Below are 45,547 nucleotides of genomic sequence, written 5' to 3'. Positions count from 1 at the left end.
CTCCCCGGAAGGCCCGCCACCCGAAAGGCGGCCTCCCGGTCGACCCTTCGGTCGTCCCCTCGGTCACCCCCCGTTCCCCGTCCCGAGCCACCCGGCGAGCTTGCCGCCCTTGCCGACGGCGCGCAGGCGGCGTTCCGTGGCGTCGCGTACGGGGTCGGTCGCGACGACGAGCAGTTCGTCGCCGCGCCGCAGCATCGTCGAGGGCATTGGCACGAAGGAGGTGCCGTCGCGCACGACGAGGGTGACCGCGGCGCCGGCCGGCAGCCGCAGCTCGTTGACCTCGACGCCGTGCATCTTCGACCCCGGCGGGATGGAGACGGACAGCAGGTGGCCGCGCAGTCGCTCCAGCGGCGCGGACTCGATGCCGAGGTCGGTGGCCTCGTCGCCGCGGCCCAGCCCCAGCCTGCGGGCGAGCCAGGGCAGCGTCGGCCCCTGCACCAGGGTGTAGACGACGACGAGGACGAAGACGATGTTGAAGATACGGCGGCTGCCGTCGACGCCGTTCACCATGGGGATGGTCGCCACGATGACGGGCACGGCCCCGCGCAGCCCCGCCCAGGACATCAGGGCCTGCTCCGCCCAGGGCACCCGGAACGGCAGCAGGCAGGTGACGACGCTCAGTGGGCGGGCGACCACGGTGAGGGCGAGGCCGATGACGACGGCGGGCCAGATGTCGTCGCCCAGCTCGTGCGGGGTGACCAGCAGGCCGAGCAGGACGAACATGCCGATCTGGGCGATCCAGCCGAGGCCTTCGGCGAAGCCGCGGGTGGCGGGCCAGTGCGGCAGTTTGGCGTTGCCGAGCACCACCGACGCCAGGTAGACGCCGAGGAAGCCGCTGCCGTGGGCGAGCGCGCCGGCCGCGTACGCGGTGACGGCGATGGCCATGACGGCGATCGGGTACAGGCCGGACGCGGGCAGGGCGACGTGCCGCAGGCCCCAGGCGCCGAGCCAGCCGACGGCGAGGCCTATGGCGGCGCCGATGGCCAGCTCCAGCAGTATCTCGCCGAGCAGGACGTACCAGTGTTCGATGGGGCCGGCCTGGGAGAAGGCGACGACGAGGATGACGACGGGGGCGTCGTTGAAGCCGGACTCGGCCTCCAGCGTGCCCGTCACGCGCGAGGGGAGGGGGATCTTCCGCAGGACGGAGAAGACCGCCGCCGCGTCCGTCGAGGAGACCACCGCACCGATGATCAGCGCCTGCCGCCATTCCAGCCCCACCAGGTAGTGCGCGCTCGCGGCCGTGACGCCGACGCTGACCGCGACGCCGACGGTGGCCAGCGCGGAGGCGGACGGCAGGGCGGGCTTGATCTCCTTCCACTTCGTGCCGAGACCGCCTTCGCTGAGGATCACGACCAGGGCGGCGTACCCGATGACCTGGGTCATCTCGGCGTTGTCGAAGTGGATGTGGGCGATGCCGTCGGAGCCCATGAGGACGCCGATGCCCAGGTAGACGAGCAGGCTGGGGAGCCCGCTGCGCGAGGAGATCCGGACCGCTGCGACCGCGACGAGCAGGACCAGCGAGCAGACGAGCAGAAGCTGGTTGAGGTGGTGGACAGTCAGCGGCGGTTTCCTTCCCGGATCGCGGGGCGCACCCATGAATCGGACAACCCTGCGCGCGCCTCACGCAACTACTTCGTTACCTTACCTAACTCTTGACGATTTCTTGACGCTGGCCAGGGCAAGATCGAACGCCTGCCCGCGCTGGTTCCCGACTCCGCGTCAAGCACCCAGGGGCCCTGCGCCTATGGTTGCTCCAGCGCTCATTCAATGTCACAGACCGCCTGCCGCTCGCGTTAGGACAGCAAGGACAGCGATGCCCCCCAACACCACCGCCACAACGGGTGACAAGCCCGGCAAGTCCGGCAGGAAGAAGGGGCGCAAAGCCCGCCTGCTCGTGCTCGTACTGGTGCTGGCGCTCATCGGAGGCGTCGCCTACGGGGCGTACTGGTCCATCAGTACCGTTCGCGCCTCCTTCCCGCAGACCTCGGGGACGATCACCCTGAAGGGGCTGTCGGGTCCCGTGGAGGTCAAACGTGACGGGTACGGCATCCCGCAGATCTACGCCAATTCTGACGAGGACCTGTTCATGGCGCAGGGCTTCGTCCAGGCGCAGGACCGGTTCTACGAGATGGACGTGCGCCGGCACCTGACGTCCGGGCGCCTGTCGGAGATGTTCGGCAAGGGCCAGATCGACAACGACGCGTTCCTGCGTACGCTGGGCTGGGACCGGGTCGCCGAGCAGGAGTACAAGACCAAGCTGTCGGCGAGCACCAAGAAGTATCTGGACGCTTACGCCGCCGGGGTCAACGCCTACCTCGACGGCAGGTCCGGCAAGGACATCTCCCTCGAGTACGCCGCCCTGGGCTTCGTCAACGACTACAAGCCGGAGAAGTGGACCCCGGTCGACTCGGTCTCCTGGCTGAAGGCGATGGCCTGGGACCTGCGCGGCAACATGCAGGACGAGATCGACCGCGCGCTGATGACCAGCCGCCTCGGCCCGCAGCAGATCGCGCAGCTCTACCCGCAGTACCCGTACGACCGGAACCGGACGATCGTCCAGGAGGGCGCGTACGACGAGCAGACCGGTGAGTACGACCAGGACGCCGACGGCACGTCCAGCGGCTCGGGCAGCTCCCTGGGCGGCACGGGCACCGGAACCGGCACCTCGACCGGCGGAACCGGAACCGGCACGGGCACCGGCGGCGCGACCGGCGCCTCGTCGTCCTCCACGTCCTCGTCCTCCACGTCCTCCTCCACGGACGCGGACGCCACCGCCCTCCAGGGCCAGCTCACCGGCCTCTACAAGGTCCTCGACGACCTCCCCGAGGCCGTCGGCGTGAACGGCAACGGCATCGGCTCGAACTCCTGGGTGGTCGGCGGCAAGCACACCATCACCGGCAAGCCCCTGCTGGCCAACGACCCGCACCTGACGGCCTCCCTGCCGTCGGTCTGGTACCAGATGGGCCTGCACTGCCGCACGATCACCGCGAAGTGCCAGTTCGACGTCAGCGGCTACACCTTCGCGGGCCTGCCCGGCGTCGTCATCGGCCACAACAAGAACATCGCCTGGGGCATGACCAACTCCGGCGTGGACGTCACCGACCTCTACCTGGAGAAGATCACCGGCGACGGCTACCTGTACGACGGCAAGGTCGTCCCCTTCAAGACCCGCGAGGAGACCATCAAGGTCGCCGGCGGTGCCTCGAAGAAGATCGTCGTCCGTGAGACCAGGGACGGCATGCCCCTGCTGTCCGACCGCAGCGACGAGCTCGTGCAGGTCGGCAAGAAGGCCACCGTCGCCAACGGCGCCCCCGACCGCGGGGACGGCTACGGCATCGCGCTGCGCTGGACCGCGCTGGACCCCGGCACCTCCATGGACGCCGTCTTCGCCATGGACAAGGCGGCCGACTGGAACGACTTCCGGGCCGCGGCCGAGCTGTTCGACGTGCCGTCGCAGAACCTGATCTACGCCGACACGCAGAACCACATCGGCTACCAGCTGCCCGGCAAGATCCCCACCCGCGTCAAGGGCACCGACGGCTCGGTGCCGGTGCCCGGCTGGAACTCCAGGTACCGCTGGACCGGCTTCCTCGACTTCGACAAGCTGCCCCGCGAGTACGACCCGAAGCGCGGCTACATCGTCACCGCCAACCAGGCCGTGGTCGACCCGGACGCCTACCCGTACACCCTGACCACCGACTGGGGCTACGGCACCCGCAGCCAGCGGATCACCGACCTGATCGAGCAGAAGATCAAGGGCGGCGGCAAGATCTCCACCGAGGACATGCGGCAGATGCAGCTCGACAACAGCAGCGAGATCGCCAAGCTGCTGGTGCCGGTCCTGCTGAAGATCGACATCGACGACCCCGAGGTCCGCAAGGCGCAGAAGCTGCTGGAGGGCTGGGACTACACCCAGGACGCCGACTCGGCCGCCGCGGCCTACTTCAACTCGGTGTGGCGCAACATCCTCAAGCTGGCCTTCGGCAACAAGCTGCCCAAGGAGCTGCGTGTCGAGGGACAGTGCCTGTGGGTGGACCCGGTCTCCTCCACCGGCCCCGTCGACGACACCACGAAGGTCCGCGAGTGCGGCCAGCGCGAGGCCGACCAGGCGCAGCCCGACGGCGGCGACCGCTGGTTCGAGGTGGTGCGCAGGCTGATGGACGACAAGAAGAGCGACTGGTGGACCACGCCCCGCTCGGGCACGCGCCCGGCGGCGGGCAACCGTGACGAGCTGTTCGCGCGGGCCATGATCGACGCGCGCTGGGAGCTGACGGCCAAGCTCGGCAAGGACATCGACACCTGGAGCTGGGGCCGGCTGCACCGGCTGTTCCTGAAGAACCAGACCCTGGGCACCGAAGGCCCCGGCATCGTCAAGTACGTGCTGAACCGCGGCCCGTGGAAGCTCGGCGGCGGCGAGGCGGCCGTCAACGCGTCCGGCTGGAACGCGGCGGGCGGCTACGGCGTCGTCTGGGTGCCGTCGATGCGGATGGTGGTCAACCTCGGCAACCTCGACAAGTCGAAGTGGATCAACCTCAGCGGCGCGTCCGGGCACGCCTACAACGCCCACTACACCGACCAGACGGACAGGTGGGCCGCCGGTGAGCTGCTGCCGTGGTCGTTCTCGCCGCAGGCCGTCGACGACAGCACCGGCGACACCCTCACCCTGCAACCGTGAGCCGGACCTGACGGCCCACGGCCGCGGATGAGCGGAAAGGGGCTCCACGCGCACGCGTGGAGCCCCTTCTCCGTTGTCCGCAGTTGCCCTCAGCGGCCCTCCGCCGCCCTCATCGGTCGAAGCGCCGCACCCCCGACGGCGTCACCACCGCGTGCACCGGCCGGTCGTGCGGCTCCTCCGGCAGATGCGCGACGACCTCCCGGTCGTACAAAAGCACCACCAGCGCGGGCCGCGCACCCGCACGGTCCAGGCGGGCCAGCACCCGGTCGTACGAGCCGCCGCCGCGCCCCAGCCGCATGCCGCGCCCGTCGACGGCGACCCCGGGCAGCAGCACGACGTCCGCCCCGGTCACCGCATCGGGGCCCAGCCGCTCCCCGGCCGGCTCCATGAGCGCCATCCGCCCGCCGTGCCGCACGCGCACGAGCGAGCCGGGGCCGGTGAACTCGCCCCAGTCCAGGTCGTTGTCGGGCAGCAGGGCGGGCAGCAGGACGCGCACGCCCCGCGCGCGCAACGCGTCCAGCAGCGCGAGGGTGCCCGGTTCACTCCCCACGGAGACATACGCGGCCACCGTGCGCGCCTTCGCCAGCTCGGGCAGCTCCAGCGCCCGCCGGGCCAGCGCCTCGGCGGCTTCCCGCAGGCCGTCGTCGGACAGCGCCTGCCGTGCGGCGAGGAAGTCCCGCCGCAGCGCACGCTTGCCGGAACCGCCCGCCGCGTCCTTTTCGTTCACTCCAGACTCCCGTACCGCTTCCATGTGCTCATATGAGTGTCCATGGTCCCGCAGGGGCACAAACCCTTCCTGGGCACCGGATAAGGTGGCGGGCATGACCCAGTCGCCCCCCAGGATCAGCAAGGCTGTCATCCCGGCAGCAGGGCTCGGCACCCGCTTCCTGCCGGCCACGAAGGCCACGCCCAAGGAGATGCTGCCGGTCGTGGACAAGCCGGCGATCCAGTACGTGGTCGAAGAGGCCGTGTCCGCCGGCCTCGACGACGTCCTCATGATCACGGGCCGCAACAAGCGCCCGCTCGAGGACCACTTCGACCGCAACTACGAACTCGAGTCCGCCCTGGAGAAGAAGGGCGACGCGGAGCGGCTGGCCAAGGTGCAGGAATCCAGCGACCTCGCCACGATGCACTATGTGCGCCAGGGCGACCCCAAGGGTCTCGGCCACGCCGTGCTGTGCGCGGCCCCGCACGTGGGTGACGAGCCGTTCGCCGTTCTCCTCGGCGACGACCTCATCGACCCGCGCGACCCGCTGCTCCAGCGGATGATCGAGGTCCAGGGGCAGTACGGCGGCAGCGTCGTCGCCCTCATGGAGGTCGCCCCCGAGCAGATCCACCTCTACGGCTGCGCGGCCGTGGAGCAGACCGAGGACAGCGACGTCGTCAAGGTGAGCGGGCTCGTCGAGAAGCCCGACGCGGCCGACGCCCCGTCGAACTACGCCATCATCGGCCGCTACGTCCTCGACCCGCACGTCTTCGACATACTGCGGCAGACCGAGCCGGGCCGCGGCGGCGAGATCCAGCTCACCGACGCCCTCCAGCAGCTCGCCGAGGACGAGAAGGTCGGCGGGCCGGTCCATGGCGTCGTCTTCACGGGCCGCCGCTACGACACCGGCGACCGCGGCGACTATCTGCGTGCCATCGTCCGACTCGCGTGCGAACGTGAGGATCTGGGCCCGGACTTCCGGACCTGGCTCCGCAGTTACGTCACCGAGGAGATGTAGCCACCTTGAGCAGCACCGCGCCCCGCACCACCGGCCAGGACCGTCTGTGGTCGGTGGACGAGCACCTGGAGGACATCCTCGCCACCGTCCGCCCACTGGAGCCCATCGAGCTGCAACTGCTCGACGCTCAAGGGTGCGTACTGGTGGAGGACGTCACCGTCCCGGTCTCGCTCCCGCCGTTCGACAACAGCTCGATGGACGGATACGCGGTGCGGGTCGCGGATGTCGCGGGCGCCTGCGAGGAGTTCCCGGCGGTCCTGGAGGTCGTCGGGGACGTCGCTGCGGGCCAGGCCGACCCGCTCACGGTCGGCCCCGGCCAGGCCGCGCGCATCATGACCGGCGCCCCGCTGCCGCCCGGCGCCGAGACCGTCGTGCCCGTGGAGTGGACCGACGGCGGACTCGGCGAGGGCCCCGTGACCGGGATGCGCGCCCGCGCGCTCGCCCCGGAGGGCGCCGCCGGACAGGTCCGCGTGTACCGGCCCGCCGAGGCACGCGCGCATGTGCGCGACAAGGGCAGCGACGTGAAGGCCGGTGACCGCGCCCTGGAGGCGGGCACCGTGCTCGGCCCGCCGCAGATCGCCCTGCTCGCCGCGATCGGCCGCGGCACGGTACGCGTGCGCCCGCGCCCGCGCGTGGTCGTGCTGTCCACCGGCAGCGAACTCGTCCCGCCCGGTGAGGAACTGCGCGCCGGTCAGATCCACGACTCCAACAGCTTCGCGCTGACCGCCGCCGCCCGGGACGCCGGTGCCATCGCCTACCGGGTGGGCGCGGTCGCCGACGACGCCGAGACGCTGCGCGCCACGATCGAGGACCAGCTCGTCCGCGCCGACCTGATGGTCACCACGGGCGGGGTGAGCGTCGGGGCGTACGACGTCGTCAAGGAGGCCCTGTCGCACACCGGCGACGAGGACGAGCCCGGCAGCGGCGTGGAGTTCCGCAAGCTCGCCATGCAGCCGGGCAAGCCCCAGGGCTTCGGCTCCATCGGGCCCGACCACACGCCGCTGCTCGCCCTGCCGGGCAACCCGGTGTCGTCGTACGTCTCCTTCGAACTGTTCGTACGGCCCGCGATCCGCACGCTGATGGGGCTGGAGGACGTGCACCGGCCGCGGGCGAGGGCGAAGCTGACCGCCGGCCGGGCGCTCACCTCACCCAAGGGCCGCCGCCAGTTCCTGCGCGGCGCGTACTCCGACGGCACGATCTCCCCGGTCGGCGGCAGCGGATCGCACCTGGTGGCCGCGCTGGCCCAGGCGAACGCGCTGATCGTCGTCCCCGAGGACGTGGAGACCGTCGAACCGGGCACCGAGGTCGAGGTCGTCCTGCTCGGCTGAGCCACGGGACCGCCCGCCCCCCTCCCGGGCCACGACGACACGGGACCGGCCGTGCGAGGACCTCGGACCGGCCGCACGCCGACCGCGCCGCCGTACCGACGACACGCGTCCACCCGTACGACCACGCGCGCGTGGCGGCGCGCAAGAACCCCACCGAGCACAGGCACCCGGCACAACGATCACGCGCGCGCGTGGCGGCGCGCCACGCCGCGCCCCGCCCCCGCGCACACCGTCCCGCCGGGTCCCAGGCGGTCACGGGCGCGGGCCGGGAGGTAGCGTGTCGCGCACAACAGGCCCGCGCGCCGCACCGCACCGGGCCCGGACCGGGAGCGCCGTACGAGCATGACTGAGCCCACCCGGGGGACCGCCCCCGGAACCCCCGCGCAGGACCGCCTGACCCACATCGACGAGGCGGGCGCGGCCCGCATGGTCGATGTGTCGGAGAAGGACGTCACCGCGCGCACGGCCCGCGCCAGCGGGCGTGTCCTCGTCTCCCCGCGTGTGGTGGAGCTGCTGCGCGGCGAGGGGGTCCCCAAGGGGGACGCCCTGGCCACGGCACGCATCGCGGGCATCATGGGCGCCAAACGCACCCCCGATCTGATCCCGCTGTGCCACCCCCTCGCCCTGTCCGGTGTGAAACTGGACCTGTCGGTCGCGGACGACGCCGTGGAGATCACCGCCACAGTGAGGACGACGGACCGTACGGGCGTGGAGATGGAGGCCCTCACCGCGGTCTCGGTCGCCGCGCTCACCGTGATCGACATGGTGAAGGCGGTCGACAAAGGAGCGGTCATCACGGACGTGCGGGTGGAGGAGAAGACAGGCGGCAAGTCGGGCGACTGGAGCCGGGCATGAGCGCCGGGGCCGAGGCCGGCGGCGTGCCGTACCGGGCGCTGGTCGTGACGGCCTCCAACCGGGCCGCCGCCGGGGTCTACGAGGACAAGGGCGGCCCGCTGGTCGCCGACGGCCTGCGGGGGTTCGGGTTCGCGGTGGACGGTCCGCGGGTCGTGCCGGACGGCGACCCGGTGGAGCAGGCGCTGCGGGAGGGTGTCGCCGCCGGGTACGACGTGGTCGTCACCACCGGAGGCACCGGCATCTCGCCCACCGACCGCACCCCGGAGGCCACGCGCGCGGTGATCGACCGGGAGGTGCCGGGCATCGCGGAGGCGATCCGGGCGTACGGCATCCGCAAGGTGCCCACGGCGGCCCTGTCGCGGGGGCTCGCCGGGGTCGCGGGGGGCACGCTGATCGTCAATCTGCCGGGTTCGAGCGGCGGGGTGCGGGACGGTCTGGCCGTCCTGGAGTCCCTGTTGGTGCACGCCGTCGAGCAGATCCGCGGCGGCGATCACCCGAGACCCGGCGCCGGCAGTGGGGGTGCGAGCTGAACAGCGCGACCTGGCCCGTGGTGCTCGCCGAGGGTGATGTCGTCCTGCGGCCGATAAAGATGCGCGACCAGCGGGTCTGGCGTGAGGTGAACCGGCGCAACCGGGACTGGCTGCGGCCGTGGGAGGCGACGATCCCGCCGCCCACGCCCAGCGGCCCGATCGTGCACCGGCCGACCTACCGCCAGATGGTGCGCCATTTGAAGCGTGAGGCGAACGCGGGCCGGATGCTGCCGTTCGTCATCGAGTACCGGGGGCAACTGGTCGGGCAACTGACCGTCGCCGGAATCACCTGGGGTTCGATGTGTTCCGGGCACATCGGTTACTGGGTGGACGAGGCGGTGGCGGGCCGGGGCGTGATGCCGACGTCCGTGGCGCTCGCCGTGGACCACTGTTTCCGCACCGTCGGCCTGCACCGTCTTGAGGTGTGCATTCGTCCGGAGAACCGGCCCAGCCGCCGGGTGGTGGAGAAACTCGGATTCCGTGAGGAGGGGCTGCGGCCCCGCTATCTTCACATCGACGGCGCCTGGCGCGACCACCTCGTGTTCGCGCTGACCGCGGAGGAAGTGCCGGACGGACTGCTGAACCGCTGGCGGCGGGCGCGGTCGCAGAGCGCGGGGAATCCCGGCCGACCCGGAAATTGAATAAACGTTCGAATTTGATCGCCGGATGACCGGTTGAGAGGCAAGGAATTCACCTACGGGTGGGCTGTTGATCACATCGATCACAAAAAAGGTTCGAAATATCAGCCAGATCGTGCGACACACCGGCCCAATTGGCGGATGGCCTCCCGCAAACCCCTCTACCGTGTGAGATGTGAGCAGCAGCGGCCTCATCTACGCAGTCATTGTCGGGGCCTGGGCCGCCTACTTGGTGCCGATGTGGCTCCGTAGGCAGGACGAGCTGAACGAGGCCCGTCCGACGGAACGCTTCAGCACGGCCATCCGGTTGCTGTCCGGACGAGCGGGCATGGAGCGCCGGTACGCCAAGGACCTGCGGGCGCGCTCCGCCGAAGAGGGGGAGTACGACGCCGACGCACCGGACGCGGTCACCGACTCGGTGGACGTCCGGTCCTTCGCCACGCCCCCGGACAGCACAGCGGAACCGCAGACGCCCCGCGTCCGCGAGCACGCCGGGCCCGGGCAGGCACACGGCGAGCACGGGACGACGCACACCGAGCAGGGGCAGCGGGGCGAGCCGGCCTCCGTGGCCGCGGCGGCCGGAACGTCTGGACCTTCAGGACCGACCGGACCGACCGGACCGGAGCACGAGCGGGTGCCCGCGCCCCGGCGCGCGTCCTCGGCGCAGACCGCGGCGGCACGCGCCCGGCGCTCCAAGGTCCTCGCGCGACGCAGGCGCACCACCGTCGTCCTCTTCCTCGCCTTCACGCTCGGCGCGATCGTCGCCGCCGTCGGCGGGCTGGCCTTCCTGTGGGCGCCGGGTGTGCCCGCCGTCCTGCTCAGCGCGTACATCGCCTATCTGCGCCGCCAGGAACGCCGCCGGTTCGCCTTCCAGATGGACCGCCGCCGGGCCGAGGCCGCCGCGCAGCGGCTGCGGGAGCGCCGGCCGCGCGGCCGTGCCTCGGACGCCGGGGAAGGGGCCGACCCCGAGGAGCCCGCCGAAGGCGCCGTGCCGGAGACCGACCCCGAACTTGCGGCGCTGGCCGCCGACCGGCGGGCGCTCGTGGAGCAGACCGACCACGCCGAGTGGGTCGACCAGCAGCGCGAGCGGCAGCGCCGCCCCGGACACGGGGAGAGCTGGGAGCCGGTGCCCGTGCCGCTGCCGACGTATGTGACGGCACCGGTCGCGCCCCGGGCGACCGCGGACGTGGACCTGGAGGCGCCCGACGCGTGGAGCTCGGCCCGCTCCAGCACCGCCGCCCCCGACCCGGCCCGTTCCGGCACCGCAGTCCCGGACGCGGCCGGCTCCGGTGCCGGGGCGGAGCAGGCGGCGCAGTCGGCGCCGCACGTCCCGGCCCAGGGCGCCGGGGAGGAGCCCGCGCCCGGCACGGACGACGCGGCGGCGTCCCCGGCCCGCAGCGACGCCCGCCGCGCGGCCTCCGCCCGCCGGGCCCGGGAGCGTGGCCGCACCCCGCTCTTCGACCAGTACGAGGACGGGGACCGGCCGCGCGCCGCCAACGAGTGACCCTGCCTCACACGGATTTTTGAGCACGCCCGCAGGGATGCTAAAGTTTCACTCGTTGCAAGGGCCTGTGGCGCAGTCCGGTAGCGCACCTCGTTCGCATCGAGGGGGCCAGGGGTTCAAATCCCCTCAGGTCCACGCACGCAGAAGTCCCACCCAGCTCATGGAGCCGGGTGGGACTTCGTCGTTTCCGGAGGCTTCCGGAGACCTTCCGGGCGCCGCCGGAAGCTCCCTCGACGATTCGATGCGTCCGGAAGCCCGCGCGGCGAGGCAAGCACACCGGAAGGCGGCGTCGGGGAAGCCGTAAAGCCGCGCACGGCAAGTCGGCGCGCCGCGGTGGGGAAGTCCGATCAGGGCATCGGGGAAGTCGCATCACGGCGTCGGGGGGAACTCGGATCACGGCATCGGTGATGCCTGCGGGCGGCAGTGGGGAAGTCGGTTACGCGCGTCGCCGGCGGGGCCGGGTGAGGGGCCTTTGCGGATACCGGTGTCCCGGTATGTTCGCCGCCGTCCTGTGGGCGCTGGGCGCATTTTGGGCGAGTTCCGGGCAGGTAGGCCAGAGGAAGCCAGAAATCCGGTCAGCAAATATCCGACAGTGTTGTCTGTTTCGTGGTCCCAGTGTAACGATGGCACCCCTCATTACGGAGCGTGTGTAGGAGAGGACTGAGGTAGCGGATGCATCCTCGCGCTGAGCAGACCCGTTACGAACTCATCCGGGCCGCCGCGACGCTGATCAGGTGTACGGGACTCCGGTCCGCCGGACTGAACGCGATCTCCCGCGACGCGGGGGTGAGCAGGGGAGCCCTGAATTTCCACTTTCCGACCAAGGGCGCTCTGGCGGCCTCGGTCTACAACGAGGCCCGTGCCGCTGTGACCGCGTTGCTGGACGCGGCTTTCTCGGACCCGTCCACCGAGCCACCCGCCCGCTTCGGTGACGAGCTGTGGCGGGCGGCGCGGGAGGACCCGGTGGTCGGCGCCGGGCTGCGGCTGACCGCCGACGGCACCGAGGAGCCGGGGCCCCGGCTGCGCGAGGAGGCGCTGGAGGCGCTGCACGAGCGCACCGAGGAGCTGCTGCGGGGCAGGCCGGACGCCACCGCCGTCGCCGACCTGGTCGTGGTGATCGCGGCCGGTCTCGAGTCGCTGAGCAGGGTCAAGGTGCACTGGTGGGACCCGGACAGCTCGACGGACATCTGGGACCTCGTCCGGCCGCTGCTGGCTACGGGGGAGTCAGCCGCAGACGTACCAGCAGGCCAGGCACCGCGAGTCCCGGCAGAAGCAGCCGCCACATCGCGGACACCCGTTCCAGCAGGTCTCGACGTTCCGAGTACACGTGAGACACCAGCTGTACCCCGGTGAACGCCCCCACGATGAACTCAGTGGCCTCCAGGGTGTCCACCCCCGGCAGCAACTCACCCTTCTGCGCGGCCAGTTCGAGCTGGCCGTGGACCGCCTCCTCGGCTGTCCGGTAGGGGCGGCTGCCATGCCGGCGGAACGAGGTCTGCTCCACCGTCAGCCGCACCCCGGCGCGCAGCACCGGGTCCGTCTGCAGTCTGCGGGCGTAGACGAAGGTGAGGTCGATCAGCGACTGGAGCCGCAGCTCGCGGTCGGGCGCCTCCAGGGCCTGGGACTGGGCGTCCACAAGGGCGACGGCGATCGACTCCTTGGACGGGAAATGGTGGTAGAGGGCGCCCCGGGTCAGACCTGAGCGCGTGATGATGTCCGTCGTGCTGGCACCCTCGTAGCCGAGTTCGTCGAACAGCGTCGCCGCCGCTTCGAGGATCGCCTGCCGCGTTCTGATAGCTCGTTCCTGGCGTACCAATTCCTGGATCCTCTGAAAAAAGACAGGTCGGCCTGTAGCGTACGACGCGGCCGCTCGCACGTATGTACAGGCGACTGTCTCGGAGACCACAGACATGCAGAAGGATCTCAGGGCGCACGTGCGCACTGCTCAACAGGCAATCCAACTTCAACACGAACGTTACACAACAGGTTCCGACAGCGGGCAGGGCCTGACACGGACCGTTCCCCGGGAGTACACGCACCGGGCAGCGGTGGCGGAGGTGTTCCTGACGGACTGGAAGCCGGGAAGGTCTGACGGTTTTCTGGTGCACGCACAATGGCCGCGCGGCCATTCGTTCTTCGCCCCGCGTGCGGGGTTCCAGGACCCGATGCTCGTCGCGGAATCGTTCCGGCAGGCGGGGGCGCTGATCGCCCATGCCGAGTTAGGGGTGCCCCTGGGGCACAGCTTCATGATGCGCGGTCTGTCCTACACCGCCACCCCCGAGGGCCTGGCCGCCGACCTGGTGCCGACGGAGGTGGAACTGGAGGTGACCTGCCCGGAACAGTCCTGGCGGGGCGGGAAGTTCACGGGGATGCGCTACGAGGCGACCCTGCTGCGCGACGGACGGTCGATCGGGTTCGCGGAGGCGGCGTTCAGCTGTCTGTCGCCCGAGGTCTACCGGCGGTTGCGCGGCGACCGGCCGACCAGCGCGCCGCCGGCGGAGGGGCGGCGACTCGACCCCGCGTCGGTCGGCCGCGCACATCAGGGTGACGTGGTGCTGCTGGAGCCGGAGGGTGCCGTGCCGCGCTGGCGGCTGTACGTGGACACCCTGCACCCCATCCTCTTCGACCACCCGGTCGACCACGTGCCCGGCATGGTGCTGATGGAGGCCGCCCGCCAGGCCGCGCAGGCCGTGCACCCGATGCCGGTGCTGGCGGTGGCGATGGAGAGCACGTTCTCGCGCTACGCCGAACTCGACGCCCCCTGCTGGATCGAGGCCGAGACGACGCCCTCCGTGACGGACGGCCCCGCCCTGGTCCATGTCCGGGCCGTGCAGAACGACAGCACCGTGTTCACGGCCCAGGTCACCACCTGGCACCTGTAACCGACGACCCGGCCCGGTCGATCCGGACGCCCGACCGGTTCGGCTGCCCCCTTCGACTCGGCCGAGCCCGACCACAACCCCCAGCACTTCCGTATGGCCCGAAGCACGACCCGTACCGCCCGAAGCCGTCGGTCCCCGCACTCACCGGGGCCGACGGCTTCTCGTATGTGTAGTTCAGGTGACAACAAAAACAGGCAGGCTCGCATCGAAAGCTGGCCCGCCGATCGGTTCACCGCCTCCGCCGTGACCTTTCCATTTTCCCTGTTTTCGCAGGTCAGATGGGTGGCCGCAGGGGGAAGTGCAGGTTCCGGATAACGGCCGCATGTTCGAACGGAGAGCGTTGACAAACAGGCAGTACTGTCTGTTAGTGTTCCGTGCGTCAGCCGGATCTGCCGCGGGCGTATGCACCACCGACTTCGAGGAGTTGTCGATGGCTCGTCCCCAAGTCGTGGTGCCGTACGCCGGTTCCACGCGGTGATACAGCTCCAGCTCAGCACACGCACGTATCGCAAGCGCACGTAGAGCAAGCGCACGTCTTCACCCGACGCCGGGCCGTCGCACCACCATGCCCGAGCGCGGGTTTCCTGCCGCCGTCCCGCACCTCGACGGCGTGAACAACAATCCGTGGACGCCGATCGCACATCAACGGTGCCCGCGCGTCGAATTCCTCATCAGAAGGGATCATCAGTCATGCCCGTGATCACCGTCGGCAGCTCCCGCATCCATTACCGCGTCGCCGGCTCCGGCCCGGCCCTGATGCTCGTGCACGGCGTCGGCAAGGGCGGCGAGGCGGCCTTCGGGCATCTGGTCGACACGTTCGCCCAGCGGAACACGGTCATCCTGCCGGACCTGTCCGCCAGTGAGGCGGCCGAGGACGACGGCAGCCCCCTGACCATGGAGCAGCTGGCCGACGAGGTCGCCGCCGTCATCGAGCACGCCGGCCTCGGCCCGGTCGACCTGGTGGGCTTCTCCCTCGGCGGCGCCGTCGTGGCGGCCACCGCCGCCCTGCACCCCGACAAGGTCCGCCGGCTCCTCCCCGTGGGCGGTCTCGTGCAGGCCGACCGCTACATGGAGAACCTCATCGGTCTGACGCTCAGCCAGAAGCACGACGCGAAGGCCTTCGGCCGGGTGCTGACCACCACGGCGTTCAGCCCGAAGTTCATCAACACCCTCGACAGCCTCGACGAGGTCGACAAGATGGGCGCCGAACTGAGCCCGTCCGACGGCCGTATCCGCCAGCTCGAACTGCTCGTCCGCACCGACATCCGTGACCTCGTCGGCAAGGTGCAGGCCGAGACCCTGGTCCTCGCCTGCAACCCGGACGCCGCTGTGCCCACGCACCACTCGCGTGACCTGTACGAGTCCATCCCGAACGCGCAGTACCACGAGTTCGACAGCGGCCACATGGTCCTCGTCGAGCAGCCGGAGGAGTTCGTGCGCGTGGTGAACGACTTCATCCACAAGGCCTGACCCGCGCCACCGCACCGCCGAGGGCAACCAGGGGCGCGGCCCGACCGGGAAGCGCCCCTCGTCCTTGCTCGCCCCGACCGACACACCCAGGAGGAGAAGTGGCCAGGATCCTGCTCGCCGTCAGCAGTCATGACGTTCTCGGAGACACCGGGAACCGGACCGGATACAGCGTCTCGGAGGCGGCGCACCCGTACAACGTGTTCGTCGCCGCCGGGCACGAGGTGGACTTCGTGTCGGTACGCGGCGGTGAGCCGCCCGCCGTGGTGTTCGACGGGGAGGAGAACGACCCGGAGATCATGGGCTTCCTCGCCGACGAGACGGTGAAGGCGAAGCTCGCGGCGACCCGGCGCGCGGCCGAGGTGCGCCCGGAGGACTACGCGGCGATCTACTACGTCGGCGGCCACGGCGCGATGTGGGACTTCCCCGCCTCCCCGGACCTCGCCCGTATCGCCACCGGCATCTACGAACGCGGCGGTGTCGTCGCCGCCGTGTGCCACGGCCCCGCGGCCCTGGTGAACCTGCGCCTGTCGGACGGCACCCGGCTCGTCGAGGGCAAGCGGGTCACGTCCTTCAGCAACGAGGAGGAGCACTCCCTCAGCCTCGTCGACGTCATGCCGTTCCTGCTGGAGGACCGGCTCAAGGAGTGCGGCGCCCGGCACAGCAAGGCGCCCGCGTACCAGGCCAACACCGAGAGCGACCAGCGGGTCATGACCGGCCAGAACCCGGCGTCCGCCGCGCCGCTCGCCGAACTCGTGGTGGCCGAGCTGAAGAACTCCGCCGCCTGACCCCGCCGTACACCGCGGACGCTGCACCACACCCATGGACGCCGGCACCCGGTGCCGGGAAAGGGAGAGCCGAATGCAGAACGTGATCCAGGTCGCGGGAATCATCGACCAGGCCGAAGCGGACATGATCGTGGAGGAGGGCGCGGACTGGCTGGGCTTCGCCCTGCGGCTGCCCGCCAAGAACGAGGACCTCTCCGAGGCCGCCGCCGCCGCCATCATCAAGGCCGTCCAGCCCCGGAACAAGGGCGTCATCATCACGTATCTGACCGACGCCGACGAGATCAAGTCCTTCTGCGCGGAGATGGGCGTCGACGCCATCCAGCTGCACGGCGACATCACCCCCGCCGAACTGCGTCGGCTGCGGAGCATCGCCCCCGAGCTGTTCCTGCTGAAGAGCCTGGTGGTGAAGGCCGACAACATCGACGAGCTGAAGCGGACCGTCGACGGCGCCGCCGAGCACGTCGACATGTTCATCACCGACACCTTCAACCCGGCCACCGGCGCCAAGGGTGCCACCGGGCTGGTCCACGACTGGGACATCAGCGCCGAGCTGGTGCGGATCTCGCCCCGGCCGCTGATGCTGGCGGGCGGCCTCAACCCGCAGAACGTCGCCGAGGCCATCGAGAAGGTCCGGCCCGCGGCGGTGGACGCGCACACCGGACTTGAGGGCCCGTCCGGCCGTAAGGACCGGCTGAAAGTACGGACGTTCGTCGCGGAAGCGCGCAAGGCGTTCCACCGGACAGCCGGCGAGGGCCGGGGGTGACGGGGATGGCCACCGAGGCGACGACGCTTCAGGATGCTGTTCACCTCCTGCCGCAGACCAAACAGTTGCGTGCATTGCACAGCATCATACGGAACCGGCATGCCAAGCGGAAGGACCTCGTCCCCAACGCGGCTCGAATCATGCGGCAGTTGATCGAAGCGAGCCTGGAACTGATGCCGTTCGAGCCGTACGACGTGCAGACCCCGGTCGGCCGGACCTACCACGGGCTGAGGCTCACCGAGCAGATCTGCGGGGTGTCCGTCGTACGGGCCGGCGACAGCATGGAAGCCGAACTGCGCGCGATGATGCCGGAGATCCGGCTCGGCAAGATCCTCATTCAGCGCGACAAGGTCACCAAGCTGCCGCGGCACTACTACACCGCGCTGCCCTCGGACATCGCGCGACGCCATGTGCTGCTGCTCGACCCCATGCTCGCCACCGGCGGGACCGCGCTGGCCGCGATCGACGTCCTGTGCGACCACGGGGTGCCCGAGGAGCACATCGTCTTCGTCAACCTGCTCTCCTCCCCCGAGGGCATCCGGGTCGTCCGCGAACACCGGCCCGCCGTACGGATGGTGACCTCGTCCATCGAGGAACGGCTGGACGAGAACGCCTACATGCAGCCGGGCATCGGCGACTTCGGCGACCGGTACTTCGGCACCGACCTGCCGGCCTGATCCCCCCGGCCGGCCCCGACACCGCGGCCGGCTCCGGCCCGGCGCCGTCAGTCCCGGCACCGCGGCCCCCTTCCCTGCCCGCAGGGCAGAACCGCACCCGGTCCTTCCCCACGACGCGCACGACGCGCCACGCGGCACGCCCGACGCACCACGCCCCACGCCCGAGCACGGCGCCCGGCGCGCGTGCGCCGTGCGCTCTGTGCCGACCCGACACGTGTCCGTCCCGCCGCCCCGGCACCGACCGGCACGGAAGGACACCGACCGGGCCCGACCGGCCCGCCCCCTGTCCGCCTCACCCAAGGAGCACACCGCACCATGACCACCGCGGGCGCCGACGGCGCCGTCAAGGTCGCCGTCGTCTACTACTCCGGAACGGGCAACGTCCACAGACTCGCCACGGCCGCCGCCGAGGCCGCCGAGAAGGCCGGGGCGCAGACCCGTCTGCGCCGCGTGCCCGAGTACGTCGACGAGTCCCTGTGGCCCGAGTTCACCGAGTGGACGCAGGCCTGGCAGGAGAACGCCGAGGCCATCAAGGACGTACCGACCGCCACCCTCGACGACCTCGACTGGGCGGACGCCATCCTGCTCGGCGGTCCGGGCAGGCACGGCATGATCCCCGCCCCGCTCAAGCACTTCATCGACCTCGCGTGGCCGCTCAACGCGCGTCGCGGACTGGCCGGCAAGGTCATGTCGTCGTTCACCTCGACCGGCGCGCCGCACGGCGGCCAGGAGAGCACGATCCTCTCGCTGAACACCGTCTTCTACCACTGGGGCGGGATCATCGTGCCGCCCGGCGTCACCGACGACATCATGACCGCCCCGAGCAACGGCAACCCCTACGGGGTCAGCTCGGTCTCCGGCCGGCAGGCCGTCCCCGGACGCCTCGCCGAGAACGTCACCGACGACAACCTCGCCGCCATCGCCTACCAGACCCAGCGGGTCACCGAAGTCGCCATCGCACTGCGGCGCGGATACGCAGCCGGCTTATAGGACGCCCGAGGCCGCGCCGTTCCCGCACGAACGGCCCGGCGCCACTCATCCAATGGGGGACCGCATGATGCCAGACAACGGATCCAGCCCGGAGCCTTCCAAGAAGACGAACCTTCCCGATCTGCTCCGCGCGCAAGCCGCACGACGGCCCGACGAGCCGGCCGTCGTCTACGGCGAGGACCGGCTCTCCTACCGTGAACTTCTGCGCCGCAGCGACCGGGTGGCCGGCTGTCTGCACCGGCTCGGGGTCCGCGCCGACGCCCGCGTCGGCCTCTTCATGGAACCGTCGCTGGATCTGATGACCGGCGCCTGGGGCATCCTCTGCGCGGGCGGCGCCTATCTGCCGCTGTCGCCGGAGTACCCCGAGGAACGCCTGCGTTACATGATCGAGGACTCGGCCACCGACGTCATCCTCACCCAGCCGGACCTCCTGGAACGGCTCACCGCGCTCGCACCCGAGGGCACGTCGATCGTCACCCTGGACGACACCGAGGGCCACGGCCCCGCGCCCGTCCGGCCCGCCGCCGAGAACCTGGCGTACGTCATCTACACCTCGGGCAGCACCGGCCGGCCCAAGGGCGTGATGATCGAGCACCGCAGCGTCGTCAACCAGCTGCTCTGGCTCGCCGAGGAGCACGGGATCGGCCCCGGGACCCGGGTGCTTCAGAAGACACCCATGAGCTTCGACGCGGCCCAGTGGGAGATCCTCGCGCCCGCCTGCGGCGCCCTCGTGGTGATGGGCAGCCCCGGCATCCACCGCGACGCCGAGCGGATCATCCGCACCGTCCAGGACCACGGTGTCACCACCCTGCAGTGCGTGCCGACGCTGCTCCAGGCGCTGCTGGACACGTGCGAGCTGGGGGAGTGCGCCTCGCTGCGGCAGATCTTCACCGGCGGTGAGGCGCTGACGAGAACCCTCGCCCAGGAATGCCTGGACGCCGTGCCGCAGGCCACGCTGGTCAATCTGTACGGGCCGACCGAGTGCACCATCAACTCCTCGGCGTTCCCCGTGGACCGCGCCGCCGTCGGGGACGGCCCCAACTCCGTCTCCATCGGCGCCCCCGTGGCCGGCACGACGTACCGCATCCTCGACGAGAAACAGAAAGAGGTCGCCGTCGGCGAGGTCGGCGAGCTGTACATCGGCGGCGTCCAGCTGGCGCGCGGCTATCTGCACCGGCCGGAGCTGACCGAGGAGAGGTTCGTCCCCGACCCGTTCGGGCCGGGCCGGCTGTTCCGCACCGGCGACCTGGCCTACTGGAACGCCGACGGCACGGTGCAGTTCGTCGGCCGCGCGGACAACCAGGTCAAGCTGCGCGGCTTCCGGGTGGAACTGGACGAGATCAAGCTGGCGATCGAGACCCACACCTGGGTCAAGCACGCCGCGGTCATCGTCAAGAAGGACCCGCGCACCGGTTTCCAGAACCTGATCGCCTGCGTGGAGCTGAACCCCCGCGAGGCCGCTCTCATGGACCAGGGCAACCACGGCGCCCACCACCAGTCCAAGGAGAGCAAGCTCCAGGTGAAGGCGCAGCTGTCGAACCCCGGCGTGCGCAACGCGGCGGAGATCGCCGGCCGGCCGGTGACCGACCTGCCGGGCCGTGAGGCCACCGAGGCGCAGCGCCGGCAGGCCTTCGCCCGCAAGACGTACCGCTTCTACGAGGGCGGCGAGGTCTCCCGCGAGGACGTGCTGCGGCTGCTGGGCCGCCGGGTGACCGGTGGACGCCGGCGCACCCCGGCCGAGGTGGGCCGGGAGGAGTTCGGGGAGATCCTGCGCTGGTTCGGCCAGCATCTGAGCGAGGAGCGGCTGCTGCCGAAGTACGGCTACGCGTCGCCCGGTTCGCTGTACGCCACCCAGCTCTACCTGGAGCTCGCGGGCATCGCCGATCTGCCCGCGGGCCTGTACTACTACCACCCGGTCGAGCACCGGCTGGTGCTCATCGGCGAGACGGCCGGCCGGCCCGGACCGCGTGCCGTGCTCCACTTCCTGGGCCGTAAGCGGGCCATCGAACCGGTCTACAAGAACAACATCCGTGAGGTGCTGGAGATCGAGACCGGGCACATGGTCGGCCTCCTGGAGGAGGTCCTGCCGGGCTACGGCCTCGACATCGCGCCCCTGGAGTACACGCCGCAGGTCAAGGACCGGCTGGACGTCGCCGAGGAGGACTACTACCTGGGGACGTTCGCGCTGGTGCCGTACGACGGGCCGCGCGAGGACCCGCCGGTCGACCTCTATGTGCAGGCCCACCCGGGCAAAGTGGCCGGACTGCCGGCCGGGCAGTACGCGTACCAGGACGGCCGGCTGGAGCGGATCTCCTCCGAGATGGTGCTGCGCAGAGAGGTCATCGCCATCAACCAGGCGGTGTACGACCGGGCGAGCCTCGGCATCTCCGTGATCAGCCGCGGCGGGCCGGACTGGCGCCGCTACATCGACCTGGGCCGTACCTTGCAGCATCTGTCGATGAACGACACGGGCCTCGGCTTCATGTCGTCCGGGTACAGCTCCCGCGGCGGCGACGACCTGCCGTCCGCCCGGATGATGGACGCCGTGCTCGGCGCTCTGGGCAGGCCGACCGGGCCGTCGTACTTCTTCGTCGGCGGCAAGGTCAGCGAGGAGCAACGGCGCCACGAGGGCATGAACGAGGACGTCGTCCATATGCGCGGGCCGGCGGAGATGATCCGCGACGACCTGATCAACTTCCTGCCGGACTACATGATCCCCAACAAGGTCGTCGTCCTGGACGAGCTGCCGGTCACCGCCAACGGCAAGATCGACGTGCGGGCGCTCGCCGCGTCCGACCAGACCGATGTGGGCAGCGACGAGCGGCCCTTCACCGCGCCGCGGACCACCGCGGAACGCCGTATCGCCCAGTTGTGGCGGAAGGCGATGAAGCGGGAGCAGGTCTCCGTGCACGAGGACTTCTTCGCCTCGGGCGGCAATTCCCTCATCGCGGTCGGCCTCATCAACAAGATCAACCGGGAGCTGGGGGCGTCGCTGCCGCTACAGGTGCTGTTCGAGTCCCCGACCATCGAGGCGCTGGCCCGCCGCGTGCAGGTCGGTGACGAGGCGGAGGCCTCCCGGCTGGTGCCGTTGCGGCGGGAGGGCACGGGCAGGCCGATGTTCTGCTGGCCGGGTCTCGGCGGCTACACCATGAACCTGCGCCTCCTCGCCGAACGCATGGGCAAGGGCCGGCCGTTCTACGGGGTGCAGGCGTACGGCATCAACGCGGGCGAGGAGCCCTATCCGACGATCCGTCAGATGGCCGAGCACGATGTCCGGGCGATCCGCGAGACACAGCCGCAGGGCCCGTACACGCTGCTCGGGTACTCCTTCGGGGCGCGCGTCGCGTTCGAGACGGCTTACCAGCTGGAGCAGTTGGGGGAGACCGTCGAGCATGTGGTGCTGATCGCGCCCGGCGCGCCCAAGGTCCGCTCGGCGTGCGCGATGGAACGCAACGCGTCGTACGAGAACAAGGCGTATGTGCGCATCCTGTTCTCGGTGTTCTCCGGGACGCTGGACGGGCCGCTGGCGGACGAGTGCGTCGCCGTCGCCCGGGACGACCGTACGTTCGCGGAGTTCGTCAGCGCGCACTTCCCCGGCCTCGACATCGATCTGGTGCTGCGGATCATCCAGGTCGTCGGGACCACGTTCGAGTTCAGCTACACCTTCCGGGAGCTGACCGAGCGCCGGATCAGCGCCCCCATCACCGTCTTCAAGGCGCGGGGCGACGACTACTCGTTCCTGGACGGGGCGGACGGCTACGCCGACACCCCGCCGGTCATGGTCGATCTCGACGCCGACCACTACTCGATCCTGAAAGACCCGGATGTCGGGGAACTGGCCAAGGCCGTCCGCCGGCGTCTCGGACTCCAGAAGGAGACGATCATGCCGCACGTCAACATCAAGCACTTCCCGGTGGCGCTCAGCCGTGAGCAGCAGCTTCGGCTGGTGACGGCCGTGACGGAGGCGGTGTCCACGGCATTCGGCTGCGACGAGGGCGTGGTGTCCATCGCGATCGAGCCGGTCGACAAGGAACGCTGGAACGAGCAGGTCTACATACCGGAGATAGTGAACCGGCGGCACATACTCACCAAGGCGCCGGACTACGGCCTGGACGCGAGCTGAGGACCGTGACGATGACGAACTCCCTCACCCCTCAGGCTCCCGCCCACCAGCCCGTGCCTCTCGTGTACGCCGAGGAGGTGCGCGAGGCCCTGCACGTGGGCCGCCCCGTGGTGGCGCTGGAATCGAACGTGATCACGCACGGCCTGCCCTACCCGGACAACGCCGCCACAGCCCGCAAGGTGGAGGCTGCGGTCCGCGCGGGCGGCGCCGTGCCCGCCACCGTCGCCGTGGACGGCGGGAAGATCGTCGTCGGGATGACCGACGCCGACATCGACCGTTTCGCGTCCACGCCGGGCATCCCCAAGGTGAGCAGCAGGGACCTGCCGGTGGTGCTGGCGCAGGGCGGCATGGGCGCGCTGACCGTGGCGTCGTCGCTGGTGGCGGCCGAGCTGGCGGGCATCCCGTTCTTCTCCTCGGCCGGTATCGGCGGGGTGCACCGGGGTGCCGAGCGGACCATGGACATCTCCTCCGACCTCATCCAGTTCACCCGGTCCAAGGTCGCCGTGGTCTGCGCGGGCGCCAAGAAGATCCTCGACCTGGGGCTGACGCTGGAGTACCTGGAGACGCAGTGCGTGCCCGTGGTGTCGTACCGCTCGGACGACTTCCCGGCGTTCTACTGCACCACCAGCGGCTTCCGCAGTCCGCTGCGGCTCGACGACGACGAGGTGATCGCCCGCTCCATCGAGAACCACTGGGCGCTCGGCAACCACAGCGGCTTCCTCGTCACCACCCCGGTGCGGCCCGAGGACGCGATCGACAGCGACGAGGTCGACGCGGCCATCGAGGACGCCATGCGGGCGGCGGAGCGGGACGGGGTGCGCGGGCAGGCCATCACCAAGTACCTGATGCGGGCGGTGGACCGGGCCACCGAGGGCCGCTCCGCCAAGGCCAACATGGCCGTGCTGGTCAGTACGGCCGAGGTCGGCGGCAGGCTCGCCGCGGCGCACGCCGCCCACCGGAAGGAGCTGGCCGGCCGATGACCGCCGCGAAGGTGATGCTGTTCGCCGGGCGCAGCCATCCCGCGCTGGCCGAGGAGGTGGCCAAGCATGTGGACGTTCCGCTGACCCCGCAGTCGGTGTACGACTTCGCCAACGGGGAGATCTTCGTCCGGTTCGAGGAGTCGGTGCGCGGCAGCGACGCGTTCGTCCTCCAGAGCCACGGCACGCCCATCAACACCTGGATCATGGAACAACTGATCATGGTGGACGCGCTGAAGCGGGCGAGCGCCCGGCGGATCACCGCGGTCATGCCGTTCTACGGCTACTCGCGGCAGGACAAGAAGCACCGCGGCCGTGAGCCGATCTCGGCCCGTCTCGTGGCGGATCTGCTCAGGGCCGCGGGCGCCGACCGGATCATGACCGTGGATCTGCACACTGCGCAGATCCAGGGCTTCTTCGACGGCCCGGTCGACCATCTGCTCGCCCAGAACCTGCTGGCCTCCTATGTCGGCGACACCTACGGGGACGCGCCCGTCACCGTGGTGTCGCCGGACTCCGGGCGGACCCGGCTGGCGGAGAAGTGGGCCGACCATCTCGGCGGCCGGCCCATCGCGTTCGTGCACAAGACCCGCGACCCGGACCGGCCCAACGAGGCCGTGTCCAAGCGGGTCGTCGGCTCGGTGCGCGGCCGGCTGTGCGTCCTCATCGACGACATGATCGACACCGGTGGGACGATCGCCAACGCCACCCGCGTCCTGCTCGACGAGGGCGCCGTCGGCGTCGTCATCGCCGCCACCCACGGCATCCTCTCCGACCCGGCCGTGCAGCGGCTGGCCGACTGCGGGGCACGCGAGGTCGTCGTCACCGACACGCTGCCCATTCCCGAGGAGAAGCGCTTCCCCGGCCTGACCGTGCTGTCCATCGCGCCGCTGCTGGCCCGCGCGATCCGCGAGGTCTGCGAGGACGGCTCGGTCACCAGCCTGTTCGACGGACATGTCTGACGAAACGTCAACCCCACCTCGCCATCACTCGTACGAGAGGCACTTCACGTCATGACGTCCCTTCAGAACACCGCCACCGACGACTACCGTCCGCTGATCCCCGAGGAGCAGGTCGCCACCGTCCTGGAGCTGCGCCGTGTCCTGTCCGGCGGCGCACCCCAGAAGGAGGCACAGACCGTGCCGTTCCTCGGCCTGAAGCTGACCGTCCCGCCGACGGTCATGACCCCCTGCCCGGTCTCCCCGATCCTCGGCGGCGCGGTCTTCGCCGAGGTACGGGAGGGCGACCGGGTCCTCGACATGGGCACCGGCAGCGGTTCCCTCGCGCTCACCGCGGCCTCGAAGGGCGCGGACGTGCTCGCCGTCGACATCAACCCGGACGCCGTCGCGGCGGTCCTCGCCAACGCCGAACGCAACGGCGTCGCCGACCGGGTCGAGGCCCGCGTCAGCGACGTCTTCAGCACCGTCGAGGGCACCTTCGACCTGATCGTCCTCAACCCGCCGTTCCAGTGGTTCGCCGCACGGGACATCGCCGACTCCGCCACCACCGACGCGGGTTACGCCACGCTCACCAGGTTCTTCCGCCAGGCGCGCGGTCATCTCGCCGAGAACGGCCGCATGCTGATCTTCTTCAGCACGATGGGCGACGTGGCGTATCTGCGGAAGCTCATCGACGACAGCGGTCTGCGTCACGAGATCGTGTTCAGCACCACCAACCCGGTCGCCGACGTGCCGGTGGAGTTCACCTGCCATCGCCTGTCGTGAGCACCGGCAGAGCCCGGCGGAGGTCCCCGCGCCGCCCGCGAAAGGCGGGGGGCCTCCGCCGGTGCCGCGGCGATCGGCGGGCGATCTCCGCCGGTGCCGCGGCGGCTGACGGTGCCGCGCCCCGTCCCGAGGCACCGCCCGTACGCCGTCGTACTCCCCCTCGCCGACCAGGAGGAAGCCGCCCGTGTCCCGTCGCCCGCCCGCCTCGCAGTCCATGACCGAGGACCACCCCCACAAGGCCGCCGGCACCGTCCCCGGCGCCCCGCGCGCCGCCGTCGCCGGGCGGCCCGTGGGCACGCCCCGGTCCGGCCGGTCCTGAAGCGAGGAGACCCATCGTGCGTATCGCCGTGTCCGGCTCCATCGCCGTCGACCATCTCATGGTGTATCCGGGCCGTTTCGCCGAGCAGTTCCTGAGCGAGATGGTCGAGCACGTGTCGCTGTCGTTCCTCGCCGACCATCTGGAGGTACGGGAGGGAGGCGTCGGCGCGAACATCTCCTGGGGCATGGCCCGCCTCGGTCTGCGGCCGGTCCTGGTCGGCGCCGCCGGCCTGGACTTCGCCCCCTACGGGCAGCGGCTGCGGGACGCCGGGGTGGACACCGCCTCCGTCCGGGTCAGCGACACCCTGCACACCGCCCGGTTCGTGTGCACGACCGACACCGACCAGAACCAGATCGCCACGTTCTACGCGGGTGCCATGGCCGAGGCCGGCGGGATCGACCTGGCCGAGGTGCACCTGCGTACCGGGGGACTGGACCTGGTGCTGGTCGGTGCCGACGACCCCGCCGCGATGCTGCGGCACACCGCCGCCGCGCACACCCTCGGCGTGCCCGTCGCCGCCGACCCGTCCCAGCAGCTGGCCCGGCTCGACGGTGAGCAGACACGCCGGCTGGTGGAGGGGGCGCGGCTGCTGTTCACCAACGAGTACGAGAGCGCCCTGCTGCTTGAGCGCACCGGCTGGAGCGAGGAGGAGGTGCTGCGCAGGGTCGGCACCTGGATCGTCACCCGTGGCGCGCGGGGCGTGTGCATGCTCGCGGCCGGCGGCCTGCGGACCGACGTCCCGGCCGTGCCGGCCGGTGACGTGGTCGACCCGACCGGCGTCGGTGACGCCTTCCGGGCCGGATTCCTCGCGGGCCTCGCCTGGCGGCTGCCGCACGAGCGGGCCGCCCAATTGGGCTGCGCGCTGGCCACGCTGGTGCTCGGCACGGTCGGCACCCAGGAGTACAAGCTGCTGCCCTCCGAACTCCTCGCCCGTATCGCCGACACGTACGGCCCGTCGGCCGCCCGGGAGATCGGGGCGCACCTGGAGGGCGCGACGGCCGGGTCGGGCGCGGGAAGCGAGGTGCGAGGGCGATGAGCGGAGGGCGGCGATGACGACGCTGCGGGATGTCGTGGGCGGCGGAGCGCCCACGTTCTCCTTCGAGTTCTTCCCGCCGAGGACCGAGGCAGGGGAGCGCGGCCTGTGGCGGGCGATCCGCCGGATCGAACGGCTCGCCCCCGACTTCGTGTCGGTGACGTACGGCGCGGGCGGCTCCTCCCGCGACCGCACCGTCGAGCTGACCCACCGGATCGCCGCCGAGACCACCCTGCGTCCCGTCGCGCATCTCACCGCGGTCGGCCACTCGGTCGCCGAACTGCGGCGCATCATCGGCCGGTACGCCGACGCCGGGGTGCGCGATGTGCTCGTCCTGCGCGGTGACCCGCCGGGCGATCCGCGCGGCCCGTGGACACCGCACCCCGACGGTTTCACGTATGCGCACGAACTGGTGTCGCTGGTGCGGGAGTCGGGCGACTTCAGCATCGGTGTCGCCGCGTTCCCCGAACGCCATCCGCGCTCGCCCGACTGGGACAGCGACATCCGGCACTTCGTCGCGAAATGCCGGGCGGGCGCGGACTACGCCGTCACGCAGATGTTCTTCCGTGTGGAGGACTATCTGCGGCTGCGGGACCGGGTGGCGGCGGCCGGCTGCGACATCCCGATCATCCCGGAGATCATGCCGGCCACCGATGTCCGCCAGATCAGCCGGTTCGCCGAGCTGAGCGGGGCCACCTTCCCGGAGGACCTGGCCCACCGGCTGGAGGCCGCCGCCCACGATCCGGCGCTCGGCCACAGGATCGGCGTCGACCACGCCACGGAGATGGCCGCGCGGCTCCTCGCCGAAGGGGCGCCCGGCCTGCACTACATCACCCTCAACCGGTCCACGGCGACGCTGGAGATGCACGCCGCCGTACGGCCCCGGCAGCCGGCGCTCCTCGCCGACTGACCCGGCGCGACACGAGCCGTACGGCACGGCCCGTACGCCACGGCCCGTACGCCAGGCCCGTACGACATGCCCCGAACGACACGGCCCGGACCTGCCCGAGGGCGCCGCGCTCACCCCGACTCGGCCTCCGGCACCCCGAGGGCCCGCAGGAACGCGGTCGCCGCGGGCGTACGCCCGTCCGCGCTCCAGATGATGTACTCCACCCGCGCCGGCGCGTCCACGACCTCGATGGTGGTGACCCCGCTGAGCTGCGCCACATACGCGGCCGGCAGCATCGCCACGCCCAGGCCCTGCCCGACGAGGCGGGCCAGGAAGTCCGCGTTGGTCACCTCGAACGCCACGTCACGGGTGAGGCCGGCGGCGGAGAACGCGAGGTCGGACTGGGCGCGCCCGGCGGTCTTCGCGGGCAGGTCGACGAACACCTCGGAGGCCAGCCGCGCGAGATCGACGGCCGGTTCGTCGGCGAGCGGGTGATCGGGCGCGACGACCGCGACGAGCCGGTCGCGGGCCAGTTCCCGGCAGTTGACCCCCTCGGGCCGGGACGTGGTCGGCAGCCCGAGGAACGCGACCTCGATGGCCCCCTGCTTGACCTGCTCGACCAGGTCGTCACTGGCCCCCACCCGCAGACTGATCCGCACCTGCGGATACCGCTGCCGGTAGTCGCGCAGCGCGCGCGGGATGTCCACGGCGGCGACGGACGGGATCAGCCCCACCGACAGCCGGCCGCGGACCTCCCCGACGGCCGCGGCGACCTCGACGACCGCGCGTTCGGCGGCCTCCAGACACTGGCGGGCGGCGGGCAGGAACGCCGCACCGGCCGGCGTGAGCCGCACCCGGCGCGTGGTCCGCTCGAACAGCTTCGCTCCCAGCTCCTGCTCCAGACGCGCGATCTGATGGCTGAGCGCGGACTGCACGACCAGACAGCGCTGCGCGGCCCGGGTGAAGCTGTTCGTCTCGGCGACCGCCACCACGTACCGCATCTGTTGCAGCTCCATGACGATCTATCTTGCCGCACGATTAAAGAGATGACAAACATGTGTTGGACTCATTGGTGACGGCCGGTCCAGAATTTGAACGTGCCGCGTCCGGTGCCCAGGAATGCCGACTGTCCCTGCAATTCCTGTTTTCGACGGCTCATGGCCGGACCACGGCAATTCCCCATTCACCCGCTCTCAATGCGCAACGGAAGGACCGGCTTTTCCCATGAGCAGCACGCCGACCAGTCAGCCCGCGAGGACAACCGTCGACATGTGGGTCGACCCGCGCTGCCCGTGGGCGTGGATCACCTCCCGGTGGCTGCTGGAGGTGGAGAAGGTACGGCCCATAGAGACCCGCTTCCACATCATGAGCCTGTCGGTGCTCAACCAGGGCCGCGAGGTGCCGGAGAAGTACCGGCAGGGCATGATCGACGGCTGGGGCCCGGTGCGTGTGTGCATCGCCGCCGAGCAGCGCTACGGCAACGAGGTGCTGCGGCCCCTCTACAACGCGATGGGTGCGCTCATCCACCTCAAGCAGGCCGGTCTGAAACGGGACATGATGGTCGCCGCGCTCGCCGAGGCCGGACTGCCGGAGGACCTGCTGGAGGTGGCCGACACCACCGAGATGGACGACGCGCTGCGGGCCAGCCACCACGCCGGCATGGACCCCGTCGGCACCGAGGTCGGCACACCGGTCATCCATGTGCCCGGCCCCGACGGTGAAGTCATCGCGTTCTTCGGCCCTGTCATCTCGCCCGCGCCGCGCGGCGAGGCCGCGGGCCGGCTGTGGGACGGCGTGCTCGCCCTCGCGGGCACCGACGGATTCTTCGAACTGAAGCGCTCCCGTACGCGCGACGCCATTTTCGACTAGGCGACGCGGCCTTCCGTGCCCAGGAAATCGACGACGTGAACACACATTTTCTGCCCGGCCCCTGTGCGCTCGGCGCCGGGTGCCCCGAAGCGGAGGGCGGTGCGCCATGAACAGCGGCCGGCAACTCCTCACTTCCGCGGTGACGGCGCTGGCACCGGCGATCTGGGGAAGCACCTATCTGGTGACCACCGAATGGCTGCCCCCGGACCGGCCGCTGCTGGCCACGACCGTGCGGGCACTGCCGTCGGGCATCATCCTGCTGCTCATCTCCCGGGTGCTGCCCAAAGCCGAATGGTGGTGGCGGGCGCTGGTGCTCGGCACCCTGAACATCGGTGCGTTCAATCTGCTGCTGTTCGTCGCCGCCTACCGTCTGCCCGGCGGTGTCGCGGCGATGCTCATGTCCGTGCAGCCGATGATCGTGCTGATCCTCGCGGCGCTGCTGATCGGCGACAAGATACGTCCCGTGCACGCCCTGGCGTGTCTGCTCGGCGTGGCCGGAGTGGTCCTGCTGGTGTTCCAGGGCTCGGAGGCGCTGGACGCCGTCGGCGTGGCCGCCGGCCTCGGCGGAGCGGCCTGCATGGCCACCGGCATCACCTTCACCAAACGCTGGGGCCGCCCCGAAGGGGTGGGGCTGCTGCCCTTCACCGGCTGGCAGCTGCTGGTCGGCGGGCTCGTGTCGCTGCCGTTCACCCTGGCCGTCGAGGGGCTGCCCGGCTCCCTGACGGGGACCAATGTCTTCGGCTTCGGCTACCTCATCCTCCTCGGCGCGGTGATCAGTTACGCGCTGTGGTTCCGCGGGATCGAGAAACTCCCCGCCCTCGCGGTGTCGTTCCTCGCCCTCGGCAGCCCCGTCGTCGCGACGATCCTCGGCATCGCCTTCGAGGACGAGTCGTTCTCGCCGGCGCAGATGGTCGGCATCGTCGTGATCCTCGTCGCCGTGATGCTCGCCCAGCCCCGCCCGCCCAAACCGCAGGGCCCGCCCGCCGGGAGCGCCCCGGCCGGTGACGAACCCGCGGTGCTCGCGTCGAAGCCCGCCGCGGGCCGCGGCGGACCGCGTTCCTGACGAACCGTCCGGGTCACCGGCACCTTCCTTGAGCAGAATTGTTGGAGAACATTCATGTCCGCTGTACAGGAGCGGTCGATCTCGCCCGCCCGGGGCTGGATCGGCGTCGCCGCCATCACCGCCAGTCTTTTCGTCTTCCTCACCACCGAACTGATGCCCGTCGGTCTGCTCACCCCGCTGAGTGAGGACCTGGACATCTCCGTCGGCACCGCCGGTCTGATGGTGACCGCGCAGGGCGTCGCGGCCGGTCTCGGTGTTCCGTTCATCGTGGCATGGTCCCGCCGCGTCAACCGGCGTTACCTGCTTTCCGTGCTTCTCGCCGTGCTGGCGGCCGGAAATCTCATCACGTCCGTCTCCCCGAATTACCCGCTGATTCTCGGCACCCGACTGTGCATGGGCTTCGCCAGCGGTGTCTTCTGGGCGATCGGTGTCTCCATGGCGATGCGGATCGTGCCCGAACGGCACGCCAGCCGTGCCGCAGCCGTGGTGATGTCCGGTATCTCCATCGCCACCGTCGTCGGTATTCCCCTCGGCACCATCGTCGAGGACCACACCAACTGGCGCACCACCTTCGGCATCTGGGCCGCTCTGAGCCTCGCGGTGTTCCTGTGGGTCGCCTCCGCCATTCCGTCGCTGCCGTCGGACAACGCCGTCTCCGTCCGGGAGGTCTTCTCCCTGCCGGTGAAGAACGGCCAGCTGCGCACCGTGCTGTTCATCGTCGTCTTCTTCGTCCTCGGCCACTTCGGCGCGTACACCTTCGTGCGGCCGTATCTGGAGGACACGGCGAACGCCAGCTCCACCTTCATCACGGTCGTGCTGATCATCTTCGGTATCGGCGGCGCCATCGGCAACTTCGTCGCCGGCTACACCGTCAACCGCAGCCTGCGCGGCACCTTCGTCGTCGGCCTGGTCGGCCTGATCGCGGCGCTGCTGCTGCTGCGCGGCGTCGGCGACGCCAAGACGGGCGCCGTGATCGCCCTCGTCCTGTGGGGCCTGTCCTTCGGCGCGGTGCAGCTGTCCCAGGTCAACATGACGCTGGCGGCGGCCCCCGAGACCTTCGAGGCCGCGATGTCGCTGAACACGATGGCGTACAACACGTGCATCGCGCTCGGTGCCCTCTTCGGCGGTCTGTTCGTCGACCACGCGGGCGTCAACAGCGTCATCTGGTTCGGTGTCGTCCTGGCCGGCGCCTCGCTGCTGCTGCGGCTCGGCACCGGCTGGAAGAAGGAGACGCCGGCACAGGCCTCCAGTGAGGACGAACAGCTGGCCCGCACCGTCTGACGGGCCACCTCGCAGAATTCGGCGAGGCCACGCGCATCCCCTTGGCCGGAAATCCCCCGACGGCCAAGGGGAGTCGTGCGTCGGCCCTTTTTGCATTTCCGAGAACAGGTTATCGGGCCGGTTTTTTGGAGCCATCGGTCATGTCATCGGACATGCAATACACGACAGTCAATGGCTGAATTGTGACCTGTCTCCGACAGGGCCGTTGGCTCATGATGGGACAAGACGCGCCGGTAGGGCTCCGAAGGCGCCACAGCGCGAAAAGAGAATCGTCCCGGCCGTGTCCCGGCCATGGTGCCTCATCACTCGCACCAGGCGTTCGTGCGTGATTTACGAAAGTTCCCCAGGACGCGATCCGACACCCCTGTCTGAACTGGGAGTAAAAGCACGATGACGACGAGCATCGCACCCGCACTGCACGACCAGGTCGTCTCCTTCATGGACGGACCGGAGCGTCACCCCGTCTACAGCAACGACTACTTCAAGTACCTTCAGGAAACCCAGTGGGACGCCCGCACCTACGACTTCCACCGGGCGAACTTCCTCCACCGCACCGAGGGCACCGTCAAGGGCATCGCCCATGTGTGCGCCCAGGCCGCCGCGCACGACGACCGCGACACCCTGACGCTGTTCTCCTTCATCCTCAACGAGGAGGCCGGCTACGGCGAGCCGGAGAAGTGCCACGAGCTGCTCATGGAGAACGCCCACAACCTGCTGGGCGAGGTCGAGTTCGGGCTGGCCCCGCTGAAGGTGAAGGAGGCCCGCCACAGCGCCCTCGTCATACCCGAGACGTTCGCCTACCGCGAGCGCACCCGGGAACTCGTCGGCGGCAGCTACCAGCGCATGCTCGGCGTCGCGATGGCGCTGGAGTCCCACGCCGACACCATGCTCAGGGTGTGCCGCACGGCGTTCCGCAACGCCAACACCGGCCTGCCGGCGACCGAGTTCGTCGAGAAGGTCGAGATCTACTTCAACGTCCACGTCGGCGACGAGGGCGTCGAGGAACGCCACGCCGCCGACGCCCGCAAGTGCGTCCTGAACAACGTCCGCACCGAGGAGGACCTCGCCGAGATCGCCTACGGCGCCAACGAGACCCTCGATGTGCAGCTGCGGATGTGGGAGGCGATGTACAAGGCCGTCACGAGCTGAGCCCACGCCGACCCCCACGACAGAGAGGCAGCTCACCGGACGTGCACAAGTCACGAGGCATATCCGACGCCGTCCTGGCCCTCCCCGAGTCGGCCACCCACGGCACCACGGCGAAACTGGCCGCCCTCAACCGGCAACTCGCCCCCGAGGACCGCATCATCGACCTCAGCATCGGCGCGCTCGACACCCCGACCGACCCCCGGATCGACGCGGGCGTGACCGAGTTCATCCGCACCCGCCCGGACGTGGTCCACGCCTTCGCCCCCGTCAAGGGCTTCCCCTTCCTGCGGGAGTCCGTCGCGGCGCGGGCGGCCCGACTGCACGGCATCGACTACGACCCCGACACCGAGATCATGGTGACGCCCGGCGGCGTCAAGGGCGCCATCGCGGTCACCTTCCACGCCCTGCTCGACCCGGGCGACGAAGTGGTGATCCCGGTGCCGAACTGGCCGCACTACGCCGACATGGTGCGCCTGCACGGCGCCGTGCCGGTGACCGTGCCCGTCCCCGCCGAGGACGGTCTCACCCCGCCGGCACTGCGGGCGGCCCTGACCGGCCGTACGAAGATCGTCGTGCTGGGCGACTGCATCAACCCCACCGGGAAGGTGTACTCGACCGCCGAACTCACCGCGCTCGCCCAGGTCGTCGCCGAGCACAACACCCGCCGCGAGGCACAGGGCGACAGCCCGGTCCACGTCCTGTTCGACACCCCCTACGAGGCCCACATCCTCGGTGAACGCCCCCGGTTGTTCGCCGCGATCGACGTCCCCCTCGCCGACGGCGGGCGCTGCTCCATGCGGCCGTGGACGACCTGGGTGACCGGGCCCGGCAAGACGTACGGCATGCACGGCGACCGCATCGGCTACCTGTGCGGCCCCCCGGACATCGTGGAGGCCGCGGCGCGGGCCCAGGTCAACCTGACCTCCTTCGCGTCGACGTACGGCCAGATCGCCACGCATGTCGCGCTGCGGCCCGAGATGGACGAGGTGGCCACCGAGCGGGCCCGCACCGCCCGCGCCAACCTGGAGTCGATGCTGCGGGAGCTCCAGCAGGTGCCCTCGCTGCGGGTGCGCCGGCCCCAGGGCGGCTACTTCCTCTTCGTCGACCTGTCCGCGTACGCCGACGCCTACCGCCGGCACGGCCATGTCAGCGCCGAACAGTTCCTGCTGGCCGAGGCACGCGTGGCCGGCATCAGCGGCAGCCACTTCTCCGGCGGCACCCCCATGGACCACTGGGTGCGCGTCAACTGTGGCCGCGACGGCGCCCTGCTGACCGAGGCCGGCACCCGCATCAGGGACGCCCTCGCCCGGCTGGAGCCCTGATCCGCATGGCGACCGCGACAGGACGCGGCACGCCGGGACACGGAGTCTCCTACTGCGTCATCGGCACCGGCTTCTCCGGCACCTGCGCGCTGTGGCACCTCGTGCAGCGCCTGACCGCACCCGGTCGCCCGCACCCGGCACCGGACCCCGCCCCCAGCATCGTCACCGTGGAGCGGGGCCCGGTGAGCGGGCCGGGCTACCCCTACGACGAGGACAACGTCCAGCTCGCCCACCTCTGCAACAACGAGGCCGGCAGCATGGGCCTGCACGGCACCGACTTCGTCGACTGGCTCACCGAGAACCGGCAACGGCTGTGGCGCGAATGCCCCGGCCACCTCCTGGAGACCCACCCCGGCGCCGGACCCGACACCTGGAAGCCCGACCCGCGCGCGTTCTACCCGCGCGCCCTGTTCGGCCGCTACCTGCGGGAACGCTTCCAGCAGGCCGTCGAACGGGCCCGCGCCCACGGCATCACCGTGCACACCCTCACCCGGCACGAGGCCCTCGACGGGTTCACCGCACCCGACGGGTTCCGGGTGCTGCTGCGCGATCTCGACACCGGCCGCGAGACCACCCTCACCGGCCTGGACCGGGTCCTGCTCGCCACCGGGCACTGGCAGCCCGCCCCCACCGGGCGGCTCACCGGACACGACGGCTACCTCGCCGCGCCCTACCCGCCCCAGGCCGTACGGCACTCCGTGCGCGCCCGTGCCCGCACCCGCCGCACCCGCCCCGGCGCCGACGCACGGCCCGTGGTGTTCGTCGAGGGCATGGGACCCAGCGGCATCGACGCGATCCTCACCCTGTGCGCGGACGGCACCTTCACCCACACCCCCGACGGGCACATCGACACGTACCGGCCGCACGGCACCCCGCCGAGAGTCGTCGCCGGATCGCGGTCGGGGTTCTTCCCGCCGGTGCGCGGCCCCCTCCCGCCGTACGAGCCACAGCTGCTCACCGAGGAGAACCTCGCCGCGATCCGGCGCGCCCACCACGGCCGGCTGCGGCTCGCGCCCGTCCTGGAACTGCTCGACGCCGAGCTGCGCCGGGCCACCGACGGCGCGGCCGGCTGGGAGGACGTGGCCCGCCCGCCGTACGCGGACGCCCGCGAGAAACTGGCTTACGATCTGCGGGCCTCCGCCACCGGCGACCTGGTCCACGCGGTCGTGCTGAAGGCGCGCCGGCTGCGCTTCTACCACCGGCTCGCCCCGGACGACAAAGCCGCCTACGACCGGCTGTTCGACACGCACATCATCCGCACCGCCGTACCGATGCCGGCCGCCAACGCGGAGAAACTCCTCGCCCTGATGGACGCCGGCGTCCTCACCACCGTCCGGCTCGGCTACGGCACCACCCGCACCGAGATCACCGACGACGGCACCTTCCGGGTCACCGCCGCCCCGGACGACGGACCCGCGGTCACCGTGCGCGCGGACTGTGTCGTACGGGCCCGAGGGCAGGACTTCCGGCTGGAGCGGCACCCGTCGCCGCTGGTGCAGAACCTGCTGCGGCGCGGCGAGATCGTCCCGCACGAGGAGGGCGGCTACACCACCGGCGGGATCGCCCTGGACCCGGGCGGCGGCCACCGGGTGCTGCGGCGGGCGGGCGGCGCGCTCGGCCCGTCACCACATCTGTCGTCCTTCGGGCCGGTCGTCAGGTTCTGGCAGAACGAGAAGAACTACGCGGGCGCCTTCGTCGAGGCGGCCCGGTCGGTCGTGGACGACTGGGCCGGGGAGGCCGCCGCCGGGCCGCCCGCCGCCGTGGGGCCCGCCGCCGTGGACGGTGCCGGGCTGGTCGGCAGCGAGACAGGGAGATGAGCCATGGAGATGAAAGAGTTCCACTACGAGGACGGGCTGCGGGTCAGCCTGTTCAACCTCGACCACAAGGCGGTGCCGTACCACTTCCACAACGAGGTCTCCGACCTCATGTACTGCTCACGCGGCGTCATCACCGTCGAACTGCCCGACTCCGGTGAGGTGTTCACCGTACGGCCCGGTGAGATGTTCCAGGTGCCCTGCCCCAGCCGGCACCGGTTCGTCAACGGCGCCGATGCCGGCACACCCTCCCGGTACGTCCTGTTGCAGATCGGAGACTTCGACATCAACTTCGTACCGGACGGTGAACGGCTCGCCGAAGGTCTCGCCGAGAAGTCCGGCGGCCGGTCCGACGAGCGGTCCGAAAACCGGTCCGACGGCCGGGAGAAGCCCGGCACCGTCTACATCGAGGACCGCCGGGAGGACATCGCGAAGCTCGCCGACCGGTTCGCCGCCGACCGGCCCGCCGAGCTGACCCCGGAGGAGCAGGCCGACGTCGTCCAGGCGCTGCGCGCGTTCGTCGCGCACGGTGTCCGCAGCGGCCACCCGCGGGCCGCCGCGCGTTCCTGACCGGCACCCGTGCACGCGTCCGACATGACCCTCGTCACGATCATCGTCCTGACGTTCTTCGTGGGCGGCCTGGTCAAGGGCCTCACCGGCCTGGGCCTGCCGCCCGTCGTCCTCGGGATCCTCACCGCCGCCGTCGGCATCCAGCCGGCCAAGGCGCTGATCCTCGTGCCCACGTTCCTCACCAACGTCGTCCAGGCGTCGAGCGGCGGGCACGGCCGTGAGGTCGTCCGGATCACCTGGCCGTTCCTGCTGGCCGCCACCGCGTTCACGGTGTCCGGCGCGTTCACGCTCGGCTGGTTCCGTACGGACGTCATGTCGGCGCTGCTCGGCCTCGGCCTCACCGTGTACGGGCTGCTGGGGCTGTTCCGGCTGCGCGTGGACATCAGCGGCCGGACCTGGCACCACCCCGTCGGTGTGCTCTTCGGCGCCACCAACGGGTTCCTCACCGGGATGACCGGCTCCTCGGCCGTCCCGGGCGTGTTCTACCTCCAGTCCCTCGGCCTGACCCGCGACCAGCTCGTGCAGGCCATGGGCATCCTCTTCACCTTCTCCACGATCGGCCTGACCTGGTCGCTCCAGGCGCAGGATCTCATCGGCGGCAGGCTCGCCGTGCTGTCCGCGGCCTCTCTCGTCCCCGCGTTCTGCGGGATGGCGGTCGGCGGCCGGATCCGCAAGCGGATCTCCGAGGAGAGGTTCCGCCGAGTACTGTTCGTCGCCCTGGTGGTCCTCGGGCTCGGCGTGGCCGCGCAGAGCCTGTGGTGACCGACGTGGGCGGGCACGGGCGCCGCACGGCGCCGGAAGGAAACGACGACGACATGGAACGCGAACTGGCCGAGCTGCTGCGCGAGCTGGAGGAGTTCGGCGAGGCCAACGACCGGGCGACCGCCGAACGCGACCGCAGGATGCTGAACATCACCCACGACACGGGGGTGCTGCTGACCGTCCTGCTGCGCAACGGGCGCTGCCGTGACGTCCTGGAGGTCGGCACCTCCAACGGCTACTCGACGCTGTGGCTGGCCCACGCCGTCGGCGCCGAAGGACACGTCACGACCGTCGAACGCGCCCCGCACAAGCGGGCCATGGCCGAGGAGAACTTCCGGCGCTCCGGTCTCGCCCCGCGCATCCGGCAGATCGCCGGGGACGCGGGGGAGTTCCTCGCGTCCAGCGCGTCCGGCGCGTACGACTTCGTGTTCCTGGACAGCGAGCGCGGGGAGTACGCCGGCTGGTGGCCCGACCTGTGGAGGGTGCTGCGGCCGGGCCGGCTGCTCGTCGTCGACAACGCGGTCTCCCACGCCGACGAACTGAAGGATTTCGTACGGCTCGTGGAGGGGACCGAGGGGTGCGTCAGCTCGCTGCTGCCCGTCGGCAAGGGCGAGCTGGTGATCCTCAAGGAGGGCTGACCGCCGCGCGGGTCAGAGGGCCTTGGCGTAGCAGAGGCTCTCGGGGTGGTCCCGGTAGTAGCCGAACTTCTTGCACGGCTCGTAGCCGCAGGACGTGTACAGGGCTATCGCCTCGGGCTGCTTCGTGCCGGTCTCCAGCACCATGCGGGTACGGCCCGCCGCGCGGGCGTCGTCCTCCAGCGCGGCGAGGATGCGCCGGGCCAGGCCCCGGCCGCGCATGTCGGCCACCACGAACATGCGCTTCAGCTCGGCGTCGCCGTCCTCGTTGCCCTCGTCGTTCTTGTCCTGGCGCCGCCAGCCGCCGGTGGCGACGGGCCGGCCGGTCTCGTCGTAGGCGATGAGGTAGATGCCGTTCGGCGGGTCGAAGTCGGCCGGGTCCAAGGGGGTGGCGTCGCCGCCGTCGCCGTAGCGGACGTGGTACTCGGCCTGCACCTCGTCGTTGAGCTTGGCGGCGTCGGGGTGGTCGAAGGCGACTCGGCGAATGTTCATGCGGCTCATCGTATGTGTATGCGGCCTGTGGGGGCGCGGGCGAACAGCGGACGCCGTCCAGTGTGCCGGTATCGTGCCCTGGTGCTCACTGTGACCTCTGTGAATGTGAACGGGCTGCGGGCCGCCGCGAAGAAGGGCTTCGTGGAATGGCTCGCCGGCACGAGCGCCGACGTGCTGTGCCTTCAGGAGGTGCGCGCCGAGCCTCAGCAGTTGCCCGAGCCCGTCCGCGCCCCGGAGGGCTGGCATGTGGTGCACGCCCCGGCCGCCGCGAAGGGCCGCGCCGGCGTCTCCCTCTACACCCGCCGCGAACCCGACCGCGTCCGCGTCGGCTTCGGCTCCGCCGAGTTCGACGGCAGCGGACGTTACGTCGAGGCCGACCTGCCCGGTGTGACCGTCGCCTCCCTCTATCTGCCGTCCGGGGAGGTCGGCACCGACCGGCAGGACGAGAAGATCCGCTTCATGGACGAGTTCCTCGCCCACCTCAAGACCCTCCGCGAGAAGGCCGCTGCCGACGGCCGCGAGGTGCTGGTCTGCGGCGACTGGAACATCGCCCACCGCGAGGCCGACCTGAAGAACTGGCGCGCCAACCAGAAGAACTCCGGCTTCCTCCCCGAGGAGCGGGCCTGGCTCTCCCGCGTCCTCGACCCGTCCGACGGCGGGTACGTCGACGTGGTCCGCGCCCTGCACCCGGATGCGACGGGCCCGTACACCTGGTGGTCGTACCGGGGCCGCGCCTTCGACAACGACTCGGGCTGGCGGATCGATCTGATGTGCACAACGCCTGGCATCGCGGACCGCGCGGTGAAGGCGTACGTCGAACGCCCCGCGTCACACGCTGAACGGTGGTCGGACCACGCCCCCGTGACTGCCGTGTTCGACACCGGCCGGGTATGACGAAACGCCCCGACCATGGCGGCCGGGGCGTCGAGGTGGAGTGGTTCAGCGGTTGACCACGTCGCGGCAGCCCTCGCACCGCTCTTCGACTTCGGGAGGGTCTTCCACGCGTCGCGGTGGGTCTCGTGGCGGGCGGTGGTGCCGTGGGTCAGGCACATCGCGCCCCAGCGCGGGCCGCCGTCGTCGCCGGAGTGCTGCCACAGGTCGACCGAGGCGACCAGGGGGCCGAGGCGGTTCTTCCTGATCCAGCGGACCCCCTCCGGAACGTCGGCGGCTTCGAGCCGCCCCCGGGACGTTCGCCGCGTCGCCGGGGTACCTATGTCATGTACCACGGTATGCCACGGACGGCCACGGTGCACCATGGTCTGCCGATGCCGCCGCTGGTACGCCGCGCAAAGCTGCTCGTGTGGCTGAGTACGAGTGGGAGCGAGTTGCTCGCGAGATCGAGCGGGACATCAGGACTGGGCGCATCCCGGAGGGCGGTGCGCTCCCCGGCATCCTGCGTCTTGCGCAGGAGTACGGAGTCGCCGACCGGACCGTCCGGCGCGCGCTGCGCGACCTCCGCGAGCGGGGGCTCATCGAGACCCTGCCCTCCAAGGGGTCGTTCGCGGTCGGCCCGGGGAACGCAAGAACGCCCCCGCCACAGTCCACGGGGGACCCTGGCGAGGGCGTGTAAACGGCTTGCGTGAGTGCGGCTTGCAGCCGCCGACCCCACACACTAGGTCGCACCATGGCGCACGGGTGTGAAGCGGGCACAGCATGGCCTCATGGAGCGCCCAATCGACCCGGACGACCCCCGGCACCCGTATCAGCAGATCGCCGACCACATCGCCGAGGACATCGCCAGGGGTGTGCTCACCGGGCGCGTGCCGTCGGAGCTGGAGTTGCGGCGGGAGTATTCCGCCGGGGCGTCGACCGTGCAGCGTGCGTTGTCCGTGCTGCGGGAGCGTGGGCTGATCCACACGGTGCCGGGGCGTGGGTCGTTCGTCCGGCGTGACGACGTGTGAGCGGGCGTCAAACCTGCTGTTCGTTCTCCGGTTCCTTGTCCTTCCGCAGGCGCCTGTCCAGGGCCAGTGACAGTTCCGCCTCCACCACGCTCCGCGCCAGCGGGCGCAGGCGTTGCAGGTCGGCTTCCGTGCCGTGGCGGAGGATCAGGGCCGCGAACATCTCGGCGAGGTCGTCGACGTGGGCGCGGACGCGGGCGCCCGCCGCGAGGACCTCGGCGAGGGGGATGCCCTCGCGGACCAGGGCGGAGGAGACGTCGAGCAGGCGCCTGCTGATGTGCACGATCTGGTCGCCGTCGGTGCCGAGGTAGCCCAGCTCCATCGCGGCGGCCAGGTTCTCCGGGGTGACCTCGCCCTCGAAGCGGGCGGCGAGTTCCTCGGGGGTGAGGCGGACCGGCTCCTCCTCGGTGGGGGTGCCGACGCCCAGCAGGTCGGCGACATCGCGGCCGGATTCCAGGGCCTCGGCGAGTTCGGCGATGCCGTTCAGGGTGTGGCCGCGTTCCAGCAGCGCGGCGATGGTGCGCAGCCGGGCCAGGTGGTGGTCGTCGTACCAGGCGATACGGCCCTCGCGGCGGGGCGGCGGGAGCAGTTTGCGCTCGCGGTAGAAGCGCAGGGTGCGCACCGTGATGCCGGCCAGCCGCGCCAGCTCCTCCATGCGGTACTCGCGCTTGCCCGTGTGCTGCTCCGGCGTCCGGTCGGGTTCGTCTGCCACGGGAGGAGCCTATGTTGTACCGCCGGTAACTTTCCCCGCCCGCCCCCTACCCATCGGTACGCCGAGCCTCTACGCTCCCCATTGTGCCAGTGTTCACTGGCATGGTTTCGGAGGGACGTCGAAGGGGCTTCGGCATGGCTGAGCACGAGCATGTACGGGTGGCGGTGATCGGGTCCGGGTTCGGCGGACTGGGCGCCGCCGTGCGGCTGCGCCGCGAGGGGATCACGGACTTCGTCGTACTGGAACGGGCGAGCAGCGTAGGCGGCACCTGGCGGGACAACAGCTACCCGGGCTGCGCCTGCGACGTACCGTCCCACCTGTACTCGTTCTCCTTCGCGCCCAACCCGGACTGGCCGCGCACCTTCTCCGGCCAGGAGCACATCCGCGCCTATCTGGAGCACGTCACCGACACCTTCGGGCTGCGCCCGCACATCCGCTTCGACTCCGAGGTCAAGCGCATGACCTGGGACGGCGACGGGCTGCGCTGGCGCATCGAGACCACCGCCGGGGACCTCACCGCCGACGTCGTCGTCTCCGCGACCGGGCCGCTGTCCGACCCGAAGATCCCGGACATCCCCGGCCTGGACTCCTTCCCCGGCAAGGTCTTCCACTCGGCCCGCTGGGACCACGACTACGACCTCACCGGCAAGTGCGTCGCCGTCATCGGCACCGGCGCCTCCGCCATCCAGATCGTGCCGTCGATCCAGCCGAAGGTCGGCCGTCTCACCCTCTTCCAGCGCACCCCGGCGTGGGTGATGCCCCGCATCGACCGGGAGATCAGCGGCCTGGAGCGGCGCCTGCACCGGACGCTGCCCGTCACCGCCAAGGCACGCCGCGGACTGCTGTGGGGCATCCGCGAACTCCAGGTGCAGGCCTTCACCAAGCACCCCAACGAGCTGGGCTTCGTCGAACAGCTCGCCAAGCGCAACATGGCCCGCGCCATCAAGGACCCGGCCCTGCGCGCCAAGCTCACCCCCGACTACCGCATCGGCTGCAAGCGCATCCTGCTGTCCAGCACCTACTATCCGGCGCTGGCGCAGCCCAACGTGGACGTCGTCGCGAGCGGCCTCACCGAGGTCCGCGGCTCCACCCTGGTCGCCGCCGACGGCACCGAGGCCGAGGTCGACGCGATCGTCTTCGGCACCGGCTTCCACGTCACGGACATGCCGATCGCCGAGCGGGTCGTCGGCGCCGACGGGCGCACCCTCGCCGAGCACTGGAAGGACGGCATGCAGGCGCTGCGCGGCGCCGCCGCGGCCGGCTTCCCCAACTGGATGACGATCATCGGGCCCAACACGGGCCTCGGGAACTCCTCCATGATCCTGATGATCGAGTCCCAGCTGAACTACATGGCCGACTATCTGCGCCAGCTCGACGTCCTCGGCGGCCGTGCCGCCCTCGACGCCCGGCCCAGCGCCGTGCACGCCTGGAACCGGCGGGTGCAGGAGCGGATGAAGCGCACCGTGTGGAACACCGGCGGCTGCACCAGCTGGTACCTCGACGCCAGCGGCCGCAACACCACCATCTGGCCCGGTACGACGAGTGAGTTCCGGCGCGCCACACGGCGGGTGGACCTCGCGGAGTACCAGGTGCTGCGGCCGTCGGGCGGCAAGGACGGCGCGGAGCGCGAGCCCGCCGCGAAGACGCGGGAGGCCGCTGCATGAGCCGCCGCGCCCACGTCACGTCCGGCCCGTACGCCCCGCCCGAGCCGGCCCGCGTCCTCACCGCCCGTTCCGCCGACGGGGCCCCGCTCCACGTCGAGGTGCACGGCCCCGAGGACGCGCCCGCGGTCGTCCTCGCCCACGGCTGGACCTGCTCGACCGCCTTCTGGGCGGCGCAGATCCGCGAACTCGCCGCCGACCACCGGGTCATCGCCTACGACCAGCGCGGCCACGGCCGCAGCCCGGCGAGCGACGCGTGCAGCACCGACGTCCTCGCCGACGACCTGGAAGCCGTACTGAAGGCGACCCTCGCCCCCGGCGAGCGCGCGGTGGTCGCCGGGCACTCCATGGGCGGCATGACGGTGATGGCGGCGGCGGAACGGCCCGCGTTCCGCGAGCACGCGGCGGCCGTCCTGCTGTGCAGCACCGGCGCCACCCGGCTGGTGGCCCGCTCCACCGTCGTACCGCTGCGCGAGGGGCGTGTGCGGACCTGGCTGACCCGGCAGATCCTCGGCTCCCGCGCCCCCCTCGGCCCGGTCACGCCGCTCGGGATGCGGGTTCTCAAGTACGGGACCATGGGCCCCGGTTCGGCGCCGCACATGGTGGAGGCGTGCGCGCATATCGTGCACGCCTGCCCGCGCCGCGCCCGGTACGCCTGGTCGCAGGTGCTGGACTCGCTCGACCTGGCTCAGGGGGTACGGCGGCTCACGCTGCCGGTGGCGGTCGTCGCCGGTACGGCGGACCGGCTCACACCGCCTGTCCACGCGCGGGAGCTGGCCGGCGCCCTGCCGCAGTGCCTGGGGCTGACCGAGCTGCCGGGGATCGGGCACATGACACCGGTGGAGGCCCCCGAGCTGGTCACCGGCAAGATCCGGGGACTCGTCGCCACCTACGTGACGGCAGGGGACGTACAGGGCGACGTACAGGTCAAGGAGGGCGCATGAGCAGGGTCAGTCTGGAAGGCCGGGTCGCGGTCGTCACCGGCGCGGCACGCGGCGTCGGCGAGCTGCTCGCCCGCAAGCTGTCCGCGCGCGGCGCGACGGTGGCGCTGGTCGGTCTGGAACCGGACCGGCTGAAGGAGGTCGCCGACCGGCTGCACGGCGAGAGCGGCCAGTGGCACGCCGACGTCACCGACCACGAGGCGATGACGCGGGTCGCCGAGGAGGTCAAGGCACGCTTCGGCAAGGTGGACATCGTCGTCGCCAACGCCGGTGTGGCGACGGGCGGTCCGTTCGTCGACTCCGACCCCGAGGCGTGGCGGCGGGTCATCGAGGTCAACCTCGTCGGGTCGGCGGTGACGGCACGCGCGTTCCTGCCGGTCCTCATGGAGAGCCGCGGCTATCTGTTGCAGATCGCGTCCCTCGCCGCGATCACCCCGGCGCCGATGATGACGGCGTACTGCGCGTCGAAGTCGGGTGTGGAGGCGTACGCGCACAGCCTGCGCGCCGAGGTGGGCCACCGGGGCGTGCGGGTCGGCGTCGCCTATCTGTCGTGGACCGACACCGACATGGTGCGCGGCGCCGATCAGGACGACGTCATGCGGGAGTTGAGGCAGCGGCTGCCGTGGCCGTCGAACAAGACGTACCCGCTGGGCCCGGCCGTCGACCGGATCGTCGCCGGCATCGAACGCCGCTCCGCCCATGTGTACGGGCAGTGGTGGCTGCGCGGCATGCAGGGCGTGCGCGGTTATCTGCCCGCGCTCATCGGCACCGTCGGGCAGCGGGAGATGCGGCGGTTCGCCGGGCGGCTGGAGGGCATGCGGTCCGGTCTGGTGGGCGCGGGCGGCGCCGCCGACGAGCGGGAGCGCACCGCGCGAACCACCCAGCGTGACTGATCGACATGCGGTGGGTCACCGCCCGTGTGAGTCTGACGGAGGCCCCGGCCGAGGCCGCCACCCGGCGGTCTTCGGGGGGCCGACCTCACCCACCACAGGAGTGAACCCACATGGGCATGAAGGACAAGTTCCAGGACCAGGCCGAGCAGTGGCAGCAGCAGGCCAAGGAGAAGATGGGCGAGCGCGACGAACGCCCCGGCCGGCGCGGCCAGGAGCGTCCCGACCGGCAGCAGCCGGAACGCGGACGCCGGCCCGGCGACGAGGAACAGGACATGCAGGAGCGCTTCGACCAGGACTTCGAGGCCTGAGCGGGCGTCCGGCGCATCGACCGGCTCACCGGCGAAGCGCCCGGTGATGCCCGGCAGTGATCGTCCCGCCAAGACGGGGCGAAAGGCCGCCGACCCACGACCGGGCCGGGGCCGTGCTGCCCGCCGGCGTCAACTCTGACCCCGACACGCCGACCCGTCACCGCTGGGTGACGGGTCGGCGCGGTCTTTCCCGGCTCCGAAGCGGCCCATCACCTGGCCTGTGCGGTGAGCCCGGGGCGGGCGTACGCGGTGAGCCGGGCCGGGTGAGGGGAGGACTGTGGGGTCCGGGGG

Annotated in this window: 42 protein-coding genes, 1 tRNA gene and 1 pseudogene; 38 read left to right on the top strand and 6 right to left on the bottom strand. The window is 71.0% G+C overall.

The annotated features are described in order from the left end of the window. Nucleotides 1-63: 63 nt before the first annotated feature. Nucleotides 64-1,596 carry a potassium/proton antiporter gene (locus MTQ10_RS02705; RefSeq protein ID WP_247461784.1) on the bottom strand — a complete coding sequence of 511 codons (1,533 nt, stop codon included), beginning with the start codon at nucleotides 1,594-1,596 and terminating at the stop codon, nucleotides 64-66. Between the two features lie 217 nt (nucleotides 1,597-1,813). On the opposite strand from MTQ10_RS02705, the gene MTQ10_RS02700 reads away from it, so the two are divergent. Beyond that, nucleotides 1,814-4,675, top strand: coding sequence for a penicillin acylase family protein (locus MTQ10_RS02700; protein WP_247461782.1), 2,862 nt, complete (start codon nucleotides 1,814-1,816; stop codon nucleotides 4,673-4,675). A gap of 109 nt (nucleotides 4,676-4,784) precedes the next feature. On the opposite strand, the gene MTQ10_RS02695 is transcribed toward MTQ10_RS02700, so the two are convergent. Next, on the bottom strand, nucleotides 4,785-5,402 hold the full coding sequence (locus MTQ10_RS02695) for a 5-formyltetrahydrofolate cyclo-ligase (protein ID WP_247461781.1): 618 nt from the start codon (nucleotides 5,400-5,402) through the stop codon (nucleotides 4,785-4,787). A 94-nt stretch (nucleotides 5,403-5,496) separates the two neighbouring features. Here MTQ10_RS02695 and galU point away from each other — a divergent pair, with 94 nt between their 5' ends. The 8 genes and pseudogenes from galU to MTQ10_RS02655 all read left to right on the top strand — a co-directional run. Continuing rightward, the gene (galU, locus tag MTQ10_RS02690; RefSeq protein WP_247461779.1) at nucleotides 5,497-6,399 is read left to right on the top strand and encodes a UTP--glucose-1-phosphate uridylyltransferase GalU; all 903 of its coding nucleotides are present in this window, start codon (nucleotides 5,497-5,499) and stop codon (nucleotides 6,397-6,399) included. 5 nt (nucleotides 6,400-6,404) lie between these two features. Then, nucleotides 6,405-7,727, top strand: coding sequence for a molybdotransferase-like divisome protein Glp (glp, locus tag MTQ10_RS02685; protein ID WP_247461777.1), 1,323 nt, complete (start codon nucleotides 6,405-6,407; stop codon nucleotides 7,725-7,727). 342 nt (nucleotides 7,728-8,069) lie between these two features. Next, entirely contained in the window at nucleotides 8,070-8,582 is a 513-nt protein-coding gene (moaC, locus tag MTQ10_RS02680) for a cyclic pyranopterin monophosphate synthase MoaC (RefSeq protein WP_247461775.1), read from the top strand. Then, nucleotides 8,579-9,112 (top strand): MogA/MoaB family molybdenum cofactor biosynthesis protein, encoded by a 534-nt coding sequence (locus MTQ10_RS02675; protein ID WP_247461773.1) that lies wholly within the window; start codon nucleotides 8,579-8,581, stop codon nucleotides 9,110-9,112. Before moaC ends, MTQ10_RS02675 begins: the two co-directional genes overlap by 4 nt. 20 nt (nucleotides 9,113-9,132) lie before the next feature. Continuing rightward, nucleotides 9,133-9,753 carry a GNAT family N-acetyltransferase gene (locus MTQ10_RS02670; protein WP_308404533.1) on the top strand — a complete coding sequence of 207 codons (621 nt, stop codon included), beginning with the start codon at nucleotides 9,133-9,135 and terminating at the stop codon, nucleotides 9,751-9,753. Between the two features lie 172 nt (nucleotides 9,754-9,925). Next, nucleotides 9,926-11,254, top strand: a complete 1,329-nt coding sequence (gene sepX, locus MTQ10_RS02665) for a divisome protein SepX/GlpR (protein WP_247461771.1) — start codon at nucleotides 9,926-9,928, stop codon at nucleotides 11,252-11,254. Nucleotides 11,255-11,315: 61 nt separating this feature from the next. Then, a tRNA-Ala gene (locus MTQ10_RS02660) sits at nucleotides 11,316-11,389 on the top strand. 537 nt (nucleotides 11,390-11,926) lie between these two features. After that, nucleotides 11,927-12,085: pseudogene (locus MTQ10_RS02655) on the top strand (TetR family transcriptional regulator); the annotation flags it as partial. 382 nt (nucleotides 12,086-12,467) lie between these two features. Here MTQ10_RS02655 and MTQ10_RS02650 read toward each other — a convergent pair. Then, entirely contained in the window at nucleotides 12,468-13,070 is a 603-nt protein-coding gene (locus MTQ10_RS02650; RefSeq protein WP_247461769.1) for a ScbR family autoregulator-binding transcription factor, read from the bottom strand. 139 nt (nucleotides 13,071-13,209) lie between these two features. Between MTQ10_RS02650 and MTQ10_RS02645 the strand changes: the two genes are divergently transcribed. From MTQ10_RS02645 to metF, 13 genes are all read left to right on the top strand, one after another. Then, nucleotides 13,210-14,136, top strand: coding sequence for a ScbA/BarX family gamma-butyrolactone biosynthesis protein (locus MTQ10_RS02645; RefSeq protein ID WP_374117553.1), 927 nt, complete (start codon nucleotides 13,210-13,212; stop codon nucleotides 14,134-14,136). Between the two features lie 690 nt (nucleotides 14,137-14,826). Continuing rightward, on the top strand, nucleotides 14,827-15,606 hold the full coding sequence (locus MTQ10_RS02640; RefSeq protein WP_247461764.1) for an alpha/beta fold hydrolase: 780 nt from the start codon (nucleotides 14,827-14,829) through the stop codon (nucleotides 15,604-15,606). Nucleotides 15,607-15,704: 98 nt separating this feature from the next. Further along, nucleotides 15,705-16,391: a type 1 glutamine amidotransferase domain-containing protein gene (locus MTQ10_RS02635; RefSeq protein ID WP_247461762.1), complete on the top strand. Its 687-nt coding sequence runs from the start codon at nucleotides 15,705-15,707 to the stop codon at nucleotides 16,389-16,391. A 73-nt stretch (nucleotides 16,392-16,464) separates the two neighbouring features. Then, nucleotides 16,465-17,154, top strand: coding sequence for a phosphoribosylanthranilate isomerase (locus tag MTQ10_RS02630; protein ID WP_247461760.1), 690 nt, complete (start codon nucleotides 16,465-16,467; stop codon nucleotides 17,152-17,154). A 5-nt stretch (nucleotides 17,155-17,159) separates the two neighbouring features. Beyond that, the gene (gene upp / locus MTQ10_RS02625) at nucleotides 17,160-17,831 is read left to right on the top strand and encodes a uracil phosphoribosyltransferase (RefSeq protein ID WP_247461758.1); all 672 of its coding nucleotides are present in this window, start codon (nucleotides 17,160-17,162) and stop codon (nucleotides 17,829-17,831) included. Nucleotides 17,832-18,146: 315 nt separating this feature from the next. Beyond that, on the top strand, nucleotides 18,147-18,821 hold the full coding sequence (locus MTQ10_RS02620) for an NAD(P)H-dependent oxidoreductase (RefSeq protein ID WP_247461756.1): 675 nt from the start codon (nucleotides 18,147-18,149) through the stop codon (nucleotides 18,819-18,821). Between the two features lie 64 nt (nucleotides 18,822-18,885). Beyond that, entirely contained in the window at nucleotides 18,886-22,944 is a 4,059-nt protein-coding gene (locus MTQ10_RS02615; RefSeq protein ID WP_247461754.1) for an amino acid adenylation domain-containing protein, read from the top strand. An 11-nt stretch (nucleotides 22,945-22,955) separates the two neighbouring features. Next, nucleotides 22,956-23,924, top strand: coding sequence for a pseudouridine-5'-phosphate glycosidase (locus tag MTQ10_RS02610; RefSeq protein WP_247461753.1), 969 nt, complete (start codon nucleotides 22,956-22,958; stop codon nucleotides 23,922-23,924). Then, nucleotides 23,921-24,883 carry a ribose-phosphate diphosphokinase gene (locus MTQ10_RS02605; protein ID WP_247461751.1) on the top strand — a complete coding sequence of 321 codons (963 nt, stop codon included), beginning with the start codon at nucleotides 23,921-23,923 and terminating at the stop codon, nucleotides 24,881-24,883. Before MTQ10_RS02610 ends, MTQ10_RS02605 begins: the two co-directional genes overlap by 4 nt. Nucleotides 24,884-24,934: 51 nt before the next feature. Further along, nucleotides 24,935-25,645 (top strand): methyltransferase, encoded by a 711-nt coding sequence (locus MTQ10_RS02600; protein ID WP_247461750.1) that lies wholly within the window; start codon nucleotides 24,935-24,937, stop codon nucleotides 25,643-25,645. A 184-nt stretch (nucleotides 25,646-25,829) separates the two neighbouring features. Beyond that, on the top strand, nucleotides 25,830-25,964 hold the full coding sequence (locus MTQ10_RS31230; protein WP_282611694.1) for a hypothetical protein: 135 nt from the start codon (nucleotides 25,830-25,832) through the stop codon (nucleotides 25,962-25,964). Nucleotides 25,965-25,980: 16 nt separating this feature from the next. Continuing rightward, complete coding sequence (locus MTQ10_RS02595) at nucleotides 25,981-27,000, top strand: carbohydrate kinase family protein (protein WP_247461747.1); 1,020 nt, start codon at nucleotides 25,981-25,983, stop codon at nucleotides 26,998-27,000. Between the two features lie 13 nt (nucleotides 27,001-27,013). Then, a complete protein-coding gene (metF, locus tag MTQ10_RS02590) occupies nucleotides 27,014-27,907 on the top strand; it encodes a methylenetetrahydrofolate reductase [NAD(P)H] (RefSeq protein ID WP_247461745.1) in 894 nt (297 codons plus the stop codon). Between the two features lie 110 nt (nucleotides 27,908-28,017). Here metF and MTQ10_RS02585 read toward each other — a convergent pair whose 3' ends face one another. Continuing rightward, entirely contained in the window at nucleotides 28,018-28,902 is an 885-nt protein-coding gene (locus tag MTQ10_RS02585; protein WP_247461743.1) for a LysR family transcriptional regulator, read from the bottom strand. A gap of 208 nt (nucleotides 28,903-29,110) precedes the next feature. On the opposite strand from MTQ10_RS02585, the gene MTQ10_RS02580 reads away from it, so the two are divergent. The 9 genes from MTQ10_RS02580 (at nucleotide 29,111) to MTQ10_RS02540 (ending at nucleotide 38,354) form a co-directional block, all read left to right on the top strand. Beyond that, complete coding sequence (locus tag MTQ10_RS02580) at nucleotides 29,111-29,755, top strand: mycothiol-dependent nitroreductase Rv2466c family protein (protein WP_247461740.1); 645 nt, start codon at nucleotides 29,111-29,113, stop codon at nucleotides 29,753-29,755. 106 nt (nucleotides 29,756-29,861) lie between these two features. Beyond that, nucleotides 29,862-30,818 (top strand): EamA family transporter, encoded by a 957-nt coding sequence (locus MTQ10_RS02575; RefSeq protein WP_247461739.1) that lies wholly within the window; start codon nucleotides 29,862-29,864, stop codon nucleotides 30,816-30,818. 54 nt (nucleotides 30,819-30,872) lie between these two features. Continuing rightward, on the top strand, nucleotides 30,873-32,099 hold the full coding sequence (locus MTQ10_RS02570) for an MFS transporter (protein ID WP_247461737.1): 1,227 nt from the start codon (nucleotides 30,873-30,875) through the stop codon (nucleotides 32,097-32,099). Between the two features lie 390 nt (nucleotides 32,100-32,489). Next, nucleotides 32,490-33,248 carry an iron-containing redox enzyme family protein gene (locus MTQ10_RS02565; RefSeq protein ID WP_247461735.1) on the top strand — a complete coding sequence of 253 codons (759 nt, stop codon included), beginning with the start codon at nucleotides 32,490-32,492 and terminating at the stop codon, nucleotides 33,246-33,248. A 41-nt stretch (nucleotides 33,249-33,289) separates the two neighbouring features. Continuing rightward, nucleotides 33,290-34,570, top strand: a complete 1,281-nt coding sequence (locus tag MTQ10_RS02560; protein ID WP_247461733.1) for a pyridoxal phosphate-dependent aminotransferase — start codon at nucleotides 33,290-33,292, stop codon at nucleotides 34,568-34,570. A gap of 5 nt (nucleotides 34,571-34,575) precedes the next feature. After that, entirely contained in the window at nucleotides 34,576-36,387 is a 1,812-nt protein-coding gene (locus MTQ10_RS02555) for an FAD/NAD(P)-binding protein (RefSeq protein WP_247461731.1), read from the top strand. A 3-nt stretch (nucleotides 36,388-36,390) separates the two neighbouring features. After that, nucleotides 36,391-36,954 carry a cupin domain-containing protein gene (locus MTQ10_RS02550; RefSeq protein ID WP_247461729.1) on the top strand — a complete coding sequence of 188 codons (564 nt, stop codon included), beginning with the start codon at nucleotides 36,391-36,393 and terminating at the stop codon, nucleotides 36,952-36,954. 24 nt (nucleotides 36,955-36,978) lie between these two features. Beyond that, the gene (locus MTQ10_RS02545) at nucleotides 36,979-37,716 is read left to right on the top strand and encodes a sulfite exporter TauE/SafE family protein (protein WP_247461727.1); all 738 of its coding nucleotides are present in this window, start codon (nucleotides 36,979-36,981) and stop codon (nucleotides 37,714-37,716) included. Between the two features lie 53 nt (nucleotides 37,717-37,769). After that, a complete protein-coding gene (locus tag MTQ10_RS02540) occupies nucleotides 37,770-38,354 on the top strand; it encodes an O-methyltransferase (RefSeq protein ID WP_247461725.1) in 585 nt (194 codons plus the stop codon). 12 nt (nucleotides 38,355-38,366) lie between these two features. On the opposite strand, the gene MTQ10_RS02535 is transcribed toward MTQ10_RS02540, so the two are convergent. Further along, nucleotides 38,367-38,843, bottom strand: a complete 477-nt coding sequence (locus MTQ10_RS02535) for a GNAT family N-acetyltransferase (protein WP_247461723.1) — start codon at nucleotides 38,841-38,843, stop codon at nucleotides 38,367-38,369. An 81-nt stretch (nucleotides 38,844-38,924) separates the two neighbouring features. Between MTQ10_RS02535 and MTQ10_RS02530 the strand changes: the two genes are divergently transcribed. From MTQ10_RS02530 to MTQ10_RS02520, 3 genes are all read left to right on the top strand, one after another. Beyond that, the gene (locus MTQ10_RS02530) at nucleotides 38,925-39,737 is read left to right on the top strand and encodes an exodeoxyribonuclease III (protein ID WP_247461721.1); all 813 of its coding nucleotides are present in this window, start codon (nucleotides 38,925-38,927) and stop codon (nucleotides 39,735-39,737) included. Nucleotides 39,738-40,143: 406 nt separating this feature from the next. After that, nucleotides 40,144-40,413 (top strand): winged helix-turn-helix domain-containing protein, encoded by a 270-nt coding sequence (locus MTQ10_RS02525; RefSeq protein ID WP_247461720.1) that lies wholly within the window; start codon nucleotides 40,144-40,146, stop codon nucleotides 40,411-40,413. A 91-nt stretch (nucleotides 40,414-40,504) separates the two neighbouring features. Further along, nucleotides 40,505-40,744 carry a GntR family transcriptional regulator gene (locus MTQ10_RS02520; protein WP_247461718.1) on the top strand — a complete coding sequence of 80 codons (240 nt, stop codon included), beginning with the start codon at nucleotides 40,505-40,507 and terminating at the stop codon, nucleotides 40,742-40,744. Between the two features lie 7 nt (nucleotides 40,745-40,751). Here MTQ10_RS02520 and MTQ10_RS02515 read toward each other — a convergent pair whose 3' ends face one another. Next, on the bottom strand, nucleotides 40,752-41,396 hold the full coding sequence (locus tag MTQ10_RS02515; RefSeq protein ID WP_247461786.1) for a MerR family transcriptional regulator: 645 nt from the start codon (nucleotides 41,394-41,396) through the stop codon (nucleotides 40,752-40,754). A 191-nt stretch (nucleotides 41,397-41,587) separates the two neighbouring features. On the opposite strand from MTQ10_RS02515, the gene MTQ10_RS02510 reads away from it, so the two are divergent. The 4 genes from MTQ10_RS02510 (at nucleotide 41,588) to MTQ10_RS02495 (ending at nucleotide 45,256) form a co-directional block, all read left to right on the top strand. Continuing rightward, complete coding sequence (locus tag MTQ10_RS02510) at nucleotides 41,588-43,117, top strand: flavin-containing monooxygenase (RefSeq protein ID WP_247461716.1); 1,530 nt, start codon at nucleotides 41,588-41,590, stop codon at nucleotides 43,115-43,117. Continuing rightward, complete coding sequence (locus tag MTQ10_RS02505; RefSeq protein WP_247461713.1) at nucleotides 43,114-44,058, top strand: alpha/beta fold hydrolase; 945 nt, start codon at nucleotides 43,114-43,116, stop codon at nucleotides 44,056-44,058. The genes MTQ10_RS02510 and MTQ10_RS02505 overlap by 4 nt, the downstream gene beginning before the upstream one ends. Further along, nucleotides 44,055-44,948: an SDR family oxidoreductase gene (locus MTQ10_RS02500; RefSeq protein ID WP_247461711.1), complete on the top strand. Its 894-nt coding sequence runs from the start codon at nucleotides 44,055-44,057 to the stop codon at nucleotides 44,946-44,948. Before MTQ10_RS02505 ends, MTQ10_RS02500 begins: the two co-directional genes overlap by 4 nt. A 110-nt stretch (nucleotides 44,949-45,058) precedes the next feature. Further along, nucleotides 45,059-45,256, top strand: a complete 198-nt coding sequence (locus tag MTQ10_RS02495; protein ID WP_247461709.1) for a hypothetical protein — start codon at nucleotides 45,059-45,061, stop codon at nucleotides 45,254-45,256. Nucleotides 45,257-45,547 lie beyond the last annotated feature (291 nt).

Origin of the sequence: Streptomyces sp. XM83C (assembly GCF_023072675.1) — a bacterium.
Taxonomy (GTDB): Bacteria; Actinomycetota; Actinomycetes; order Streptomycetales; family Streptomycetaceae; genus Streptomyces; species Streptomyces thermocoprophilus.
This window is presented reverse-complemented; position numbering and strand designations above follow the sequence as displayed.

Coding starts and splice junctions, on each gene's coding strand:
- MTQ10_RS02575 (WP_247461739.1), top strand. CDS start 29,862: ATGAACAGCGGCCGGCAACTCCTCACTTCCGCGGTGACGGCGCTGGCA.
- MTQ10_RS02515 (WP_247461786.1), bottom strand. CDS start 41,396: ATGGAGGAGCTGGCGCGGCTGGCCGGCATCACGGTGCGCACCCTGCGC.
- galU (WP_247461779.1), top strand. CDS start 5,497: ATGACCCAGTCGCCCCCCAGGATCAGCAAGGCTGTCATCCCGGCAGCA.
- MTQ10_RS02545 (WP_247461727.1), top strand. CDS start 36,979: ATGACCCTCGTCACGATCATCGTCCTGACGTTCTTCGTGGGCGGCCTG.
- MTQ10_RS02555 (WP_247461731.1), top strand. CDS start 34,576: ATGGCGACCGCGACAGGACGCGGCACGCCGGGACACGGAGTCTCCTAC.
- MTQ10_RS02520 (WP_247461718.1), top strand. CDS start 40,505: ATGGAGCGCCCAATCGACCCGGACGACCCCCGGCACCCGTATCAGCAG.
- MTQ10_RS02505 (WP_247461713.1), top strand. CDS start 43,114: ATGAGCCGCCGCGCCCACGTCACGTCCGGCCCGTACGCCCCGCCCGAG.
- MTQ10_RS02705 (WP_247461784.1), bottom strand. CDS start 1,596: ATGGGTGCGCCCCGCGATCCGGGAAGGAAACCGCCGCTGACTGTCCAC.
- upp (WP_247461758.1), top strand. CDS start 17,160: ATGGCCACCGAGGCGACGACGCTTCAGGATGCTGTTCACCTCCTGCCG.
- MTQ10_RS02540 (WP_247461725.1), top strand. CDS start 37,770: ATGGAACGCGAACTGGCCGAGCTGCTGCGCGAGCTGGAGGAGTTCGGC.
- MTQ10_RS02605 (WP_247461751.1), top strand. CDS start 23,921: ATGACCGCCGCGAAGGTGATGCTGTTCGCCGGGCGCAGCCATCCCGCG.
- metF (WP_247461745.1), top strand. CDS start 27,014: ATGACGACGCTGCGGGATGTCGTGGGCGGCGGAGCGCCCACGTTCTCC.
- MTQ10_RS02630 (WP_247461760.1), top strand. CDS start 16,465: ATGCAGAACGTGATCCAGGTCGCGGGAATCATCGACCAGGCCGAAGCG.
- MTQ10_RS02615 (WP_247461754.1), top strand. CDS start 18,886: ATGATGCCAGACAACGGATCCAGCCCGGAGCCTTCCAAGAAGACGAAC.
- MTQ10_RS02535 (WP_247461723.1), bottom strand. CDS start 38,843: ATGAACATTCGCCGAGTCGCCTTCGACCACCCCGACGCCGCCAAGCTC.
- MTQ10_RS02565 (WP_247461735.1), top strand. CDS start 32,490: ATGACGACGAGCATCGCACCCGCACTGCACGACCAGGTCGTCTCCTTC.
- MTQ10_RS02610 (WP_247461753.1), top strand. CDS start 22,956: ATGACGAACTCCCTCACCCCTCAGGCTCCCGCCCACCAGCCCGTGCCT.
- MTQ10_RS02510 (WP_247461716.1), top strand. CDS start 41,588: ATGGCTGAGCACGAGCATGTACGGGTGGCGGTGATCGGGTCCGGGTTC.
- moaC (WP_247461775.1), top strand. CDS start 8,070: ATGACTGAGCCCACCCGGGGGACCGCCCCCGGAACCCCCGCGCAGGAC.
- MTQ10_RS02500 (WP_247461711.1), top strand. CDS start 44,055: ATGAGCAGGGTCAGTCTGGAAGGCCGGGTCGCGGTCGTCACCGGCGCG.
- MTQ10_RS02570 (WP_247461737.1), top strand. CDS start 30,873: ATGTCCGCTGTACAGGAGCGGTCGATCTCGCCCGCCCGGGGCTGGATC.
- MTQ10_RS02585 (WP_247461743.1), bottom strand. CDS start 28,902: ATGGAGCTGCAACAGATGCGGTACGTGGTGGCGGTCGCCGAGACGAAC.
- MTQ10_RS02640 (WP_247461764.1), top strand. CDS start 14,827: ATGCCCGTGATCACCGTCGGCAGCTCCCGCATCCATTACCGCGTCGCC.
- MTQ10_RS02550 (WP_247461729.1), top strand. CDS start 36,391: ATGGAGATGAAAGAGTTCCACTACGAGGACGGGCTGCGGGTCAGCCTG.
- MTQ10_RS02675 (WP_247461773.1), top strand. CDS start 8,579: ATGAGCGCCGGGGCCGAGGCCGGCGGCGTGCCGTACCGGGCGCTGGTC.
- MTQ10_RS02580 (WP_247461740.1), top strand. CDS start 29,111: ATGAGCAGCACGCCGACCAGTCAGCCCGCGAGGACAACCGTCGACATG.
- MTQ10_RS02600 (WP_247461750.1), top strand. CDS start 24,935: ATGACGTCCCTTCAGAACACCGCCACCGACGACTACCGTCCGCTGATC.
- MTQ10_RS02700 (WP_247461782.1), top strand. CDS start 1,814: ATGCCCCCCAACACCACCGCCACAACGGGTGACAAGCCCGGCAAGTCC.
- MTQ10_RS02620 (WP_247461756.1), top strand. CDS start 18,147: ATGACCACCGCGGGCGCCGACGGCGCCGTCAAGGTCGCCGTCGTCTAC.
- MTQ10_RS02495 (WP_247461709.1), top strand. CDS start 45,059: ATGGGCATGAAGGACAAGTTCCAGGACCAGGCCGAGCAGTGGCAGCAG.